The 57323-nt window shown below is 66.3% G+C and carries 49 protein-coding genes (1 of these 49 running past the window's edge); 25 read left to right on the plus strand and 24 right to left on the minus strand.

What is annotated here, in order from left to right; translation table 11 throughout:
- Positions 1-119 precede the first annotated feature (119 nt).
- The 3 genes from V8683_RS17660 to V8683_RS17670 all read right to left on the minus strand — a co-directional run bounded on the left by V8683_RS17660 (position 120) and on the right by V8683_RS17670 (position 2863).
- The gene (locus V8683_RS17660) at positions 120-584 is read right to left on the minus strand and encodes a RidA family protein (protein ID WP_411190249.1); all 465 of its coding nucleotides are present in this window, start codon (positions 582-584) and stop codon (positions 120-122) included.
- Between the two features lie 55 nt (positions 585-639).
- Positions 640-1839 (minus strand): aminotransferase-like domain-containing protein, encoded by a 1200-nt coding sequence (locus V8683_RS17665; protein WP_411190247.1) that lies wholly within the window; start codon positions 1837-1839, stop codon positions 640-642.
- 115 nt (positions 1840-1954) lie between these two features.
- A complete protein-coding gene (locus tag V8683_RS17670) occupies positions 1955-2863 on the minus strand; it encodes a DMT family transporter (RefSeq protein ID WP_411190245.1) in 909 nt (302 codons plus the stop codon).
- 180 nt (positions 2864-3043) lie between these two features.
- Between V8683_RS17670 and V8683_RS17675 the strand changes: the two genes are divergently transcribed.
- The 4 genes from V8683_RS17675 (at position 3044) to V8683_RS17690 (ending at position 7881) form a co-directional block, all read left to right on the plus strand.
- Positions 3044-4546, plus strand: coding sequence for an aminotransferase-like domain-containing protein (locus V8683_RS17675; RefSeq protein ID WP_411190243.1), 1503 nt, complete (start codon positions 3044-3046; stop codon positions 4544-4546).
- Positions 4547-4643: 97 nt separating this feature from the next.
- Positions 4644-6551 carry a molecular chaperone HtpG gene (gene htpG / locus V8683_RS17680; RefSeq protein ID WP_411190241.1) on the plus strand — a complete coding sequence of 636 codons (1908 nt, stop codon included), beginning with the start codon at positions 4644-4646 and terminating at the stop codon, positions 6549-6551.
- 134 nt (positions 6552-6685) lie between these two features.
- Positions 6686-7351: a chorismate--pyruvate lyase family protein gene (locus V8683_RS17685; RefSeq protein WP_411190240.1), complete on the plus strand. Its 666-nt coding sequence runs from the start codon at positions 6686-6688 to the stop codon at positions 7349-7351.
- Positions 7352-7371: 20 nt separating this feature from the next.
- A complete protein-coding gene (locus V8683_RS17690) occupies positions 7372-7881 on the plus strand; it encodes a DNA-deoxyinosine glycosylase (RefSeq protein WP_411190238.1) in 510 nt (169 codons plus the stop codon).
- 56 nt (positions 7882-7937) lie between these two features.
- On the opposite strand, the gene V8683_RS17695 is transcribed toward V8683_RS17690, so the two are convergent.
- Complete coding sequence (locus V8683_RS17695; RefSeq protein ID WP_411190236.1) at positions 7938-8261, minus strand: helix-turn-helix domain-containing protein; 324 nt, start codon at positions 8259-8261, stop codon at positions 7938-7940.
- Entirely contained in the window at positions 8258-8620 is a 363-nt protein-coding gene (locus V8683_RS17700; RefSeq protein WP_411190234.1) for a type II toxin-antitoxin system RelE/ParE family toxin, read from the minus strand. The genes V8683_RS17695 and V8683_RS17700 overlap by 4 nt, the downstream gene beginning before the upstream one ends.
- 307 nt (positions 8621-8927) lie before the next feature.
- Between V8683_RS17700 and V8683_RS17705 the strand changes: the two genes are divergently transcribed.
- From V8683_RS17705 to V8683_RS17725, 5 genes are all read left to right on the plus strand, one after another.
- Positions 8928-9515, plus strand: a complete 588-nt coding sequence (locus V8683_RS17705) for an energy transducer TonB (protein WP_411190232.1) — start codon at positions 8928-8930, stop codon at positions 9513-9515.
- A 109-nt stretch (positions 9516-9624) separates the two neighbouring features.
- A complete protein-coding gene (locus tag V8683_RS17710; protein ID WP_411190231.1) occupies positions 9625-10557 on the plus strand; it encodes a class I SAM-dependent methyltransferase in 933 nt (310 codons plus the stop codon).
- Positions 10558-10726: 169 nt separating this feature from the next.
- Entirely contained in the window at positions 10727-10975 is a 249-nt protein-coding gene (locus V8683_RS17715; RefSeq protein ID WP_411190229.1) for a DUF3311 domain-containing protein, read from the plus strand.
- Complete coding sequence (gene mctP / locus V8683_RS17720; RefSeq protein WP_411190227.1) at positions 10972-12522, plus strand: monocarboxylate uptake permease MctP; 1551 nt, start codon at positions 10972-10974, stop codon at positions 12520-12522. Before V8683_RS17715 ends, mctP begins: the two co-directional genes overlap by 4 nt.
- A gap of 35 nt (positions 12523-12557) precedes the next feature.
- Positions 12558-13739: an FUSC family protein gene (locus V8683_RS17725; protein WP_411190225.1), complete on the plus strand. Its 1182-nt coding sequence runs from the start codon at positions 12558-12560 to the stop codon at positions 13737-13739.
- A 79-nt stretch (positions 13740-13818) separates the two neighbouring features.
- On the opposite strand, the gene V8683_RS17730 is transcribed toward V8683_RS17725, so the two are convergent.
- The 5 genes from V8683_RS17730 to V8683_RS17750 all read right to left on the minus strand — a co-directional run bounded on the left by V8683_RS17730 (position 13819) and on the right by V8683_RS17750 (position 19037).
- Positions 13819-14250 carry a VOC family protein gene (locus V8683_RS17730; RefSeq protein ID WP_411190223.1) on the minus strand — a complete coding sequence of 144 codons (432 nt, stop codon included), beginning with the start codon at positions 14248-14250 and terminating at the stop codon, positions 13819-13821.
- A 210-nt stretch (positions 14251-14460) separates the two neighbouring features.
- A complete protein-coding gene (gene tal / locus V8683_RS17735) occupies positions 14461-15420 on the minus strand; it encodes a transaldolase (protein ID WP_411190221.1) in 960 nt (319 codons plus the stop codon).
- A gap of 256 nt (positions 15421-15676) precedes the next feature.
- Positions 15677-16900 carry a benzoate/H(+) symporter BenE family transporter gene (locus tag V8683_RS17740; RefSeq protein WP_411190219.1) on the minus strand — a complete coding sequence of 408 codons (1224 nt, stop codon included), beginning with the start codon at positions 16898-16900 and terminating at the stop codon, positions 15677-15679.
- Between the two features lie 85 nt (positions 16901-16985).
- On the minus strand, positions 16986-18158 hold the full coding sequence (locus V8683_RS17745) for a vWA domain-containing protein (protein ID WP_411190217.1): 1173 nt from the start codon (positions 18156-18158) through the stop codon (positions 16986-16988).
- 27 nt (positions 18159-18185) lie between these two features.
- Positions 18186-19037 carry an AAA family ATPase gene (locus V8683_RS17750; RefSeq protein ID WP_411190215.1) on the minus strand — a complete coding sequence of 284 codons (852 nt, stop codon included), beginning with the start codon at positions 19035-19037 and terminating at the stop codon, positions 18186-18188.
- A 321-nt stretch (positions 19038-19358) separates the two neighbouring features.
- Here V8683_RS17750 and V8683_RS17755 point away from each other — a divergent pair, with 321 nt between their 5' ends.
- Positions 19359-19736 (plus strand): c-type cytochrome, encoded by a 378-nt coding sequence (locus tag V8683_RS17755; RefSeq protein WP_411190213.1) that lies wholly within the window; start codon positions 19359-19361, stop codon positions 19734-19736.
- Between the two features lie 38 nt (positions 19737-19774).
- On the plus strand, positions 19775-20173 hold the full coding sequence (locus V8683_RS17760; RefSeq protein ID WP_411190211.1) for a c-type cytochrome: 399 nt from the start codon (positions 19775-19777) through the stop codon (positions 20171-20173).
- 139 nt (positions 20174-20312) lie between these two features.
- Here the strand turns inward: V8683_RS17760 and V8683_RS17765 are convergent, their stop codons facing one another.
- The 3 genes from V8683_RS17765 to rsxB form a co-directional block, all read right to left on the minus strand.
- On the minus strand, positions 20313-20747 hold the full coding sequence (locus V8683_RS17765) for a DUF1841 family protein (protein ID WP_411190209.1): 435 nt from the start codon (positions 20745-20747) through the stop codon (positions 20313-20315).
- A gap of 78 nt (positions 20748-20825) precedes the next feature.
- Complete coding sequence (gene nth, locus V8683_RS17770) at positions 20826-21470, minus strand: endonuclease III (RefSeq protein ID WP_411190207.1); 645 nt, start codon at positions 21468-21470, stop codon at positions 20826-20828.
- A gap of 18 nt (positions 21471-21488) precedes the next feature.
- Positions 21489-22343: an electron transport complex subunit RsxB gene (gene rsxB, locus V8683_RS17775; protein WP_411190586.1), complete on the minus strand. Its 855-nt coding sequence runs from the start codon at positions 22341-22343 to the stop codon at positions 21489-21491.
- Between the two features lie 468 nt (positions 22344-22811).
- On the opposite strand from rsxB, the gene V8683_RS17780 reads away from it, so the two are divergent.
- Positions 22812-23444: a TetR family transcriptional regulator gene (locus V8683_RS17780; RefSeq protein WP_411190205.1), complete on the plus strand. Its 633-nt coding sequence runs from the start codon at positions 22812-22814 to the stop codon at positions 23442-23444.
- A gap of 105 nt (positions 23445-23549) precedes the next feature.
- On the opposite strand, the gene V8683_RS17785 is transcribed toward V8683_RS17780, so the two are convergent.
- The 3 genes from V8683_RS17785 to V8683_RS17795 form a co-directional block, all read right to left on the minus strand.
- Positions 23550-24827 (minus strand): polyhydroxyalkanoate depolymerase, encoded by a 1278-nt coding sequence (locus V8683_RS17785; RefSeq protein ID WP_411190203.1) that lies wholly within the window; start codon positions 24825-24827, stop codon positions 23550-23552.
- A 214-nt stretch (positions 24828-25041) separates the two neighbouring features.
- The gene (locus V8683_RS17790; protein ID WP_411190201.1) at positions 25042-26895 is read right to left on the minus strand and encodes a glycoside hydrolase family 15 protein; all 1854 of its coding nucleotides are present in this window, start codon (positions 26893-26895) and stop codon (positions 25042-25044) included.
- Positions 26896-27066: 171 nt separating this feature from the next.
- The gene (locus V8683_RS17795; RefSeq protein ID WP_411190200.1) at positions 27067-27216 is read right to left on the minus strand and encodes a DUF3096 domain-containing protein; all 150 of its coding nucleotides are present in this window, start codon (positions 27214-27216) and stop codon (positions 27067-27069) included.
- Between the two features lie 178 nt (positions 27217-27394).
- Between V8683_RS17795 and V8683_RS17800 the strand changes: the two genes are divergently transcribed.
- Positions 27395-28627: a lactonase family protein gene (locus V8683_RS17800; RefSeq protein WP_411190585.1), complete on the plus strand. Its 1233-nt coding sequence runs from the start codon at positions 27395-27397 to the stop codon at positions 28625-28627.
- Between the two features lie 45 nt (positions 28628-28672).
- Here V8683_RS17800 and V8683_RS17805 read toward each other — a convergent pair whose 3' ends face one another.
- Together V8683_RS17805 and V8683_RS17810 are read right to left on the minus strand one after the other, a co-directional pair.
- Positions 28673-32863 carry an FtsK/SpoIIIE family DNA translocase gene (locus V8683_RS17805; RefSeq protein WP_411190198.1) on the minus strand — a complete coding sequence of 1397 codons (4191 nt, stop codon included), beginning with the start codon at positions 32861-32863 and terminating at the stop codon, positions 28673-28675.
- Between the two features lie 191 nt (positions 32864-33054).
- A complete protein-coding gene (locus V8683_RS17810; protein WP_411190584.1) occupies positions 33055-33612 on the minus strand; it encodes an META domain-containing protein in 558 nt (185 codons plus the stop codon).
- A 323-nt stretch (positions 33613-33935) separates the two neighbouring features.
- Between V8683_RS17810 and purT the strand changes: the two genes are divergently transcribed.
- The 5 genes from purT to V8683_RS17835 all read left to right on the plus strand — a co-directional run bounded on the left by purT (position 33936) and on the right by V8683_RS17835 (position 40708).
- Entirely contained in the window at positions 33936-35174 is a 1239-nt protein-coding gene (gene purT / locus V8683_RS17815) for a formate-dependent phosphoribosylglycinamide formyltransferase (RefSeq protein WP_411190583.1), read from the plus strand.
- A gap of 27 nt (positions 35175-35201) precedes the next feature.
- Positions 35202-35588 carry an MliC family protein gene (locus tag V8683_RS17820; RefSeq protein ID WP_411190197.1) on the plus strand — a complete coding sequence of 129 codons (387 nt, stop codon included), beginning with the start codon at positions 35202-35204 and terminating at the stop codon, positions 35586-35588.
- A 125-nt stretch (positions 35589-35713) separates the two neighbouring features.
- The gene (locus V8683_RS17825) at positions 35714-37360 is read left to right on the plus strand and encodes an acetolactate synthase large subunit (RefSeq protein WP_411190195.1); all 1647 of its coding nucleotides are present in this window, start codon (positions 35714-35716) and stop codon (positions 37358-37360) included.
- Between the two features lie 17 nt (positions 37361-37377).
- On the plus strand, positions 37378-38814 hold the full coding sequence (locus V8683_RS17830; protein ID WP_411190193.1) for an aldehyde dehydrogenase family protein: 1437 nt from the start codon (positions 37378-37380) through the stop codon (positions 38812-38814).
- 418 nt (positions 38815-39232) lie between these two features.
- Positions 39233-40708, plus strand: a complete 1476-nt coding sequence (locus V8683_RS17835) for a DEAD/DEAH box helicase (protein ID WP_411190191.1) — start codon at positions 39233-39235, stop codon at positions 40706-40708.
- A gap of 85 nt (positions 40709-40793) precedes the next feature.
- Here V8683_RS17835 and gluQRS read toward each other — a convergent pair whose 3' ends face one another.
- Both gluQRS and V8683_RS17845 read right to left on the minus strand, forming a co-directional pair.
- Positions 40794-41726, minus strand: a complete 933-nt coding sequence (gene gluQRS, locus V8683_RS17840; protein ID WP_411190189.1) for a tRNA glutamyl-Q(34) synthetase GluQRS — start codon at positions 41724-41726, stop codon at positions 40794-40796.
- A gap of 13 nt (positions 41727-41739) precedes the next feature.
- Positions 41740-42624 carry a sulfurtransferase gene (locus V8683_RS17845; RefSeq protein ID WP_411190187.1) on the minus strand — a complete coding sequence of 295 codons (885 nt, stop codon included), beginning with the start codon at positions 42622-42624 and terminating at the stop codon, positions 41740-41742.
- A 228-nt stretch (positions 42625-42852) separates the two neighbouring features.
- Between V8683_RS17845 and dnaE the strand changes: the two genes are divergently transcribed.
- Positions 42853-46401, plus strand: coding sequence for a DNA polymerase III subunit alpha (gene dnaE / locus V8683_RS17850; RefSeq protein WP_411190185.1), 3549 nt, complete (start codon positions 42853-42855; stop codon positions 46399-46401).
- A 24-nt stretch (positions 46402-46425) separates the two neighbouring features.
- On the opposite strand, the gene V8683_RS17855 is transcribed toward dnaE, so the two are convergent.
- Positions 46426-47259, minus strand: a complete 834-nt coding sequence (locus V8683_RS17855) for a glycosyltransferase family 2 protein (protein WP_411190183.1) — start codon at positions 47257-47259, stop codon at positions 46426-46428.
- Positions 47256-48413, minus strand: coding sequence for a glycosyltransferase family 2 protein (locus V8683_RS17860; protein WP_411190181.1), 1158 nt, complete (start codon positions 48411-48413; stop codon positions 47256-47258). Before V8683_RS17860 ends, V8683_RS17855 begins: the two co-directional genes overlap by 4 nt.
- Between V8683_RS17860 and msbA the strand changes: the two genes are divergently transcribed.
- Entirely contained in the window at positions 48370-50154 is a 1785-nt protein-coding gene (gene msbA, locus V8683_RS17865; protein WP_411190179.1) for a lipid A export permease/ATP-binding protein MsbA, read from the plus strand. The genes V8683_RS17860 and msbA overlap by 44 nt on opposite strands.
- Here msbA and V8683_RS17870 read toward each other — a convergent pair.
- On the minus strand, positions 50136-51227 hold the full coding sequence (locus V8683_RS17870) for a glycosyltransferase family 9 protein (protein ID WP_411190177.1): 1092 nt from the start codon (positions 51225-51227) through the stop codon (positions 50136-50138). The genes msbA and V8683_RS17870 overlap by 19 nt on opposite strands.
- 282 nt (positions 51228-51509) lie before the next feature.
- Here V8683_RS17870 and V8683_RS17875 point away from each other — a divergent pair, with 282 nt between their 5' ends.
- From V8683_RS17875 to V8683_RS17885, 3 genes are all read left to right on the plus strand, one after another.
- On the plus strand, positions 51510-52793 hold the full coding sequence (locus tag V8683_RS17875; protein ID WP_411190175.1) for an O-antigen ligase family protein: 1284 nt from the start codon (positions 51510-51512) through the stop codon (positions 52791-52793).
- 11 nt (positions 52794-52804) lie between these two features.
- Complete coding sequence (locus V8683_RS17880; protein WP_411190173.1) at positions 52805-53731, plus strand: glycosyltransferase family 2 protein; 927 nt, start codon at positions 52805-52807, stop codon at positions 53729-53731.
- Between the two features lie 217 nt (positions 53732-53948).
- Complete coding sequence (locus tag V8683_RS17885; protein WP_411190171.1) at positions 53949-54254, plus strand: DUF4148 domain-containing protein; 306 nt, start codon at positions 53949-53951, stop codon at positions 54252-54254.
- A 66-nt stretch (positions 54255-54320) separates the two neighbouring features.
- Here V8683_RS17885 and mnmH read toward each other — a convergent pair whose 3' ends face one another.
- Complete coding sequence (gene mnmH, locus V8683_RS17890; RefSeq protein WP_411190169.1) at positions 54321-55370, minus strand: tRNA 2-selenouridine(34) synthase MnmH; 1050 nt, start codon at positions 55368-55370, stop codon at positions 54321-54323.
- Between the two features lie 460 nt (positions 55371-55830).
- Here mnmH and V8683_RS17895 point away from each other — a divergent pair, with 460 nt between their 5' ends.
- Both V8683_RS17895 and V8683_RS17900 read left to right on the plus strand, forming a co-directional pair.
- The gene (locus V8683_RS17895) at positions 55831-56766 is read left to right on the plus strand and encodes a fumarylacetoacetate hydrolase family protein (protein ID WP_411190167.1); all 936 of its coding nucleotides are present in this window, start codon (positions 55831-55833) and stop codon (positions 56764-56766) included.
- Positions 56753-57323, plus strand: partial view of an NAD(P)/FAD-dependent oxidoreductase gene (locus tag V8683_RS17900; protein WP_411190165.1) — the 5' portion only. It continues 821 nt past the right edge of the window; the window shows 571 of its 1392 coding nt (coding positions 1-571); it begins with the start codon at positions 56753-56755; its stop codon lies off the right edge, out of view. The genes V8683_RS17895 and V8683_RS17900 overlap by 14 nt, the downstream gene beginning before the upstream one ends.

Here is a 57323-nt window from a genome sequence, read left to right on the forward strand (position 1 = left end):
CACCTGGGGGGGTGGGCGGGGGGCCGGGGCACGCCGCCCGCCCGCGCGGGGCAACGGCGCGGGGGGGGGGGGGGGGGGGCGGGTTGCCGGCGCCGCCGGCGGCCGATGCGGCCGTGCGCTTATTCGACTTCGGCGATCAGCTCGATTTCGACGCACGCGCCGAGCGGGATCTGCGCGACGCCGAACGCCGAACGGGCATGCTTGCCCTTCTCGCCGAAGACGTCGGCGATCAGCTCCGAGGCGCCGTTCGTGACGAGGTGCTGCTCGGTGAAGGTGAGCGTCGAGTTGACGAGGCTCATCAGCTTGACGATGCGCTTGACCTTGTTGAGGTCGCCCGTGTGGGTGTGCAGCGTGGCGAGCAGGTCGATGGCGATGGCGCGCGCGGCGGCCTTGCCTTCCTCGGTGTCGAGCGTGTCGCCGAGCTTGCCGGCCCACACCTTGCCGTCCTTCTTGGCGATGTGACCGGACAGGTACACGGTGTTGCCGCTCTGTGCGCTCATCACGTACGCCGCGGCGGGTGCGCCCGCTTGCGGCAGTTCGATGCCGAGCTGTTCGAGACGGTCGTAAATGTTGATGTCAGCCATGGTCAGGAGTCCTCGTGGGAGAGAAAAAACAAGGGAAATCGGATGCGCCTCGCCGTTAGCCGCGCGCGCGAATCAGCGCGCCGAGCTTCGCGACGCCTTCGTCGATCTTCGCGGGCGGCACGGTGACGAACGAGAGACGCAGCATATTGTGCCGCGCTTCGTTTGCAAAGAACGGCGCGCCGGGCACGAAGGCCACGTTCTGCGCGATCGCGTCTTCGAGCAGCTTCATGCTGTCGATGTGCGCGGGCAGGTTGACCCAGATGAACATGCCGCCCTCGGGGCGGTTCCAGCTCACGCCCTCGGGCATGTAGCGCGTCAATGCCCCGTGCATCGCCTCGCACTGGCTGCGATAGAGCGCGCGGATGGTCGGCACGTGCGTGTCGAGAAAGCCGTCTTTCACGACCTCGTGGACGATGCGCTGCGTGAAGCTCGGCGTGTGCAGGTCGCTTGCCTGCTTGGCCTGCACGAGCTTGAAGTGCAGCGCCTCGGGTGCGATCACGTAGCCCACGCGCAGGCCCGGCGCGAGCACCTTCGAGAACGAGCCCAGATACACGATGTGCTCGGGGGCCATCGAGAGCAGCGTCGGCAGCGGCTCGCCCGCGTAGTCGAGCGCGCCGTAGGGATCGTCCTCGACGACGGGGAACGGTGCGCGCAAAGCGTAGTCCGCGAGCGCCTCGCGGCGCGCGAGCGGCAGGCGGCGGCCGGTCGGGTTCTGGAAGCTGGGGATCGTGTAGAGCAGGCGCGCGCCGGCCGTCAGTTCGGGCGTGAGCGCTTCGGGCACGAGACCGAGATCGTCGGTGGGCACCTGCACGTAGCGCGGCTCGTAAAGCGAGAAGGACTGCAGCGCGCCCAGGTAGGTGGGCGTTTCGACCAGCACCGGGCTCTCCGGCGAGACGAGCACCTTGCCGAGCAGATCCAGCGCCTGCTGCGAGCCCGTGGTGATGAGCACCTGCGACGGACGGATCTTCGCGCCGCCCACCGAATGGCGCTCGGCCACCCATTCGCGCAGCGGCAGGTAGCCCTCGGTCGCGCTGTACTGAAGCGCGCCGGCCGGGTTGTCGCGCAGGATACGGTCGGAGGCGGCGCGCATGGCCTCGGCCGGGAAGGTGGCCGGCGAGGGCAGGCCGCCCGCGAAGGAGATGACCTCGGGGCGTTCGGTGACCTTCAGGATTTCGCGAATGGCCGAACTGGTCAGCTTGATGGCGCGCTCGGACAGTTGCCAGCCGCGGGCGGCTTGAAGTTCGCTGTGGTCCATGAAGTCTCCTTTTTTCAGGTGAACGGATGAAACGCCAGGTTGGGCACGGCGCCACACCGCGCCGCCGGAAAATTTTCGAATATGACGCGTCTCGCAGGACGGCCCTTATCCGCCGTCAAGCGGCCCGTACGGGCTGCGGCGCGGTCTGGATCGCGGCGCGGCGGCCCAGCATCACGGTGAGAATCACGGCCGCCGCGTAGAGCCACGCCGAAGGGGCCACCTGCTCGCCGAACAGCAGTACCGAGAACGCCATCGTGAAGAAGATCTGCAGCAACTGCACCTGGCCCACGCGCGCGGTGCCGCCCATGGCGAGGCCCGCGTACCAGGCGAAGAAGCCGATGAACTGCGAGAACAGCGTGACATAGCCGAATGCGAGCCAGGTCTTGAGCGCGACGGGGCCGGGATGCGCGAGATGGTGTTCCCAGGCGAGCCAGCCGACCGGCAGCGCGAGAAACGGCGCCGAGAGCACGAGCGCCCAGCAGATCACCTGCCAGCCGCCGAGTTGCCGCGCGAGGCGCGCGCCTTCGGCATAGCCGAGCGCGCCGAGGCCGACCGCGACGAGCATCCACGCGTCACCGGCATGGAGCGAGCCGCCGCCCGCCTGCAGCGCGAACGCGATGACGAGTGCGCTGCCTGCGAGCGCGCTGGCCCAGAACGCCTTCGAGGGCCGCTCGTGCGAGAGCCAGGCGGCATAGATGGCGACGGCGAGCGGCTGCAGGCCGTTGACGATTGCGCCATGCGAGGCGGGCACGCTCTTCATGGCCCACGCGGAGAACACGGGGTAGGCCACGATCACGCCGAGGGAGACCACGGCGAGGCTCTTCACCTGCGGCCAGGTGGGCCGCTTTTCGCGGCGCCAGGCGAGCAGGGCGGCAGCCGGTACGGACGCAACGAGGGCGCGCCCGAGGCCGTTGAGCAGCGGGTGGAATTCGAGGACGACGATGCGCGTCATCGGCAGCGTGAGGCTGAAGATCACGACGCCGACGAGGCCGAGCAGCATGCCCTGGGTTTCGCGTGCTTTCATTATGGGTGTTCGGTATGGAGGGCCGCCGGGCACGGATACAGGCGACGGGCCGAAGACCACGAGCCCGACGGGGTTTCGACCGGATCCTTACCGGTACGCACGCCGATAAATGTACCGGTATGGACGCTGACAGTAACGGTACAATCGGTCCGATAGTGTTCGGTACAGTTTGGAGCCGCCATGTCCTCCGTTCCGCTCGACCAGATTCCGGCGCCGCACGACGCGGCCACGCTCACCCTCGTCGACCAGCTCGTGCAGTGGGGCCGCCGCCGCATCGAGGAGCGCGTGTTCCGTCCCGGTATGCGCATGCCGTCGATCCGCAAGCTCGCGCTCGACAAGGGCGTGTCGCGCTTCACGGTCGTCGAGGCCTACGAGCGCCTCGTCGCGCAGGGCTATCTCGATTCGCGGCGCGGCTCCGGATTTTACGTGCGCGAGCGGCTTGCCACGGTGGCTTCGGTCGAGCGGCGCGCCGCCGCCGGCAGCGGTGCGGTCAACGGCGCACCCGAACCGGCTGCGCCGCCGCCTCCACCCACGCTCGACGTGGTCTGGCTGCTGCGCAACATGCTGCACTCGTCGGTGAATCCCGAGAAGAAGCCCGGACTGGGCTACCTGCCCGCGCGCTGGCTGGAAGGCGATCTGATTACGGGGGCGCTGCGTTCGCTCGGGCGCCAGAGCGGCACGCAGATGCTCGGCTTCGGCTCGCCGCAGGGTTTCCTGCCGCTGCGCCAGCAGTTGCAGACGCGCCTCGCCGAGCTCGAGATCGGCGCCTCGCCCGACCAGATCGTGCTGGTCTCCGGCGTCACCCAGGCCATCGACCTGCTCGCCCGCCTCTACGTGGAGGCGGGCGACACCGTGGTGGTGGGCGATCCGGCCTGGTTCCAGATGTTCGGGCGCTTCGCCTCGCAGGGCGCACGGCTCGTGGGCATGCCCTACACCCCGGAAGGGCCGGATCTGGACGCGCTGGAGGCGCTGGTCGAGACGTGGCGGCCGAAGATGCTCGTCATCAACTCCGTGCTGCAGAACCCCACCGGCACGTCGCTCACGGCCGCGCAGGCGTTTCGCATCCTGCGTCTGGCCGAGCAGTACGATTTCATCGTCGTCGAAGACGACATCTATGGCGATCTTTGCCCGCCGGGCTATCCCGCCACGCGTCTCGCGAGCCTCGACCAGTTGCGCCGCGTGATCTACCTCGGCAGCTTTTCGAAGACGCTCGCGCCCAATCTGCGGGTGGGATTCATCGCGTCGCGGCTCGACGTCACCCAGGCGGTGACCGACCAGAAGATGCTCGTCGGCATGACGAGCCCCGAGCTGAACGAGCGCGTGGTCTACCGGGTGCTGACCGAAGGCCACTACCGGCGCCATGTGGAGCGCCTGCGCGCGCGCCTCGACGGCGTGCGCGACAAGGCCGCGCGGATGCTGGAGCGCACGGGCATGCGCCTGTTCGTGGCGCCGGGAGCCGGCATGTTCCTCTGGGCCGATACCGGCGTCGACGCCGATGCGCTCTCCGCCGCCGGTCATGAAGCGGGTTTTTTGCTCACGCCGGGCAGCCTCTTCTCCCCGCACCAGTCGCCCACCACGTGGATGCGCTTTAACGTGGCCAACTGCGGCGATCCGGCGCTGTCCGCGTTTCTCGCGAGCTACCTGGACGGCGTGGCGCGCCGCGGCACGGGCACCGGCCCTTGAAAGTCGCCGGGCCGTCCCCATCTGCGCGGTCGGCGCGCCATAGACGGCGCGAAAGCCATCCCATCCGCATTGCAACGAAACCACGAACGAGGACCTTATGGCCCAGGAAACGATGAGCTTCCAGGCGGAAGTGAAGCAGCTTCTGCATCTGATGATCCATTCGCTTTACAGCAACAAGGAAATCTTCCTGCGCGAACTGATCTCCAACGCGTCGGACGCAGCGGACAAGCTGCGTTTCGAGGCGATCGAGAACAGCGCGCTCTATGAGAACGATCCGAACCTGCGTATCCGCGTGGGTTTTGACAAGGCCGCGCGCACGATCACGATCGACGACAACGGCATCGGCATGAGCCACGACGAAGCCGTTTCGAATCTCGGCACGATCGCGCGCTCGGGCACGAAGGAGTTCTTCGGCAAGCTCTCCGGCGACCAGCAGAAGGACGCGGCGCTGATCGGCCAGTTCGGCGTGGGCTTCTATTCGGGCTTCATCGTCGCGGACAAGATCACCGTCGAGACCCGCCGCGCCGGCCTCTCGGCCGCGCAGGGCGTGCGCTGGGAAAGCGCGGGCGAGGGCGACTTCTCGGTCGAGACGATCGAGCGCGCCCAGCGCGGCACGACGATCACGCTGCATCTGCGCGAGGGCGAGGACGAATTGCTCTCCGCATGGAAGATCAAATCGATCATCCAGAAGTATTCGGATCACGTCGGCCTGCCCATCGAGATGAAGCAGGAAGAATGGGACGCCGAAAAGAGCGAGATGGTCACGAAGGACGAGTACGAGACCATCAACCAGGCGAGCGCGCTGTGGACGCGCGCGAAGAACGACATCAGCGACGAGCAGTACCAGCAGTTCTACCAGCATCTCGCGCACGACCACGAGAATCCGCTCGCGTGGACGCATAACCGCGTGGAGGGCCGCAGCGAGTACACGCAGCTGCTCTACGTGCCCGCGCATGCGCCGTTCGACCTGTGGAACCGCGATCACAAGAGCGGCCTGAAGCTCTACGTGAAGCGCGTCTTCATCATGGACGATGCCGAGCAGTTGCTGCCGAACTACCTGCGCTTCGTGAAGGGCGTGGTGGATTCGAGCGACCTGCCGCTCAACGTCTCGCGTGAAATCCTGCAGGAAAGCCGCGACGTCAAGGCGATTCGCGACGGCGTGACCAAGCGCGTGCTCTCGATGCTCGAAGAGCTGGCTTCGGCGCAAACCGACGCCGAAGCGAAGGAAGAGGACAAGGCGAAGTACAAGACGTTCTGGACGGAGTTCGGCCAGGTGCTCAAGGAAGGCATTGGCGAGGATCATGCCAATCGCGAACGCGTGGCGAAGCTTGCGCGCTTCGCGTCCACGCACAACGACACGGCCGAGCAGAGCGTTTCGCTCGCCGACTACGTTGCGCGCATGAAGCCCGAGCAGACGAAGATCTACTACGTCACGGCGGACACGTGGCAGGCGGCGACACACAGTCCGCATCTCGAAGTGTTCCGCAAGAAGGGCGTGGAAGTGCTGCTCCTCACCGACCGCGTGGACGAATGGATGCTCTCGTTCCTCACCGAGTTCGAAGGCAAGCCGCTTGCGAGCGTGGCGCGCGGCGACCTCGACCTGGGTGCGCTCAACGACGAAGAAAAGCAGCAGCAGGAGAAGGTGAGCGAAGACCTCAAGCCGCTCGTCGAAAAGATGAAGGAAGCGCTCAAGGACAAGGCGAAGGACGTGCGCCTCACGTTCCGCCTCACCGATTCGCCCTCGTGCCTCGTAGCCGACGAGGGCGAAATGAGCGGTTACCTGCAGCGCATGCTGAAGGCGGCGGGCCAGAATGCGCCCGAGTTCCATCCGATTCTCGAAGTGAACCCGGAACATCCGCTCGTGAAGGCGCTTTCGGCGGACCGCGCCGATTTTGCCGACTGGTGCCATCTGCTCTTCGATCAGGCGCTGCTGGCCGAAGGCGGTGCGCTGGAAGATCCGGCGAGCTTCGTCAAGCGCACGAACGCGCTGCTGCTCGCGCGTTGATGGACAAGGCCGCCATGCAGTCGGCCCGCTCGGCGTAGGACTCTCTCAACCCCTTGCGGCATGCTGTGCCCCGAGGGGTTTTCTTTTGCGCGCGAGCGGGCGCCGCGTTTGGGGCGGGGCCTATAATGCGCGCCATGTCCATTCGATTCGATGCCGCCGACGCGCACTGGCGCGTCGCGCCCTTGCCGGCCTTCAGTTCCAATCAGAAAGACTGGCTCACCCGCGGGGGGTCGCTGACCGCGCATCTGCGTACGTTAGGCCAGGTGGAGGTGCGCGTGACGCGCGAAGCGGTCGACCTGCCCTGGCCCGACGAGCGCGCGGCGCTCGGACTCGCGCCGCGCGAGCGGGCATGGGTGCGCGAAATCGCGCTCGTGGTGGATGGAGTGCCGTTCGTGGCCGCGCACAGCGCAACGCCACTCGCCGCGAGCCACGGCGTCTGGCAGGCCATGCGCAGCCTGCGCACGCGGCCGCTCGCGGAACTGCTCTACAGCGATAGCGGCGTGGCGCGCTCGGCGCTCGTGAGCCGGCGCGTCAGTGCGCGGCATCCGCTGCATGACCTCGCGGCGCGGCAGACGGCGGGGCATGCACCGCACGCATTCTTTGCCCGGCGTTCGGTGTTCGAGCGGCACGGCGCGCCTTTGCTCGTGACGGAATGCATGCTGCCCGCGCTGTGGCTGCACCTGGACGGCGTCGCCGCGAGCGGTACGCGCGCCGTCCATCTGGGGCGCGAACGCGGCCCGCTCGACCATACCGCTTCGCGTGCGCATGCAGCGCAACGCGAGCATCCTGTGCCGCGCTGAATTTGCGCGGCTTTTTGCCCATGACGTTCAAACGCTCCTTTCCGCCCGTCGTCGACGACGAGACGCGCGTACTGATCCTCGGCAGCCTGCCGGGCGAAGCGTCGCTCGCGCAGCAGCAGTATTACGCGCACAAGCAGAACCGCTTCTGGCATTTGATCGGCGACGTGATCGGCGAGGACCTGCCGGCAATGGAATACGCGCAGCGACTCCAGGCGTTGCTCGCGCATCGCGTCGGCTTGTGGGACGTCATTGCAGAGGCGCGTCGCGAAGGCAGTCTCGACAGCCGGATTCGCGATCACGCCGCGAACGATCTTGCGGCGCTCGTGACCTCGCTGCCGAATCTCGCGGCGGTGGCGTTCAACGGTGGCACGGCGGCCAGGCTCGGCATGCTGGCGCTGGCGGAATGCGGCAGGCCGCTCGATTTCGTCAGACTGCCTTCGAGCAGTCCGGCCTATGCGGCCGTGCCTTATGCCGGAAAGCTGCGTGTGTGGGAGGAATTGCGCAGGTGGCTCGCGCCGGCGCGCGCTTAGGGTTACGTTTAGGGGCGTTTAGGGGCGTGCCTCGGCCCGCACTTCGGACTACGCAGTCAGGCGGCGAATACGACCTCGATATGTCCTTCGGCTTCCGAATGACGGTCCGGGCCAACGACGATGCGCACATCGCGCCCGAGCTTCGCAAGACATTCCAGCATCTTCGTTTCGCTCACGCCGCGAAACTGCCCGCGCAGCATGTTCGAGAGCTTGGGTTGCGTCATGCCCAGCACCCTTGCGGCCTGCTGCTGAGTCCATTTCCGCGCGTGGATGATCTCCCGGATCTTGGTGGCGAGCTGCGCCTTGACGAGCATTTCGTCGGCGTTGGGGATATCCAGATCGGCATAGACATTGTCGCTGCCGCGTTCGATTTCGATCATTTCACTTCTCCTTTCGCATGCGCTTCGGCTGCCTTGATACGCTCGCGAACCAGGTCCATGTCGGGCTTGGGTGTCACGATGCCGTAACGAGATTTCTTCTGGAAACAGTGCAGCACGTATACGGCATTACCCAGCTTCACCGTGTAGACGGCGCGGTACGTGCCGCTCTCCGCCCACTCGACCACTTCGAGTACGCCAGCCGATCCGGAGCCCTTCAACGGCTTCGCCCGATCATGCTTTCGTCCCGTTTGGGCCAGATGCAATGCATAGCCGAACGTGTCTTGTACCGATTCGGGCATCGCTTTCAAGTCCTTGCGCGCAGTGCCGAGCCAGTAGAGGGGTTGGATGTCCTGTTTCATCGACTAATTTATACCTATTTGTGTATAATCGCAAGAGATGTGCGCAAAAGACATGACCGCGCGCAGGGTTGACGTGCAGGCTGCAGGGAGACGGCCATGAAGTCGTCAGGAATGCTTGTTTTCATGAATGCCGAACCCTGCGGCGCCGTGCTCCGTATTTTTCTTTTGGTCGAAGCAGGCGGGAAGTCGGCCACCGGATATATGACGTTTCGCCGAGCCTGCTATTTGCGAGGCCTGCGCCGCCGCGTTAGCATGCTGTGGCATGCGTTGCTGCACGCACAACGATCCCCGGGGAGAGGAGACGACAGTGAACGGGAAACGCCGGCTTCTAACCGCTGTCCCAGCCGCACTCGCACTGACGCTGGGTGCCTGCGCATCCGAAGAGGCATCGTCGACGGGTCCTCACCATTGGCTCACGCCCGAGCAAGTGACACAGCGCTGCCTCGCCTACGTTGCGACGCCCGGCTTCGCGGCACCGACCGAAACCACGCTGAGCGCGCCGCAATGGCGACGCTACGTGGCCTGCAAGATCGAAAGCAATCTGCACGCACGGAGCCGCAAGCTGACCGGCGACCCCGTGGCAGTCGTCACAATCCGCGTCGCGCCGGACGGCGCGATTACCTCGGTGGCGCTGGCCGGCACGAGCGGCAGCGACGAATGGGACGAAGCCGCCCGGCGCGCGATCGACGCCGCTTCGCCTCTGCCGGCCGTACCGCCCTCCCTGCATGTCTCGCGGGTGGACATGCATTTCCGGCCCGCGAAGATCGACCCCATTGCGCTGAAAGAAGGCGTGCCGGCAATCGACGGAACGAATGCAGGCGCGGGGCTCACAGGCGAGAGCCACTGGAGCGTGCATCATTGCAACACCGTTGGCTCCGCGACGGCGTGCAACTGAGCGAGCCGGTCGCCAGTTCCGTCGATGCCGCTTTGCGCCGGTATGAGCCGCTGCGAATGCTATGCTCTCGTCCGCCCGCTAATTTGCCTATCCAGCAAGAAGAATTTTCATGACGACTTTGATCAAACGCGCCTCGGCTGAAGCGCGCGCATTTCGCACCGCCCGCAACGCCGATTCCGCAGCCGCGCCGCGCGTGAAGGTCGACAAGGCCGCGAAGAACGCCGCTCGTGCGCGCCGCGCCGCCGAAGACCTCGAACACGCGCCGCTCATCGAAGCGCCGCGCAAGCCGCGTTTCGCGCCCGTGACGTTCTCGGAAGAGAGCGGCGTGCGCTATCTGCACTTCGGCACCGAGTGGGTGCAGGGTGCGATGCGCCTGAAGAAGCCGCATCATATCGAACTCGAATACGCGCAGCAGATGATGGCGTGGCTGCTGTTCCTCGCGACGCCGAAGCGCATCGTGCAACTCGGCCTCGGCGCCGCGGCGCTCACGAAGTTCGCGCATCAGTATCTGCGTCCCGCGAAGGTCGAGGCGATCGAGCTGAATCCGGCCGTGGTGGTGGCCGCCCGCACGATGTTCGAGTTGCCGCCCGACGACGCGCGCCTTGCCGTACGCGAGCTCGACGCATGGGACTTCGTGAACGACCGCGCGAACCACGGCACGATCGGCGCGCTGCAGATCGACGTTTACGACGCGACGGCGCGCGGCCCGGTGCTCGACAGCGTCGCGTTCTATCGCGCCGCGCGCGCGTGCCTGACGGATGCGGGCATCGCGACGATCAACCTGTTCGGCGATCACCCGAGCTTCGTGCGCAACATGAAGCGTCTGAATGAAGCGTTCGAGGGCCGCGTGATCGCGCTGCCCGAGGTGCACGACGGCAACCGCATCGCCGTTGCGTTCTCGGGCCCGACGCTCGAGGTCACGTGGGCCACGCTCGACAAGCGCGCGCGTGTGCTGGAAACCCGCCTCGGCCTGCCCGCGCATCAGTGGGTGAAGGCCCTGCGCGAAGCGAGCGGCCAGAAGGGCGAGACGTTCTCGATCTGAGATCGTCCCTCGGGAGGCTCCCGGATTGGGATCCCCCCGGCTTGACCCGGCGCCGTGCGCTCTATACTCTCTTTGTCGTTTTCGGGGACCTGGCCGGCCACCCGCCTGCCGGGCCAGGATCCGCCCCACTGGGCGGCTCGCGCGACACGATAAGGAAAGAGGAGACGTCATGGCTAACGACGCCGACGCCGGCAAGAGCAGCAAACACTGGCTCTGGTTGCTGCTCTTGCCCTGGATCGCCATGATCTGGGTGCCGTCGTACAACAAGGTCGAGCCCACGCTGTGGGATTTCCCGTTCTTCTACTGGTACCAGCTGGCCTGGGTTCTGATCAGCGCCTGCATTACGGCGCTCGTCTATCACAAGACAAAGAACCGGACGAAGAACCGCAGCAAAGGCCACGCAGGGGGCGCGCGATGAACCTGACCGCGACCTTCGTCTTCGTTCTGTTCTTCATCGGCGTCACCATACTCGGCTTCGTTGCCGCGCACTGGCGTAAGGGCGACCTCGCCCATCTCGACGAGTGGGGTCTCGGCGGCCGCCGCTTCGGCACCGTCGTCACGTGGTTCCTGCTCGGCGGCGATCTCTACACCGCCTATACCTTCGTCGCCGTTCCCGCGCTCGTGTTCGGCGCGGGCGCAACGGGCTTCTTCGCGCTGCCTTACACGATCCTCATCTATCCGTTCGCGTTCGTCGTGTTCCCGAAGCTCTGGGCCATCGCGAAGCGTCATCGTTATGTCACATCGGCGGACTTCGTCAGCGCGCGCTACGGCAGCCGCACGCTCGCGCTCGCCATTGCCGTGACGGGCATCGTCGCGACCATGCCGTACATCGCGCTGCAGCTCGTGGGCATCGAGGTGGTGATCGGCGCGCTCGGCTTCGATACGACCGGTTTCGTCGGCGACCTGCCGCTCATCATCGCGTTCGCGATCCTCGCCGCGTACACCTACACTTCGGGCCTGCGCGCGCCGGCGATGATCGCCGTCGTGAAGGATCTGCTCATCTATATCACGATCGCTGCCGCGATCATCGTGATTCCCGCGCAGATGGGCGGCTTCAGCTACATCTTCGGCGCGGTGCCGCCCGCGAAGCTCCTGCTCAAGGCCCCCGATGCATCGAGCCTCAACGGCTACAGCGCCTACGCCACGCTCGCGGTCGGTTCGGCGCTCGCGCTGTTCCTCTATCCGCATTCGATCACGGCCGTTCTCTCGTCGTCGTCGGGCAATACGATCCGCCGCAACATGGCGATGCTGCCCGCGTACTCGCTCGTGCTCGGCCTGCTCGCGCTGCTCGGCTTCATGGCCCTCGCCTCGGGCGTGAAGGACATGCCGGAGTACGCGCCGTACTTCAAGGCCTTCGGCCCGAACTTCGCGGTGCCGGCGCTGTTCCTGCATTTCTTCCCGCCGTGGTTCGTGGGTGTGGCGTTCGCCGCCATCGGCATCGGCGCGCTCGTGCCCGCAGCGATCATGTCGATTGCCGCCGCGAACCTGTATACGCGCAACATCCACAAGGAGTTCATCAACCGCAACATGACGAACGAGCAGGAGACCAACATCGCCAAGATGGTCTCGCTGATCGTGAAGGTGGGTGCGGTGGCGTTCATCCTCGGGTTGCCGCTCACGTACGCGATCCAGTTGCAGCTCCTGGGCGGCATCTGGATCATCCAGACGCTGCCGGCCATCGTGCTCGGTCTGTATACGCGCATGCTCGACTGGCGCGGCCTTCTGCTCGGCTGGCTTGCCGGTATCGCTACCGGCACCTGGATGGCGATTTCGCTGGACCTCAAGGGCTCGATCTTCGTCGTGCATCTGTTCGGCATGGCCGTGCCGGGCTACGCGGCGGTCTGGTCGCTGATCGTGAACCTCGTCGTGGCCATCGTCGTTTCCGCGCTCGTGCATGCGCTTGGCGTGCGCAAGGGAGAGGACCGCACGCGTCCGGAGGATTATCTCGACGTCGTCGAGAACTGAGCCGGCTCGAACGTAAGCGGCTGTCCGCGCGCACCATGGCCCGATCCGAACCCGAAACCGCCGTCATCGGCGCCACGCCGCCGCGCCGCGGCCGCTCGCGGCTCGCGCGGCTGTGGCGCTCGCTCGCCTCGCCGTACTACCGCTATCGCAACGCGCGCATGATCCATAGCGTGCGCGTGGGCCTCGCGATGCTGGCCTCGATTCTCGCGAGCACCGGTATCGACATTCCGCACGGCATCTGGTCGTCGGTCACCGTGCTCGTGGTGATCGGCGGGCTGCAGCATCACGGCAACATCCGCAAGAAGGCGGCCGAGCGCTCGCTCGGCACGCTGCTCGGCGCGGGTATCGGTCTCGCGCTGATCGTCGTGCAGGGCTTCACGCATTCGCTCTGGCTCACCTACGCGCTGATGTCGATCGTCGCGGGCGTCTGCGCGTGGTACGCCATCGGCAAGCCCGGCTATGTTGCGCTCCTTACCGCGATCACGATGTGTATCGTCGCGGGCCACGGCGACAACCTGATCGACACGGGCCTCTGGCGCACGCTGAACGTGATGGTGGGCATCGTGATCGCGCTGGCGTTCTCGTTCGCCTTGCCGCTGCACGCTACGTACTCGTGGCGCTACCGGCTCGCCGACAACCTGCGCGACTGCGCGCGCCTTTACGTCCAGGTGGTGCACGGCGAGCACGCGGACCCCGACGAGCCGGTGCGCACGTTCATGCGCCTGAACGGGCGGCTCGTGCAGTTGCGTGCGCTGATGCCTTCGGTGGCGAGGGAGATCGACGTGCCCGTCGCGCGGCTGGAGCAGGTTCAGCGTCTGCACCGCGCACTCTTGAGCGCGCTCGAAATGATGTCGACAGGGATGGAGCACTGCGAGCAGCAGAGCGTGCGCGCGGCGTTTGCGGAGGGCGGCGCCGGCGTGCGGGGCGCGTTGCTGGCGACGGCGCGGGCCTTGCGCTTTGGCGGCGGGCGCCATCCGGAGGCGGCCGCGCGGGCGCTGCGCGCGGAGCCGGCCGTCGCGCCAGCGGGCCTTGCGGACGAGGCAGGTGGCGAGCTTACCCCGCTACCGCTCACGGCGGGCCCGCTCGCACCGGAATTACAGGGGCCATACTGGCTCGGCCAGCGAGTGGAGGAGCAGGTTGCGGCGCTGCGCGCGCTGCTGCTCGAAATGGAGCCGCGCTGGAATATCGAGCGCGCCTCGATGCACCACGTGGCATGAGGCGCGCTTCGTTTGCCAACCGCAAGGAAACTGCGCGGAGAAACTGCGAGGAAAACACGCCAGGCGTCGCCGGCGTTCGTCAGGCGGCGGGAGCCTCCTGCGGCGGCGCGCTGACCATCCACGGCACGCCGAAGCGGTCGGTCAGCATGCCGAAGCCGAGCGACCAGAAGGTCTTCTGGAACGGCATCGTCACCTGGCCGCCCTTGGCGAGCGCGTTGAAGTAGCGTTCGGCGGTGCCGGCGTCGGGTGCGGTCAGCGAAACGCTGAAGCCCTGAAACTTGTCGTGCCCGGTCATGCAGCCGCCGTCGGACATCATGAGCTGCGCATCGCCGATCTGGAGCGTCGCGTGCATGACCTTGTCGGCCAGCTCGGGCGGCATCGGCCGCGCCGGGTCGGGAGGCGCATCCTTGAAGCGCATCTTGAACAGTTCCTTCGCGCCAAGCGCTTCGCCGTAGAACGCGATCGCCTCGTCGCAGGCGCCGTTGTAGGAGAGGTAGGGCTGGATTTGCATCGTCGGTTTCCTTGCGGAGCAGATGACCGGCCGGCTGGACCCGCGGCCGGAGGCGGAGCCGGATAGCGCGGCCCGGATGAGCCGCTGCCCTGATTCTAGGAGCCGCCGGGGCGAGTCGGCGTTCCCTGGTGTCGCCAGGGTTTGCGAGAGCGCAGGTGGGACTGGAATTTGCGCAGGGCCGCACGAAGGCGAGGCCCTGCGCGAGGCGCGTCAGTGCGCGCGCAGCTCTTCGATCAGCTTTTCGAGCTTCACGGCGTCGGCGGCGAAGGCGCGGATGCCTTCGGCGAGCTTCTCGGTCGCCATGGCTTCGTCGTTCACGAGGAAGCGGAACGAGGACTCGTCCACCGGCACGCGCGCGATCTGCTGGTCCTTGAACGCTTCGGGCGAAAGCTTGCGCTCGATCTTCTCCGTGCTGTCCTGCAGCTTCTGCAGCAGGTCGGGGCTGATTGTGAGCAGGTCGCAGCCCGCGAGCTCGACGATCTGGCTCGTGGTGCGGAAGCTCGCGCCCATCACCTCGGTCTTGTAGCCGAACTTCTTGTAGTAAGCGTAGATGCGGCGCACCGACTGCACGCCCGGATCGTTCGCGCCGCCGTCCTTCGCTTCGTCCCAGTTCGGGCCCGCGGCCTTCTTGTACCAGTCGTAGATGCGGCCGACGAACGGCGAGATCAGTTGCGCGCCGGCCTCTGCGCACGCGGCTGCCTGCGCGAGCGAGAAGAGCAGCGTCATGTTGCAGCGGATGCCTTCCTTCTGCAGCACTTCGGCTGCGCGAATGCCTTCCCACGTCGAAGCGAGCTTGATCAGCACGCGCTCGCGCGCAATGCCGGCCGCCTTGTAGAGGTCGATGATGTGGTGCGCTTTTTCGATCGACTTCTTCGTGTCGAACGAGAGACGTGCGTCCACTTCGGTCGAGACGCGGCCCGGGATGATCTTCAGAATCTCGGTGCCGAAGGCGATCAGCAGGTGGTCGATGATCGATTCGACCGACTCGCCCGAGTGATCGCGCACGGTTTTTTCGAGCAGCGGACGGTATTCGGCCTTCTGCACGGCCTTGAGAATCAGCGACGGGTTCGTCGTTGCGTCCTGCGGCTTGTACTGCGCGAGCTGCTGGAAGTCGCCCGTGTCGGCGACGACGGTGGTGTACTGCTTGAGCTGATCGAGTGCGGTAGTCATGTCAGGCCTTGAGGGCGCTCTCGCGCCGTGTCGGTTGGTGTTGAACGGCCGGACGCCCGAAGGCGCCCGGGCGAAACGCGAAGGGGCGCTGCTGCGCCGCCGCCCCCGGTGCTTAGTCGCATACGGCGCACCTGGGTAGTGGACGGCGCCCTGGCCGCGCACGGGGCGCGGCGCACATCTGCCATTTTATGGCGGATCGGCAGACGTTGGGATGTTGCGCGACCGGGCCTGTGTCCTGCCGTCTGCAGAGGCGCGATCAGGCTCGGCGCGCGTTCAGCACGACCTGCGTGAGGACGCCTGCGACGAGCCCCCAGAACGCCGCGCCGATCGAAAGCAGCGTGAGCCCCGAGGCGGTCACCATGAAGGTGACGAGCGCGGCCTCGCGCTGCTTCGGGTCCTGCATCGCGTTGGTGAGGCCGCTCATGATCGAGCCGAACAGCGCGAGCGCCGCGATCGAGACGACGAGCGCTTTCGGGAACGCGGCGAAGAGCGCGGCGATGGTCGCGCCGAACGTGCCGGCGATCAGATAGAACACGCCGCACCAGACGGCCGCCATATAGCGCTTCGCGCGATCCTCGTGCGCGTGCGGGCCGGTGCAGATCGCCGCGGTGATGGCGGCGAGGTTCACGCCGTGCGAGCCGAACGGCGCGAGCACGAGCGAAGCGATGCCGGTCGTGGCGATGAGGGGCGAGGAGGGTGCGACCTTGTGGTCGTAGCCGTCGGCGCGCAGCACGGCGATGCCGGGCACGTTCTGCGAGGCCATGGCCACGACGAAGAGCGGAATGCCGATGCTGACGACCGCGGCCACGGAGAAAACGGGCATCGTGAAGACGGGCTTCGCGACGGCCACGCGGAAATGGCTGAAGTCGAGCAGCCCGAGCGCGGCGGCGGCGGCGATGCCCACCCCAAGCGTCGCGACGATCGCATAGCGGGGCACGGTGCGCTTGAAGACGAGGTAGGCGAAGAACATCGTGAGCACGAGCGGCGTCTGGACCTGCGCGGCGTGGAAGATCTCGATGCCGATCTCGAACAGGATGCCCGCGAGCAGCGCGGCGGCGATGCCGCCGGGAATGCGCTTCATGAGCGAGTCGAACCAGCCCGTAAGGCCGACCGCCGTGAGCAGCAGCGCGCAGACGAGGTAGGCGCCGATGGCTTCGGCGTACGGCACGTGCGGCAGCGAAGCGATCAGGAGCGCGGCGCCCGGCGTGGACCACGCGACCACGATGGGGGCGCGGAACCACAGGGAGAGGCCGATGGTGCACACGGCCATGCCGATGGAAAGCGCCCAGATCCACGAGGAAATCTGCGCTTCGGTGAGATGGGCGGCCTGGCCGGCCTGGAACATCAGCACGAGCGAACTCGTGTAGCCCGTCATCATCGCGACGAAGCCGGCGACCACTGCGGACACCGAAGTGTCGGCGAAGGGCCGCAGCGGTCCCGGCCGGAGAGCCTGAAGGTCGGGCGACGAAGGCGCGGTCATGCGGTGAATCTCCTCTTGATGCGTTGTTGTCGTGATGGTGCCTGGCGGCGCCTGGGTGGTGCCCGGTGGTGCGTTTGGTGCGCCCTTACTTGCTGAGCGTGCGCATGGCCGTTTCGAGCCCGGCGAGGGTGAGCGGGTACATGCGGTGGCCGAGAATCTCGCGAATGACCGACACCGACTGGCGGTATTCCCACAGCCGCTCCGGTTCGGGATTGAGCCACGCGAAGTGCGGGAAGTGGTCGGCGAGGCGGCGCAGCCACACGGCGCCGGCCTCGGGGTTGTTGTATTCGACCGAGCCGCCCGGCTGCAGCACTTCGTAGGGGCTCATCGTGGCGTCGCCGACGAAGATCAGCTTGTAGTCGGGCGTGAACTTGTGCAGCAGGTCCCAGGTGGGCGTGCGCTCGGCGTGGCGGCGGCGGTTGTTCTTCCACAGGTAGTCGTAGACGCAGTTGTGGAAGTAGTAGAACTCGAGGTGCTTGAACTCGGCCTTCGCGGCCGAAAAGAGCTCTTCGGTGCGCCGGATATGGTCGTCCATCGAGCCGCCTACGTCGAGCAGCATCAGCACCTTCACGTTGTTGTGGCGCTCCGGGACCATCTTGAGGTCGAGCCAGCCCGCGTTGGCGGCGGTGCTGCGGATCGTGCCGGGGAGATCGAGCTCTTCCACGGCGCCCTCGCGCGCGAAGCGGCGCAGCCGCCGCAGCGCGACCTTGATGTTGCGCGTGCCGATCTCGACCTGATCGTCGTAGTCGCGATAGGCGCGCGCGTCCCATACCTTCACGGCGCTGCGCTGGCCGCCTTCGCCGCCGATGCGGATGCCCTCGGGGTTATAGCCGCCGTTGCCGAACGGCGAGGTGCCGCCCGTGCCGATCCACTTGCTGCCGCCTTCGTGGCGCTCCTTCTGCTCTTCGAACAGTTCCTTCAGGCGCTCCATCAGCTTGTCGAGACCGCCCATCGCCTCGATCTGCGCGCGCTGCTCGGGCGTGAAATCGCGTTCGAGACGCTTCTTGAGCCAGTCCTCGGGGATCTCGAACGCCAGCTCCGACTTCTTCTCGATGCCGCGAAAATACGCGCCGAAGGCCTGGTCGAAGCGGTCGAAGTATTGCTCGTCTTTCACGAGCGTCATGCGCGCGAGGTAGTAGAAGTCGTCGAGCGACGGCGCGATCACGCGCTCCTTGAGCGCTTCGACGAGCGTGAGGTACTCCTTCACGGAAACCGGCAGCTTCGCGTCGCGCAGCGTGTAGAAGAAGTCGATCAGCATGCGGGGCCTCCGGGCGCGCGCGGCGCTTCAGCGGTTGTGGCGGTTCATGTAGATGAGGCGCTCGAACAGCGTCATGTCCTGCTCGTTCTTGAGCAGCGCACCCGCGAGCGGCGGCATGGACTTCTGGCCGTCGGCCGCGCGCAGCGCGTCGGGCGGAATGTCCTCGGCGAGCAGCAGCTTCAGCCAGTCGAGCAGTTCCGACGTGGACGGCTTCTTCTTCAGCCCCGCGACGCTGCGCAGTTCGAAGAAGCTCGAGAGCGCCGCGTTCAGCAACTCCTTGCGGATGCCCGGATAGTGCACCTCCACGATCTGCTGCATCGTGGAAGGGTCGGGGAACGTGATGTAGTGGAAGAAGCAGCGGCGCAGGAAGGCGTCGGGCAGCTCCTTCTCGTTGTTCGACGTGATGATCACGAGCGGGCGCTGCTTCGCCTTGATGAGCTCGCGCGTCTCGTACACGTAGAACTCCATGCGGTCGAGCTCGCGCAGCAGGTCGTTCGGGAACTCGATGTCGGCCTTGTCGATCTCGTCGATCAGCAGCACGCTTTGCTCGTCCGACTCGAACGCCTGCCACAGCACGCCCTTAACGATGTAGTTGCGGATGTCCTTCACGCGCTCGTCGCCAAGCTGCGAGTCGCGCAGGCGCGAGACCGCGTCGTATTCGTAGAGGCCCTGTTGCGCCTTCGTCGTCGATTTGATGTGCCACTGCATGAGCGGCATGTTCAGCGCGGCGGCGACTTCTTCGGCCAGCATGGTCTTGCCGGTGCCGGGCTCACCCTTGATCAGCAACGGGCGCTTGAGCGTGATCGCGGCATTGACCGCGAGCTTGAGGTCGTCGGTGGCGACGTACTGCGATGAGCCTTCGAAACGCGTGGCGCACATGGTGGAGACCGCCCACTGAAAAAAATCCCAGTATAAGTCAGATGGGGTGTCGCGTCGGAGACGCCTCGCGTATGGTAAGGCCACCCGGGGAGACCGGCGGGGGCGGGCCGGCCGGCCGCGCGTGGCGCGCCGTGTGGACGGCCGGCGCGGGGGCGCGGTACAATCGGTTCGATTTTTTTCGCCCGGCACGGCGACGCAAAAGTACAAACGGCAGTGAGAACGGCGGTACAGGCGGTACAAACGGCGCAGGCACGGCGCAGGTCGCGGCTTGCGGTTCGGGCGTTCGAGTCCCCTTAAGCCACTTGAGCCAGGTTGAGTGCTATGAAAAAAATTGTCGGCAGGCACGTCGTGAGCACGGCGTTGACGGTGCTGGCGGCGTTCGCGGCCACGGCGGCGTCCACGGCGTATGCGGATGTCGTGGGCAATGCGACGGCAGGTCAGGGCAAAGTCGCGATGTGTATCGGGTGTCATGGTATTCCCGACTATCGCACTGCCTATCCCGAGGTTTACCACGTGCCGATCCTCGGCGGCCAGAACGCTCAATACCTCGCAAACGCGCTGCACGCCTACAAGAAGGGCGATCGCCACTTCGAGACCATGCACGCCATTGCCGCTTCGCTGTCCGATCAGGACATCGCCGATATCGCTGCTTATTACTCGTCGCAGACGGCCAGCTCGAAGAACAATCCCGACAAGTAACCGGCACCTGACCGGGTATGCACGGAAGAGGAAAATTCATGAACAAGCCCACCCAGGCCGCGCAGTCTGTCTTTGCCCACGCGTTTGCGAAAGGCGCCGCATGCGCCGCCGCGCTGGCCGCGGCCGTTGCATTGCATCCCGCATACGCGGCCGACGCGGCCAACGGCAAGGTGCTCGCCGACAGCCACAATTGCGCCGCCTGCCACGGCGTCGGCCTGAACAACCCGGTGAGCCCGGAATATCCGAAACTCGCGGGCCAGCATGCGGACTACATCTACTGGGCGCTGCGCCAGTACCAGATGGGCACCGGCAACCCGCATCTGGGCCGCAACAATCCGATCATGCAGGCGCAGGTGCAGAGCCTCTCGCAGAACGACATGAAGGACCTGGCCGCGTACATCGAATCGCTCCAGGGCAATCTGGTCGACAAGAAGTGATGCGCTGCGCGGCCCATGCCGCGCAGCGTGCGAGGACAAGACCCCGCGAGGGTCCCGCCGGCAGGGCGGGGCGTTCGCGGGGTTTTTCATGCATGCCGGGTATCCGGAGAGTTCGGCGGGACCGTCCGGGAGGGTGCGCCTAGTCGCGCGAGGCGCGGCGTTCGATGCGTGCGAGATAGGCGTCCGTGTCGGGCGGGGTGTTGGTGCGCTGCGCTTCCCAGATCGTTTCGCCGAGACATTCCATGATCGCGTGCTGCGCGTCATGCGTGGAGCCGAGCCGCGCGGCAAGCCGGTCGTGCGCCGCGCGGATGCCGGGCGGCTGGTCGATCGACAGCTGTTCGCTGATTGCAAGGTGCATCGACAGATGCAGGAAGGGGTTGCTCTGGCCGCGTTCGGGCGAATAGTCCTGCGCGGAGGCCGCCTCGGCATCGGCGAGTTCGGCATGGTACTCGGGATGCTCGACGATCCAGTCGGCGGCGATCGCTTCGAGCGGGGTCAGGATTTCGCCCGCGCGCTGCTTGCGCCAGGTCTCGGTGAAAAAGCGGCGGACTTCGTCGCGGCTGGGATTGAACATCTCGTGTGGGGCTACGTGTGGCTATCTGTGGCGCGAGCGCTCATTTTACGCCGCGCGGCGCGCACGCGCCGGCCCCGCTCACAGCTCGGGCGGCGGCGTTTTCGGCCTGAATTCGCATAGCGGCTCGATCACGCAGTGCCAGCACTCGGGCCGGCGCGCCTTGCAGACGTAGCGGCCGTGCAGGATCAGCCAGTGGTGCGCGTCCTGGCGAAACTCGGGCGGCGTGAACTTTTCGAGGGCGGTTTCGACGGCGCGCACGTCCTTGCCAGGCGCGAGCCCGGTACGATTGGCAACCCGAAAGATGTGCGTATCGACGGCGATGGTCGGCTGGCCGAATGCCGTATTGAGCACCACGTTCGCGGTCTTGCGTCCGACGCCGGGCAAGCCTTCGAGCGCCTCGCGCGTCGGCGGGACTTCGCCGTCATACTGCGCGAGCAGGATTTCGCAGGTGGCGATGACGTTCTTCGCTTTCGTGCGGTACAGGCCGATGGTCTTGATGTAGTCGGCCACGCGTTCCTCGCCGAGCGCGAGCAGTGCCTGCGGTGTGTTCGCCACGGGAAACAGCTTGCGCATGGCCTTGTTCACGGAAACGTCGGTCGCCTGCGCCGAGAGCATCACGGCGATCAGGAGTTCGAACGGCGTCGTGTATTCGAGCTCGGTGGTCGGGTGCGGGTTGAGGCTTTGCAGCGTTTCGTAGATTGCCCGGCGCCTGGTTGCATTCATGTTCGTGGTTTCGTCTGCTTAAGCCAACGTGTCGTCGTTCTTGTCCGGATGCGTGGCGCCGGTGTCGCGGCCCGCAGGTGCGTCGATGCCGAGGCGCCGGCGGCGTACTTCGGCGGCGTCGATCTGCGCCTGCACGTCGGAGCTCACGTTTTCCGTGTTGCGCGGGCCGAGACCCTGTTCGGCCAGTTCGGCCTTCTTGCGGCGCGCCCGCTCCAGCGCCGCCTGGATAATCGCTTTCTTCTTCGCTTCGGCGTCGTCGGCGGGCGGGTGTGCGCTTGCAGCAGAAGCGTCCGCCGACGACGCCGTCGTCGTAGCCGTGGCGGCTGCGGCCCGCCGTGCCGCTGCGCGCGCAACCGCTGCGTCGCGCTCGCCGGCGAGGCGAGCGAGGCGCCGGTCGTGGCGCACGCGTGCCGCGGCGGCTTGCTGTTCGGTCCAGGCATCCCAGCCGGTTGCGTCGCCCGTGACGGGGATCATCGCGATGCAGTCGACCGGGCATGGCGCGACGCACAGGTCGCAGCCCGTGCACTGGTCCTCGACGATGGTGTGCATCTGTTTGGGTGCGCCGACGATCGCATCGACGGGGCAGGCCTGCATGCACAGCGTGCAGCCGATGCACAGGCTCTCGTCGATGAAGGCGACCGGGCGGGGCCGCTCGACGCCGTTGGCCGGATTGAGGGCAATGACGGGTTTGCCGAGCAGGCGGGCAAGGCGCGCCACGCCTTCCGCGCCGCCGGGCGGGCACTGGTTGTAGTCCGCGGCGCCGGCGGCGACGGCTTCGGCATAGGGCCGGCAGCCGTCGTAGCCGCACTTCGTGCATTGCGTCTGGGGCAGCAGATCTTCGATGCGATCTGCGAGTGTCTTGGAATCGTTCACGGTGGCAACATCGGGGCGGGCCGGGCGAGGCCGGGATCTGTGCCCGCCGCCTGCGGGAGCGTCGCGGCGGGAGGGCGCGCGCACGGCGCCAAAGCTCGCATTATCGCCGATTTCCCGCATTGCCATTGGCGGACCATGTGCCATAATCAAAGCGCTTAATTCGAACAATAAAGAGACGAACAGCGGGAAGAACAAAGGGAGAACAGCGGCGCGAACGAAGCTGATGACTTCGGCGCCGGGAAAGGGACAGGCTTTGGAAGAGGGCGCCGACGCAGCGCGCCGCATCGCGGCGCAATATACGGCAAAAACGACTGCATACAACAACAGCGAACGCAAGACCGTAGGATGAAGGGTGTCCATTAACCTGGCGCGCCCCGTACAACGCTGCCGCCGAAAGGCGAACACCGGGCAAGGAGCGGTCCGGCGGCGTGATCCGGAACACGCGGCTTACCGAGCGATCCTGCCACCATGAATCAACCCAAAATCAAAAGAGATCCTGAAGGCACGCGCCGCCGCATTCTGCTGGCCGCGGCGGAGGAGTTCGCCAATGGCGGCCTGTTTGGCGCACGCGTCGACCAGATCGCGCGCCGCGCGGAAACCAACGAGCGCATGCTCTATTACTACTTCGGCAGCAAGGAGCAGTTGTTTACGGCCGTGCTCGAGCACGCGTTCTGCGCGCTCAACGAAGCGGAAGGCACGCTCGACCTCGCCGGCCTCGCACCGGTGGAAGCGATGACACGGCTCGCGCATTTTGTGTGGGACTACTACCGGGATCATCCCGATTTCCTGCGCCTCATCAACAACGAGAATCTGCATGAAGCACGCTACATGCAGAAGTCGACGCGCATTCGCGAGATGATTTCGCCGATCGTGGCGACGCTCGGCGCGATCCTCACGCGCGGCGAATCGGCAGGGCTGTTCCGTTCGAACGTGGACCCGCTGCGCCTTTACGTGACGCTTTCGGGCATGGGCTATTACATCGTGTCGAACCGCTTTACGCTCGCCGCAACGCTCGGGCGCGACTTCAGCACAAGCGCCGAACGCGCCGAGATCATCCAGCTCAATACGGAGATGCTGCTCGCCTTCCTGATGCGCAAATAGCGCAGGAAGTGTAGGGGAAGCGGCCGGAATCCGATCCGAAGACAAGGCCCGAAACGACATGCGCGCCGTCCATGACGGCGCGCGTGTTGTCGTGCTCGCGTGCGTTCAGGCGACGGCGTTTTCGCTCGCGGAATGCTTGGCCTTCTGGTGCTGGCGAATGAAGTCGCGCAACTGCGGGTAGATGATGGTGCGCCAGCGGCGGCCCGAGAAGATGCCGTAGTGGCCGCACTTTTCGGCGGTGAGGTGATGCTTGTCCGCTTCGGGAATGCCCGTGCAGAGGTCGTGCGCGGCACGCGTCTGGCCCGAGCCCGAAATGTCGTCGAGCTCGCCTTCGATCGTGAGCAGGGCCGTGGTGCTGATGTCCTGCGGGCGCACGCGCTCGCCGGACACGTCCCATGTGCCCTCCGCGAGGCGGAACTCCTGGAACACGGTCTGGATCGTCTCCAGGTAGTACTCGGCGGCCATGTCGAGTACGGCGTTGTATTCGTCGTAGAACTGGCGATGCGCTTCGGCATCCTCTTCGTCGCCGCGCAGGAGGCTCTTGTAGAAGTCCCAGTGCGAGGCGGCGTGGCGGCTCGGATTCATCGCGACGAAGCCCGCGTGCTGCAGGAAGCCCGGGTACACCTCGCGCCCCTCGCCCGGATAATTCGCCGGCACCGGATGGATCACGTTGTTCGCAAACCATTCGTGGGAGTGCTCGGTGGCGAGCGAGTTGACCGAAGTGGGGCTGCGGCGCGCGTCGATCGGGCCGCCCATCATCGTCATCGTGAGCGGCGTGTCCTCGCCGCGGCTCGCCATCAGCGAAATCGCCGCGAGCACGGGCACGGTGGGCTGGCACACCGAGATCACGTGCAGGTTCCTCGCGCCGATATGGCGGATGAATTCCTGGATGTACGCGACGTAGTCGTCGAGGTGGAACGGGCCGGCTTCGAGCGGCACCATGCGCGCGTCGATCCAGTCGGTGATGTACACCTTGTGGTCCTGCAGCAGCGTGCGCACGGTGTCGCGCAGCAGCGTGGAGTGGTGGCCCGAAAGCGGGGCGCACAGGAGCACCGCGGGCTCGTCCTTGAGCGTGGTGACGGCGTGGCTGTCGTCGGCGTAGCGCTTGAAGCGCAACAGGCGGCAGAACGGCTTTTCGACGATTGTTTGTTCGACGATGGGAATGTTGAAGCCGTCTTTCGTGATCTGGCGGATGTTGAACTCGGGCTTTTCGTAATCCTTGCCGAGCCGGTAGATCAGCTCGTAGCCGGCGGCGAGGCGGGTGGCGCCCGGCACGAGGGAGAACGGGCTGGCCGGGTTCGAGAAGGACTTCGAGGCGGCCTGGGCCCAGGCCGTCAGCGGGCTCAGCAAAGCGCGCTGAAATTCACGGATTTGGTAGAGCATGGACGCTCCAGCATCATGGGGTGATTCGCACCGGGGCACGCAACGCTTACGCAGCGCAATATCGGGACGACGGGTTTGGGGGAAAATCGCTTCGGAAAAATCAGACAAATGGCTCGCGCCGCCCGGCAACCGAGGTCTAACACATCGGACCCCATATTGTTGTGCGGCGCAACAAGCATAGTGTAACGCACCTCCATGAAAGCCGATCGCTGCGTCAGGGCGCCGCAACAGTTTCGAATTCCGCCGACACGCCCGTGTACGGCGGATGGCCCGTTTCCTTCGCCATTTCCTGCTCGTGGCGCATGAGATTGAGTCCCGTGTGCACCAGCGCCACGTGCGAGAACGCCTGCGGGAAATTACCCACCAGCCGGCCCGCTATCGGGTCGTACTCCTCGGCGAGCAGCCCGACGTCGTTCGCGAGCGAGAGGAGCCGCTCGTACATGCGGCGCGCGTCGTCCATGCGGCCCAGCAGCGCGAGGTTGTCGACCATCCAGAAGCTGCACGCGAGGAAGGTGCCTTCGCCGGGCGGCAGGCCGTCGTTGAATTCGGTGGTGCGGTAGCGCATGACGAAGCCTTCGCACATCAGGTCGCGCTCGATGGCCGCGACGGTGCCCGCGATACGCGGGTCCGAGGCGGGCAGGAAGCCCACGAGCGGCATGAGCAGGAGGCTCGCGTCGAGCTCGGTGCCGTCGTAGACCTGCGTGAAAGTATTGAGCGTCGTGTTGAAGCTGCGCGCGCAGATGGTCTCGTGGATCGTGTCGCGCAGCCCGCGCCAGTGATCGAGCGGGCCCGGAAGCTCGAACTTTTCCGCCGACTTGACCGCGCGGTCGAACGCCACCCAGGCCATCACCTTCGAGAACGTGAAGTGCTGGCGGCCGCCGCGCGTTTCCCAGATGCCCTCGTCGGGTTTGGTCCAGATGGTTTCGAGGTGTTCGAGCATCGCGCATTGGATCGACCACGCCGTGTCGTCGGCCTGCAGCCCGCCCACGCGCGCGAGGTGCAGCGCGTTCATCACTTCGCCATAAACGTCGAGCTGCAACTGCCCCACCGCGTTGTTGCCGATGCGCACGGGCGCGGAGTTTTCGTAGCCGGGCAGCCAGTCCACTTCGAACTCGGGCAGGCGCCGCTCGCCCGCGATGCCGTACATGATCTGCAACTGCGATGGCGAGCCCGCCATCACGCGGCCAAGCCATGCGCGCCAGGCGCGCGCCTCGTCGTAGTAGCCCCCGCGCATCATGGCGAGCAGCGTGATCGTGGCGTCGCGCAGCCAGCAATAGCGGTAGTCCCAGTTGCGCGTGCCCCCGAGCTGCTCGGGCAGCGACGTGGTGGGCGCGGCGACGATGCCGCCCGTGGGCTCGTAGGCGAGCGCCTTGAGCGTGATGAGCGAGCGGCGGATCGGTTCGGCCCAGCGGCCCTCGACGGTGCTGCGCGCGGACCACTCGGACCAGAAGTTCTCGGTGCGCGCGAGCGCCGTGAACGGATCGCGCGGCGGCGGCAGCCGCAGATGCGAGGCGGCATAGGCCAGCGAGAACGGCACGCGTTCGCCTTCCTTCACCTCGAACTGCGCGACCGTGCGCATGTTTTCGCCCTGCAGGTCGACGGGCGTGCGCAGCACGACGGTGTCCGGGCCGACCGTCGCCTTGATGCCGCTCTCGTAGGTGAGACGGCTCACCCACGGCACCGAAAAGCCGTAGTCGAAGCGCAGCACCAGCTCGGTCTGCATGCGCACGGTTCCGCGCCGGCCCACCACGATGCGAACGAGTTCCGACCAGCCGTTGCCGGGCGGCATGAAGTCGATCAGCGTGACGGCGCCATCCGGTGTCTCGAAATCGGTTTCGAGGATCAGCGTCTCGCCACGGTAGCGGCGCGTGGTTTTGATCTCGACGCCATCGTCGACGACGGGGGCGACGACCCAGCGGCCGTTGTCCCCGGTGCCGAGCAGCGCGGCAAAGCACGCGCCGGAGTCGAAGCGCGGCCAGCAGAGCCAGTCGATCGAGCCGGCGCGGGAAACGAGCGCGGCCGTATGGCCGTCGCCGATCAGAGCATAGTCTTCAATGGGTGCAGGCATGGTAAGCAATTTGACAGCTTCCGGACGATTCGGCAGCGAGTCCGATAGCGGGTTTAACGGCAGATTTCACGCACAAGATTAGTGGGTGCGAGCCTGCTCGCGCAACGCGTTTTATTGCAAGGGGGCCGGTCCCCGAGCCGCGGGGCGCCGAGGGCGATGCATCCGGGGCGATCAGAGGTGGCCGTTCGTGCCGAAGAGGCCCACGAGGCCGATGATGATCAGGTAGAGCGCGACAATGTAGTTGAGCAGGCGCGGGGCGGCGAGGATCAGGATGCCTGCGATCAGCGAGGCGAGGGGACCGATGGCGAGATGGACGTTCATGTTTCCTCCCTGGTTTCTTCCTTGCAGCGGGTCACGCGCGGCGCGCGGGCGCCGAACCTTTCTTATACTGGGCCGAAATCCTTCAGAACATGGCGCGCACGCACGATGATTGCGCCGCTTTCAGACTCACAAGAAAAAGGAGATCGACATGTCCCAGCGCCCAGCATCCGCATACCGCATGCCTGGCCTTTCCCGTCCACTCGGCCCGCGTCCGCGCGGGCTGCTTCGATCGCTCGCCAAGGGCCTCGTCATCATGGTTTCCATCGCCGCCACGCACGCCTTCGCGCAGTCGTCGCCTGCCGCCGCGCCGGCGGACGGGGTCTACGACCTGATCGTCGGGACCTATACGGGCGGCAAGAGCGAGGGGCTGTACGTCTACCGCTTCGACACGAAAACCGGCGATGCGACCCAGGTGAGCGCCGCGAAGACCGTGAATCCGTCCTACCTCGTCGTGAGCCGCGACCGGCGCTTCGTTTATGCCGTGAACGAACTGCCCGGCGACAACGGGCCGGCCTCGCTGCGCGGCGACGTGAGCGCGTTCGGCTTCGATCCCGCGAGCGGCCAGCTCACGTTCCTCGACAAGGTGTCGTCCGAGGGCAACGACCCGTGCTACCTGAGCCTCTCGCCGGACGGCAAGTATCTGTTCGTCGCGAACTATTCGGTCGCTGCCGATCCGGGCGGCAGCTTCGCCGTGCTGCCCATCGAAGCGGACGGCAAGCTGGGCACGGCCGTACTCACCGTCCACCACGAAGGCGGCGGTCCCGTGAAGGGGCGCCAGGACAATGCGCACGTGCATTCCACGGTGTTTTCGCCGGACGGCCGCTTCCTCTTCGTCCAGGATCTCGGCGCCGACAAGGTCTACGCCTATCGCTACACGCCGGACGGTAGCCGCGGCCTCGTCGGGCCGACCGAATGGCGCTATACCGACATGAAGGCCGGCAGCGGGCCGCGCCATCTGGTGTTCGGCAACGACGGCCGACACGCGTATCTCACGAGCGAGCTGGCGGGCACGGTCAGCGTTTTGAGCTATCGCGACGGCCATCTCGCCGTGGAACAGATCGAGACGCTCGCCGCGCCGGGCTTCAAGGGCAAGGTAGGCGCCGCCGCGCTGCATCTGTCGCCGGACGGCCGCTTCCTTTACGTCTCGAATCGCGGCGACGCCAACGACATCTCGATCTTCGCCGTCGACGCAAGCACCGGCAAGCTCAGACGCGTGGGGCGCCAGGCGAGCCTTGGCGGGTCGCCGCGCGAGTTCGCGATCGATCCCACCGGGCATTGGCTGATTGTCGGCAACCAGAACAGCGATACGGCCTATGTGTTCCGCCGCGATCCGCAGACGGGGCTGCTCGGGCCGGATCCGAAGCGGCTCGATATCGGCTCGCCGGTCGACTTCAAGTTCGTGGCGCCGTGAGTTCGGGCGGCGTGCGCCCGCCGGGGCGCACGCCGCTATGAACGCTTATTCCGGCTGGCCGGGCACGAGCACCTCGCGGCTGCCGTTGATGCCCATCGGCGAGACGAGCCCCGCCGCTTCCATCTGCTCGACGAGGCGCGCCGCGCGGTTATAGCCGATGCGCAGTTGCCGTTGCACCGACGAAATCGACGCGCGCCGCGTGCGCACGACGAAGGCGACGGCCTCGTCGTAGAGCGGATCGGCTTCGGCCTCGGGGGCGTCGCCAAAGAGGTCCTGCGGCGAGCCTTCGCTGGCGGGGCCGTCGAGGATGCCTTCCACGTACTCCGGCTCGCCGAACTGCTTCAGGTACTCGACCACGGCGTGCACTTCCTCGTCGGCCACGAACGCGCCATGCACGCGCTGCGGATAGCCCGTGCCGGGCGGCAGGAACAGCATGTCGCCCTGGCCTAGCAGCGATTCGGCACCCATCTGGTCGAGGATCGTGCGCGAGTCGATCTTCGAGGACACCTGGAACGCCACGCGCGTCGGAATGTTGGCCTTGATGAGGCCCGTGATGACGTCCACGGAAGGGCGCTGGGTCGCGAGGATCAGGTGGATGCCCGCGGCGCGCGCCTTCTGCGCGAGACGCGCGATCAGTTCTTCGATCTTCTTGCCGGCCACCATCATGAGGTCGGCGAGCTCGTCGATCACGACCACGATCATCGGCAGCGGCGAGAGCGGCTCGGGAGCGTCGGGCGTGAGCGAGAACGGATTGCCGATCTTCTTCTCCTGGGCCTCGGCGTCGCGGATCTTCTGGTTGAAGCCCGCGAGGTTGCGCACGCCCACGGCCGACATCAGCCGGTAGCGCTTTTCCATTTCGCCCACGCACCAGTTGAGCGCGTTGGCGGCGAGCTTCATGTCGGTGACCACGGGTGCGAGCAGATGCGGAATGCCTTCGTAGACCGAAAGCTCCAGCATCTTCGGATCGATCATGATGAGCCGCACGTCCTCGGGCGTCGCCTTGTAGAGGAGCGAGAGGATCATCGCGTTGATCGCGACGGACTTGCCCGAGCCCGTCGTGCCCGCAACGAGCATGTGCGGCGCCTTGGCGAGGTCGGTGACGATCGGATGGCCGACGATGTCCTTGCCCATCGCGAGCGTGAGTCTCGACTGCGAGCGCTCGTAGGGCACCGATTCGAGTATCTCCGAGAGGCGGATCGTCTGGCGGCGCGCGTTGGGCAATTCGAGGCCCATGCAGGTCTTGCCGGGAATCGTTTCGACGACGCGGATCGACGTGAGGCCGAGGCCGCGCGAGAGATCCTTCATGAGGCCGACGATCTGGCTGCCGCGCACGCCGAGCGCGGGCTCGACTTCGAAGCGGGTAATGACCGGGCCCGCCGAGGCGCCGACCACCGTGACCGGCACCTTGAACTCCTGGAGACGCTGCTCGATGAGCTGGCTCGTTTCGGCGAGCTTCTGCTCGGAAACGGGCTCGATTTCCGACGACGCGCGTTCCAGCAGGTCGAGGCCCGGCAGATCGACGGCGGAGGCCGCGAGCGGCTGGAATTCGAAGCTCGCCGGCGCGTGGCCGCGTACTGGCTGCCGCGAGGCGAGGTCGGGCGCGGGGGCGGCGGCAGGTGCGATGGACACGATGGGGGCGACCGGCGGCGGCTCGATGAATGCCGATGGCGTGTCCGGTGCGGTCAGCGGCTGTACCTGCACGGTGACGGGAGCCGGGTCCCAGGGCGCGACGGGCGGGAGCCCGGTTGCCGCAAAGGCGGGCGCCGAGAGTGCCGGAGCAGTCTGCGCGTGAGCGATAGCCGGCGCGATAAACGCGATGTCCGGCGCTTTGGCTACGGGCGACGTGGGTTCGGCGTTCTCGGGACCGGGGTCGTGCGTTTCGGCGAGCGAGGGTGCAGGGACTTCGGCGGGAGGCGGCGCCGTCACTTGCCAGTCAAACGTGTTCGCACCGATCACGTCTGATGCAACGTGCGGCGCGGTTGGCGTGACGGTAGCGGTCGGTTGAGCGTCATCGGCCATGCGCGGGAAGCGCACGATATTCGAACCGTCCGACGTCGCTCTTTCAGGCGCGGGGGCGATCCGGACCGCCGGTTCGGCCTCTGTGTCTTCATCGATCGCAAACTCGTGGGCGATCGGCGTGGCGTCATGGATGCGTGCTGACTCTGACTGGGCGACCGGCTCCGGCGGGTCTTGCGGAACGGGGTCGAGCGTCTGAACGGCCTCCTCGGCGGGCTCGGATGCGGACGGCGCGTCGTCGTCCAGCAGGATCCACGGCGCGAGGCCATGCTCGTTTCCGGACCACGCTGGTTCGACGAATTCGGGGGGCGGCGTCTCAGCCGCTTGTGCGGCGGCCGCCAATGGCGCGAGTGGCGGAGTCGGCGCGTCGGCCTGTGCCGTTTCGGGCACAAGAAGCGCATCGTGGATCGACACCGGCACGTTCTCGTGCGCTGCGAGCGAGGGGATTGTGTTGGCGGTGGCCGTGTCGGCGCTCGCGGCGACACTTTCTCGCGGCTCGTCAGGCGTGGGTGCGCCGGACGCGGGTGCGGCGTCGGCCGGGACAGCGGGCAAGTCAGGGACGAACGATGGCGCTGCCTCGAAAGACGGCATAACGGGTACCGCCGCCATGCTTTGTGCGCCGATGCCCGGGAGTGCGTCGGGCGCAAGCGCAGGGTGATCTCGCCATACGGGCACCGGGCGTTCGGTTGGCACGTGGGCTTCGACGGCGGCAGACGCTGACGATGGCGCGGCCACGGGCGCTTCGGCCATGGGCTCCGGCGCGGCCACCGCGGGCCGTGCGTCGTGCCTGCTGATGTCGTCCGCAACCGCAGCGGCGTTTCTCGCCCCTGCCGTGCTTTCGTCCATGCCGTTGCGCCGCGCGAGGCTCGCGCCGGCGAGCTGTGTCCAGCGCGCGGCGTTTTCCTCGATCGAGCGCAGCGTTTCGAGCACGCTTGTCGGGAGCGGCTCGCGCGCATCGGACGGCGCCGGGGCCGCGGGGCGCGGCGAGAGCGGAGTGGCCGTGTGCATGCGTGCCGCCAGCGAGCCGGTGGGCGCCCGCGTTACGTTGCGCGTGGACGGTGTCGGCCAGACGAACGGACGCGGGGGCTTCGGCCGCGGCGCGAGCGGCGCGCTGGCCGCCGCGCGTGCGGCCGTGCTGCCCGCGACCGGCGGCGGAGCGCTGCGGCGCGTCGGCGCCGGGCTGGCGAACGGCGAAATCAGCGGATCGAGCGCCGTGGCGGTCGTGGCGGCAAAGCCGCGCGCGGCTGCGCTGGCGGCTGCGGCAGCCTGCGCCTGCTGTACTGCCGCCGATGCCGATGACGCAATCGGGCGCGCGCCCGGCAGGGGGGTACGGGCCGTGTCGGCGCGCCAATCGGCCAGACCCGCGGTCTGGTTCGTGGTTGGCCGGACCGGTGCTGGCGCGGCGGGCGGTATCCCGGGCGGCGCGGGGGGCGTCGCCGGTCGGCGCGCGTCGAAAGGCGACGCGGTCGACGCAGCGGTCCGTGCCGCAGTGGTCACCGGTTCGCCTAGCCATCCGTCGGGCACGATCGGTTCGGTACGCGACAATGCAGGCGTCGCGCGGGCGTTGCCCGGGAGGCTCGGTTCGGCGCGCCAGGTGGCTGGCGCCGGGCGCTCCGGCGCGTTATTCGTGTTACTCGCGCTAGCCGCTCCCGTCACGGAGGCCGGCGTGGCGCGCGCGCCGGCCGCGGGCGGCCGCCACGCAGTCGGTCGCCGGCGGCGCGAACCGTCCAGCGTGGGCTGCGTATCGAGGGTGTTCACGCCTGCCATGCCTTGTGGCACACCAGGCTCGTCGGGAACTGCACGGCGGCTGCGCGGCGCGGCGGCGCTGTCGCCGTCCCGGCGGCGTGCGCGCAGGTTCAGGCCGAGCCCGAGCGACAGGTCCGCCCAGACCAGTACATCGCGCCAATGAAAATCGATGAACCAGGGCAGGCTAACGAGGAAGAGGCCCGTCATGGCGAGCGCCATGCCCGCGCGGCCGGCGAGCCTGCCGGGCCACGACGCGAGCGCATGCCCGAGCGCGTCGAACCCGGCGACGTCGACGAGCATCGCTTCGAGCGTGCAACTCGCGGCGAGCACGCCGAAAAAGCCGAGCCAGAGCCGGATCGTGCCCGGTCCGCGCAAGCCAGCGCCGCCCGGCAGCGCGGCCCTGACGAGACGCCAGATCAGGGGGACGAACCAGATGGACGAGGCGCCGAACCAGCCAGGAACTACCGTGTGCATGCCAAAGATCTACGTAGGGGAAAAGTGCAACGCGTCGAGTGTAACGTTTCGGCCCGCTCGGGCCGAATCGCGGGCTGCCAAAGCGCCACGTCTACCTCGACGCAAGGGGGGCCGCGCGCCGTCAACCCCGGCGCAAGCGATGAAGCGGTGGCGCTGCCGTGGCATGGCGCCGCTGGCGTCGGGCTGGCCGCTCACTGTCCCGGCTGCCCGGCGCCCGCGTCGCCGGCCGGATGCGTGAAGGTGAGGCGGTCGCCGTTATCGAGGATGACGAAGAGCGCCTGCGGCGCGCGCATCTCCACGCCTGTACGGGAAATATGCGTGAGGGCGTCGAGGTACGCGCCTTCGATGTCGCCGCCCGCGCCAACACATGCCATGCGTGTGGCCGCGAGCGGCCCGAACGAAAGCAGGCCGTTCTTGAGGGTGTAGCTGCCGGAGTAGCGGTTGCAGCCCGAGAAACCGCTTGCGCGGCGCTGGCCGGTGGCCGCCGAGAGATCGAGCGTGATTGCCCGCGCGTTCGGCGCGGCGCTGCTGGCGGCTGCCGAGGCGGCCGACGCGACAGAGGTATCGGCGGCGCCCGGCAGCGCGCGCAGCGTGCCGTCGGCCTTTTTCCACTCGGCGAGTTGCCACTGCGTGTTGTCGAGCAGTTGCGTCGTGGCGGGCGTAAACGGATCGGGCGGCGGCGCGGATGAGTCCTGGTGGACCGGCATCTTGCAGGCGGCCAGCATCAGGGCGGCCCCGAGGGGCACCATGAGGGGCGCCACGCGCGACGCGATCCATCCCGCGTGCAGGCGCACGTTGCGCTCGGAAGGGCGCCCGCCGGGGCGCGCGCTCAAACGGATGGGCATCGCATGGGTCCTCTCGTTCTCGTAAACGGCAAAAAAAGCGGCAAAAAACGGCGAAGGCGTAAGCGTAACGCAGTAGTGGCGCTGCATGCGAGCGCAAACGTTGAATCGCGTGCGTCTGCGCGGCTTTTCGGGTTCGCGCGCATGCACCGTGACGGCCGGGTCGCATGTTAACATCGGCGCTCTTTCGCATCGTGCAACACCGTCATTCCGGAGACATCATGGAGACCCTGCAAACGGCGCAACGCATCGGCACGCCGCTTTCCGCCTCGGCCACGCGCGTCATGCTGCTCGGCGCCGGCGAACTGGGCAAGGAAGTGATCATCGCGCTGCAGCGCCTCGGCGTCGAAGTGATTGCCGTGGACCGCTACGAGAACGCGCCGGGACATCAGGTCGCGCATCGCGCGCACGTGATTGACATGGCCGATCCGCAGGCGCTGCGCGCACTCATCGACGCCGAGCGTCCGCACCTCGTCGTGCCCGAGATCGAGGCGATCGCCACCGACGCGCTCGCGGCGGTCGAATCCGAAGGCGTGGCCGAAGTGATTCCCACCGCGCGCGCCACGCAGCTCACGATGAACCGCGAGGGCATCCGGCGCCTCGCCGCCGAGGAACTCGGCCTGCCCACGTCGCCGTACGCGTTCGCCGACTCGCTCGACGAACTGAAGGCGGGCATCGCGAAGGTGGGCTATCCGTGCGTGGTGAAGCCGGTGATGTCGTCGTCGGGCAAGGGGCAGTCGGTGGTGAAGAGCGAAGCCGACGTGGAGCGGGCATGGCAGTACGCGCTCGCGGGCGCCCGCGTGAATCGCGGCCGCGTGATCGTCGAGGGCTTCATCAACTTCGACTACGAGATCACCTTGCTCACCGTGCGCGCGATCGACCCCGCGAGCGGCCTGGTTCAGACGTATTTCTGCGATCCGATCGGCCATCTGCAGGTGGACGGCGACTACGTGGAATCGTGGCAGCCGCAGCCGATGAGCGCGAAGGCCCTGGAGCGTTCGCGCGAGGTTGCGCACAAGGTCACTGCGGCGCTGGGCGGGCGCGGTCTCTTCGGCGTAGAGCTGTTCGTGCGCGGCGACGATGTGTGGTTCTCGGAAGTGAGCCCGCGTCCGCACGATACGGGGCTCGTCACGCTCGCGTCGCAGCGCTTTTCGGAGTTCGAGCTGCATGCGCGCGCGATCCTCGGCCTGCCCGTCGACACGACGGCGCGTGCGCCGGGCGCCTCGGCGGTGATCTACGGCGGGCTCGAAGCGCGCGGCATCGCTTTCGAAGGGGTGGCGCAGGCGCTGGCGGTGCCGGGCGCGGACCTGCGCCTCTTCGGCAAGCCGGAGAGCTTCGTCAAGCGCCGCATGGGCGTGGCGCTCGCGAGCGGCGCTGATATCGACGAGGCGCGCACGCGTGCCCGCGCCGCGGCGGCGGCCGTGCGGCCCGTACCGGCCAAGGCAGTCGAGGCGGCGGATCTCCCCTGAGGAAAGCGGTCACACCTGGAGGACACGATGAGAATCGCCCCGTTTGCCGCCCGTACGGTCCACGCCGCGCTGCTGGCCGTCGCTGGCCTCGCCGCTGCCGCGGCAGTTTCCGCCGCGCCGTTGAGCGTAGGCGAGATCCAGACGCAGATGCGCCACACGTACAGCTACACCTGCGCGAACGGCAAGACCTTCAAGGTTTCCTACCTCAACGCGAAGAACGGCCAGAGCTTCGCGGTCGTGCCGGTGGCGGGGCGCAGCCTGCTGTTCGTCGCCACCCTCGCGGCTTCGGGCGTGAAGTACCAGGCCGATCGCTATACGTGGTGGACCAAGGGCCCGCGCGCCGATCTCTACGACGCGATGGCGGGCGAAAACGCCGCGCCCGTGCTCGCGGGCTGCGCGACGATCATGCGCTAGGCGCGCCCCTGCCGCCGCAGCCCGCGCTCCGCGGGCACCGGCGCCTCGCTGCCCGCGTCACGGCGGAAAATCCTCGACGGTAGTACGCTGTCGGGCATTGTCTGTCCCCGTTCGCGAGGTAGTCGATGAAGGCATCGGATCTGTTCGTCAAAGCGCTCGAGGCCGAAGGCGTCGAGTACGTGTTCGGGATTCCCGGCGAGGAAAACCTCGATCTGCTCGAATCGCTGCGGCGCTCGAACATCCGCCTGATCGTCACGCGCCACGAGCAGGCCGCCGGTTTCATGGCCGCCACCTACGGGCGGCTCACCGGCCGCACCGGCGTATGTCTCGCCACGCTCGGCCCCGGCGCGACCAATTTCGTCACGGCCGCGGCCTACGCGCAGCTCGGCGGCATGCCGATGCTGATGGTCACGGGGCAAAAGCCCATCAAGTCGAGCAAGCAGGGCCACTTCCAGATCGTCGACGTCGTGCGCATGATGGAGCCGCTCACGAAGTACGCGCGCCAGATCGTCTCCATCGGCAATATCCCGGCGCTTGTGCGCGAGGCGTTTCGCCAGGCGGAGCAGGAGCGTCCGGGCGCCGTGCATCTGGAGCTGCCCGAGGACGTGGCCGACGAAGAGGGCGACGGCAAGCCCATCCCGAAGAGCTATAGCCGCCGGCCGGTTGCCGAGGAAAAGGCCGTCGCGCATGCGGTGGCGGCGATCTGCTCGGCGCGCTATCCCGTTCTCATGATCGGCGCGGGCGGCAACCGCAAGACCACGCGCAACGTGCTGCGCGAGCTGGTGGACGCCACCGGCATCCCGTTCTTCACCACGCAGATGGGCAAGGGCGTGATCGACGAATCGCACCCGCTGTGGCTCGGCAACGCCACGCTTTCCGACGGCGACTTCGTCCACCGCGCGATCGAGCATGCCGACTGCATCATCAACGTCGGCCACGACGTCATCGAAAAACCGCCGTTCTTCATGCGCAGCTCCGATGCGAGGACCGTGATCCACGTGAACTTTCTCGGCGCGGAAGTCGATCCGGTGTACTTCCCGCAGATCGAGGTGGTGGGCGACATCGCCAACGCCGTGTGGCAGATGAAGGAGAGCCTGAAGACGCGCGAACACGCGTGGGACTTCACGCGCTTCGAGGAAATCAAGCGCCATTTCGACGCCCATCTCGCCAAGGGGCAGCACGATCCGCGCTTTCCGATCTATCCCGTGCGGCTCGTGCACGACGTCTACGAGACCATGCCCGAGGACGGCATCCTGTGCCTCGACAACGGCATGTACAAGATCTGGTTCGCGCGCTACTACCGCGCCCACGAGCCGAATTCGCTGCTGCTCGACAACGCGCTCGCCTCGATGGGCGCGGGGTTGCCTTCGGCGATCGCCACGAAGATCGTGCATCCCGAGCGGCGCGTGATGGCCGTGTGCGGCGACGGCGGTTTCATGATGAACTCCCAGGAGCTGGAGACGGCCGTGCGCCTGAAGCTCGACCTCGTCGTGCTGCTGTTGCGCGACGACGCGTTCGGCATGATCCGCTGGAAGCAGGAAAACATGAACTTCCCCGATTACGGCATGACGCTGCAGAACCCGGACTTCGTCGCCTACGCGCAGAGCTACGGTGCGTTCGGCCACCGCGTGCAGGCCGCGGACGAGCTCGCGCCGCTTCTCGAACAGTGCTTCGCGACGCCGGGCGTGCATGTGATCGACGTGCCGATCGACTACACCGACAACGAGCGCGTGCTGAACCGCGAGATCAAGCGGCTTTCCGCGCAGCTCTGACTTCACGGAGCCCCGTCATGCTGAAACCGACCTACCCGTACTATCTCGCGAACGTCGCGGTAGCGGCGAACACCGACCTCGAAGTCACCGACAAGTACAGCGGCGAGGTCGCCACCCGCGTCGCGCTCGCCGATGCGAAGGCGATCGATCAGGCGATCGCCGCTGCCGAGGCGGCCATGCCCGCGATGCGCGCGTTCCCGCCCTTCAAGCGTCAGGCGGTGCTCGACCACTGCGTCGCGCGCTTTCGCGAACGCTTCGACGAGCTCGCGATGGCGCTGTGCATCGAGGCGGGCAAGCCGATCAACGACTCGCGCGGCGAGGCCACGCGCCTCATCGACACGTTCCGCGTCGCCGCCGAGGAGTCGGTGCGCATCGATGGCGAGATCGTCAACCTCGAAATCTCGGCGCGCGCGAAGGGTTATCACGGCTACGTGAAGCGCGTGCCGATCGGGCCGTGCTCGTTCATCTCGCCGTTCAACTTCCCGCTCAATCTCGCGGCGCACAAGGTCGCGCCCGCGCTCGCGGCCGGCGTGCCGTTCGTGCTCAAGCCCGCTAGCCGCACGCCGGTGGGCGCGCTCATCATCGGCGAGGTGCTGGCGGAAACCGACCTGCCGAAGGGCGCGTTCTCGATCCTGCCGGCCCACCGCGACGGCGCGGATCTTTTCACCACCGACGAGCGCTTCAAGCTGCTCTCATTCACGGGCTCGCCCGCAGTCGGTTGGGACCTGAAGGCGAAGGCGGGCAAGAAGAAGGTGGTGCTGGAGCTGGGCGGCAACGCGGCGGCTGTCGTCGACGCGGACCAGGGCGGCAAGCTCGACTATGTGGTGGATCGACTCGCGTTCGGTGCGTACTACCAATCGGGGCAAAGCTGCATCGGTGTGCAGCGCATTCTCGTGCACGCCTCGATCTACGACGCGCTGCGCGAGAAGCTGATCGCGAAGACGAAGTCGCTGAAAATGGGCGACCCGAAGGACGAAAAGACTTTCGTGGGGCCGATGATCTCGGAGTCGGAGTCGAAACGCCTCGCGGGCTGGATGGAGGCGGCGGTGCTGGCGGGCGCGAAGATCATCGCGGGCGGCAAGGTGGACGGCGCGATGTTCGAGGCGACGCTGCTGGAGAACGTGGGCCGCGACACCGATCTCTACCGCCGCGAGGCGTTCGGACCGGTGGCGATCCTCGAGAGTTTCGACGATTTCGGCGAGGCTTTGAAGGTCGTCAACGACAGCGATTTCGGCCTGCAGGCGGGCGTGTTCACCGATTCGCTCGCGAACGCCCATCGCGCCTGGGACACGCTCGAAGTGGGAGGCGTGGTGATCAACGATATTCCGTCATTTCGCGTCGATAACATGCCATATGGCGGCGTGAAGGATTCGGGGCTGGGGCGCGAGGGTGTGCGCTACGCCATCGAAGACATGACCGAACTGCGGCTGATGGTGATGCGCGAGACGTGGTGAGGGCGCGGGCAGGTCTCGCCGCCGTCCCCTGCGGATATGTGGGGCCTGAACGTGCGCCCGGGCTGGGATGCCGAGGTTGATGCCGGCAGCCCGGAGCACCGCGAAAGCGGTCTGTCGCGCGCTGCCCGTGGGATTCATGTCGCAGTGCTACAATACCGCCCTTTCGGCGGGGGTACGCGTTGCTGCGCCTGTCTGCCTGACGGCCGAGCTGTGAGCGTGAGAAGCACCTTCAAGGTACCCCCGACCTTCGAGGCAATCCCGCGACCACCCCGAGGCCACCCCGGCCGTACGCCGGGTGACCTGCGCCGGGCGTACCACTTGCGACCCCCGGTGACCCGCGGCGACCCGCGATCTGTTGATACGGGTGGCGCAAATGCCACCGCGCCATGCGCCAAAGCGCCTTTATAGCGAAGCCACCATGTCCGACACCGACGTCAAGCCCAGCACTGCGACCTTCGACCAGTTCGGCCTTGCACCTGAAATTCTCAAGGCCATCAAGGACCAGGGCTACACGACGCCTACGCCGATCCAGGCGCAGGCGATTCCTGTCGTGCTCACGGGCCGCGACGTGATGGGCGCCGCGCAGACCGGCACCGGCAAGACCGCGAGCTTCTCGCTGCCGATCATCCAGCGCCTGTTGCCCGGCGCCAGCACGAGCGCCTCGCCCGCACGCCACCCGGTGCGCGCGCTGATCCTCACGCCCACGCGGGAGCTGGCCGACCAGGTCGCCGCCAACGTGCGCTCGTACGCCGTGCACACGCCGCTGCGCAGCGCCGTGGTGTTCGGCGGCGTGGACATGAATCCGCAGTCCGACGAATTGCGCCGCGGCGTCGAGATCCTGATCGCGACGCCGGGCCGTCTGCTCGACCACGTCCAGCAGAAGACCACGAATCTCGGCCAGGTGCAGATGCTCGTGCTCGACGAAGCCGACCGCATGCTCGACATGGGCTTCCTGCCGGACCTGCAGCGCATCATCAACCTGCTGCCGAAGGAGCGTCAGACGCTTCTGTTTTCGGCCACGTTCTCGCCCGAAATCAAGAAGCTCGCCTCGACCTATCTGCGTTCGCCGCAGACCATCGAGGTCGCGCGCAGCAATTCGACGGCCACCAACGTCACGCAGATCGTGTATGAGGTGCCCGAGGGCGACAAGACTGGCGCCGTCGTCCAGCTGATCCGCGATCGCGGCCTGAAGCAGGTGATCGTGTTCTGCAACAGCAAGATCGGCGCGAGCCGTCTCGCGCGCCTGATCGAGAAGCAGGGCATCGTCGCGACGGCGATTCACGGCGACCGTTCGCAGAGCGAGCGCATGCAGGCGCTCGACGCCTTCAAGCGCGGCGAGATCGAGGCGCTCGTCGCGACCGACGTGGCCGCGCGCGGCCTCGACATCGCCGAACTGCCGGCCGTCATCAACTTCGACCTGCCGTTCAACGCGGAAGACTACGTGCACCGTATTGGCCGTACGGGCCGCGCGGGCGCCTCGGGCGACGCGCTCTCGCTGTGCAGCCCGAGCGAGAAGAAGCAGCTTGCCGACATCGAAAAACTCATCAAGCGTCCGCTCACCGTGGAGCGGCTCACCGTCGACACGCCCGTGCCGCATCACGAGAGCGGCAGCCGCGGCCGGCGCGAGCGGGACGGCTACGAAGGACGCGGCGAGCGTGCCGGCCATCGCCGCACGGCGTCGTTCGACCGGCCGCATCACCGCGCGCAGCCGGTCGACGAGTTCTTCCTGAAGCCCTATGAACCGTCGCCGAGCGCGCGCAAGGCCGCCGAAGACCAGCCGGCTGCGAACACCGGCGCGTCGCAGAAACCGCAGTCGAAACAGCCGCTCGCGGCGCTGCTGGGTGGCCTTGGGTCGGCGTGGCGCAACAAGCCTTCGTCGTCTTCGTCGAGCTGACGCGAGGCGTTGAGGGGTAAGGAAACGGCGTGCTTTGGGGCACGCCGTTTTGCATTTCTGGGCGGCGCTTTCAGCATCGCCGCGTTCAGGCCGCAGCGGACCGTTGCGCAAGCCTGCGCCGCCACGCGGCGATCGCATCGGCCTGGAACGCTTCGAGCGACGCTGGCGCCGGATCGTGCAAATCGAGTTCCAGATGCCGTGCGGCCGCAACGAGCGCATCGAGCGGCCGCGACGGGTCGAGCGGTTGCGCGCCAGTCTGCTTTGACAGTTTTTCGCCCTCGGCGTTGGTCACGACCGGCACGTGCAGCCAGGCGGGCGTTGGCACGCCGAGGCACTGCTGCAGCCAGATCTGCCGCGCCGTGGAGTCGAGCAGGTCCGCGCCGCGCACCACGTGCGTGATGCCTTGCTCGGCGTCGTCCACGACCACCGCCAACTGATAGGCCCACTGGCCGTCGGCGCGCAGCAACACGAAGTCGCCGACCTCGGTCGCCAGGTCCTGCGATTGCGGGCCTTGCCAGCGGTCGTCGAAGCGGATCGTGGCATCCGTATCGGCATCGTCCGGCACGCGCAGGCGCCAGGCCCGCGCGCGCTTGCCGTGCAGGCCGTCGCGGCAGGTGCCGGGGTAGATCAGCGTGGTGTTGCGCCGGTGGACGTGAAGTTGCGAATCGGCGATTTCCTTGCGCGTGCAGCCGCAAGGATAAACGTGGCCTGTCGCGAGCAGACGGTCCAGCGCCGCGCGGTAAAGATCGAGGCGCGCGCTCTGCCAGGCGGGCGCCTCGTCGGGGTGAAAGCCGAAGCGTTCGAGCGTCGCGAGAATGTCCTCGGCGGCGCCGGGTACCGTGCGTGGCTCGTCGATGTTCTCGATTCGCACGAGCCACGCGCCGCTATGTGCGCGCGCGTCGAGCCAGCTCGCGAGCGCCGAGACGAGCGAGCCGAAGTGCAGCGGGCCGGTGGGCGAGGGCGCGAAGCGGCCGCGGTACGTGCGATGGGAGCCGCTGCCTGCCGCCGTCACGCTCATGCCAACCCGGGCTTCACGCCGCCGCGTCGGCTTGTGCCGTTGCGCCGCCCTCATTGCGCGCCGGATGGCACGCCGGGCAGCTCTTGCCCGCGACGTAGAGCGACGAAGCCTGCTCGGCCGGCGTGACGATGGCGCGGCACGCAAAGCACTGCACCGTGTCGGTCGGTTCGAGCTCGGGGTTGAGCGCGGTGCGCTGGTCGAATACGAAGCAGTCGCCCGTGTAGTGCGCGCCGCCCACTTCCTCGAAATACTTGAGAATGCCGCCTTCGAGTTGATAGACGCTCTCGATCCCCACTTCCTTCATATGGATCGCGGCCTTTTCGCAGCGAATGCCGCCCGTGCAGAACGACACCACCGTCTTGCCTTCCAGATCCGCGCGGTTCGCCTCGATCACGCCGGGGAATTCGCTGAACTTGCTGATGCGGTAGTCGAGCGCACGCTCGAACGTGCCGACATCCACCTCGAAGGCATTGCGCGTATCGAGCATCACGACGGGGCGGCCTTCGTCGTCATGGCCGCGGTCGAGCCAGGTCTTGAGCGTGGCGGGCGCGACCGACGGCGCGCGACCCTCTTCGGGACGGATCGCGGGCTTCTTCATCGTGATGATCTCGCGCTTCAGGCGCACGAGCATGCGATTGAAGGGGCGGGTATCCGAGAAGCTTTCCTTGAACCGGAGCGTCGCGAACTTGCCTTCGAACAGCGGGTCGTGGTTGATGTAATCCATGAACGTGCGAACGGCAGCTTCCTCGCCGGCGACGAACAGGTTGATGCCTTCCGGCGCGAGCAGGATCGTGCCCCGCAAATCGAGCGACTTGCAGCGATCGAGGACTTGCGGGCGCCACTCGGCGGTCTTGTCGAGCGTCGCGAACTGGTAGGCGGAGAGATTGAGAATGGGCATGGCTTGAACCGGTAAAACCCGCCCGCCTGAAATCCGCGTTGGGGCGGCTTTGGACTTGCGTAAGGCGGCGGGCGCAATCCGCTATTATCCCTCAAGCGGGAACCCGGGGCGCCCGGCGGCGGTGCGAGCGTTTGACGCGGCAGCGAGTGCGGCGTTGAAACACCAGGTCCGTTGGCCCGTTTCACTGGACCGTCTTGCCACCGGAATTCGCGCGAGGCAGGCGTTACAATGACGTCCATGTCAGATCCCCGCTTCGTTCATCTTCGCGTCCACTCCGAATTCTCGATTGCCGACGGCATCGTGCGCCTTGACGACCTCGTCAAGGCTGCGGCCAAAGACGGCCAGGGGGCGCTCGCACTCACCGACCTCGGCAACGCGTTCGGCCTCGTCCGTTTCTATCAGGAAGCGCGCGGCAAAGGGGTCAAACCCATCGCCGGCTGCGACGTCTGGGTCATGAATCCGGACGACCGCGACAAGCCATCGCGTCTGCTGCTGCTCGTGAAGGACAAGCGCGGTTATCTGAATCTGTGCGAGCTGCTTTCGAAGGCGTGGCTCACGAACCAGTACCGGGGCCGCGCCGAGGTGGACGTCGCGTGGCTGGAAGCGGGACTGGGAGAAGGGCTGCTCGCGCTTTCGGGCGCGCAGCAGGGCGACATCGGCCTCGCGCTCGCGGCGGGCAACGTCGAAAGCGCGAAGCGCCATGCGCAGCGCTGGGCGAACCTTTTCCCGAACGGCTTCTATGTCGAACTGCAACGCTGCGGGCAGCCCGGCGGCGAGCAGTATGTCCAGCAGGCCGTGGCAATTGCGGCGGAACTGAAGCTGCCCGTGGTCGCCACGCATCCCATGCAGTTCATGGAAGGTGACGAGTACACGGCGCACGAAGCGCGCGTGTGTATTTCCGAAGGCGACATTCTCGCGAATCCGCGCCGCCAGAAGCGCTTCACCACCGACCAGCGCTTCCAGACCCAGGAAGAAATGGCCGTGCTCTTTGCGGACATTCCGTCGGCGGTCGCGAACACGGTCGAGATCGCGAAGCGCTGCAATCTCAAGCTCGAACTCGGCAAGCCGAAGCTGCCGCTGTTCCCGACGCCCGACGGCATGTCGCTCGACGACTACCTCGTGCAGCTTTCGAAAGAGGGCCTCGAAAAGCGCCTCGTACAGCTTTATCCGAACGAAGCCGGGCGCGAGAGCGAACGCGCGCGCTATTACGAGCGCCTCGATTTCGAGTGCAAGACCATCATCAAGATGGGCTTCCCGGGCTACTTCCTGATCGTCGCGGACTTCATCAACTGGGCGAAGAACAACGGCGTGCCGGTGGGGCCGGGCCGGGGCTCGGGCGCGGGCTCGCTCGTCGCCTACGCGCTTGGCATTACCGACCTCGATCCGCTGCGCTACAACCTGCTGTTCGAGCGCTTCCTGAATCCGGAGCGCGTGTCGATGCCCGACTTCGACATCGACTTCTGCCAGCACGGGCGCGACCGCGTCATTCAGTACGTGAAGGAGAAGTACGGCGCCGACGCGGTCTCGCAGATCGCCACCTTCGGCACGATGGCCGCGAAGGCGGCCGTGCGCGACATCGGCCGCGTGCTCGACCTCGGCTACAACTTCACCGACGGCGTGGCGAAGCTGATCCCGTTCAAGCCGGGCAAGCACGTCACCATCGCGGACGCGATGAAGGAAGAGCCGCTTCTGCAGGAGCGCTACGACAACGAAGACGAAGTGCACCAACTGCTCGACCTCGCGCAGCGCGTGGAAGGGCTCACGCGTAACGTGGGCATGCACGCGGGCGGCGTGCTGATCGCGCCGGGCAAGCTCACCGACTTCTGCCCGCTCTACACACAGGGCGACGAAAGCGGCGTGGTGAGCCAGTACGACAAGGACGACGTGGAAGCCGTCGGCCTCGTGAAGTTCGACTTTCTGGGCCTGACCACGCTCACGATTCTCGACTGGGCCGAGCGCTATATCCGCATGCTCGACCCGTCGAAGCAGGACTGGTCGCTCGCCCAGGTGCCACTCGACGACGCGGCCTCGTTCCAGATCCTCAAGAAAGCGAATACGGTCGCCGTGTTCCAGTTGGAAAGCCGCGGCATGCAGGGCATGCTGAAGGACGCCCAGCCCGACCGCTTCGAGGACATCATCGCGCTCGTGGCCTTGTACCGTCCGGGCCCGATGGACCTGATCCCGAGCTTCTGCGCGCGTAAGCACGGCCGCGAAGTGGTGGAATATCCCGATCCGCGCGTCGAGCCCGTCCTGAAAGAGACCTACGGCATCATGGTCTATCAGGAGCAGGTGATGCAGATGGCGCAGATCATCGGCGGCTACTCGCTCGGCGGCGCGGACTTGCTGCGCCGCGCGATGGGCAAGAAGAAGCCCGAGGAGATGGCCCAGCACCGCGAGATTTTCGCCGAGGGCGCCGCGAAGAACGGCCTCACGCGCGAGAAGGCCGACGAAACCTTCGACTTGATGGAGAAGTTCGCGGGCTACGGCTTCAACAAGTCGCACGCGGCCGCGTATGCGCTGCTCGCCTATCACACGGCATGGCTCAAGGCGCACCATCCGGCCGAATTCATGGCGGCCAATATGTCGCTCGCCATGGACGACACCGACAAGGTGAAGATCCTCTTCGAGGACTGCCTGACGAACAAGATGGTCGTGCTGCCGCCGGACATCAACGCGTCGGCGTACCGCTTCGAGCCGGTAGCCGAGGCGGACGGCTCGCGCTCGCGCACGATCCGCTACGGCCTCGGCGCGATCAAGGGCAGCGGCCAGAGCGCCATCGAAGAAATTCTGCGCGCTCGCGAAGAAGGCGGCCTCTTCAAGGACCTGTTCGACTTCTGCGAGCGCATCGATCGCCGCGTGGTGAACCGCCGCACGATCGAAGCGATGATCCGCGCGGGCGCGTTCGACACGGTGCACGCGAACCGCGCGCAGTTGCTTGCTTCCGTGTCGATGGCGATGGAAGCCGCCGATCAGGCGAGCGCCAATGCCATGCAGGCCGGCCTCTTCGACATGGGCGACGCGCCGCTCGCCGCGCACGAACTCGTCGACGAACCGGCATGGGCCGAAAAGCGCAAGCTCCAGGAGGAGAAGGGCGCGCTTGGTTTCTATCTCTCGGGCCACCTCTTCGATGCGTACAAGGACGAAGTCCGCCGCTTCGTACGCCAGAAGATCGGCGACCTGAAGGAAGGGCGCGACAAGCTCATCGCGGGCGTGATCGCCTCGCTGCGCACGCAGATGACCCAGCGCGGCAAGATGCTGATCGCGCTGCTCGACGACGGCTCCGGCCAGTGCGAAGTGACGGTGTTCAACGAGCAGTACGAGGCGCACAAGGCGCTCTTCAAGGAAGACGAACTGCTCGTCGTGCAGGGCGGGGCGCGCAACGACGCGTTCACGGGCGGCATCCGCTTTACGGTGGATACGGTCATGGATCTGGAGCGCGCGCGCAGCCGCTATGCGCAGGCCGTGAAGCTGCAGATGAACGGCAACGCCGACGCGCACACGTTGCGCGCCGTGCTGGAAGCGCATCGCGCGAAGCCCGACGACACGCTGCCGGCACCGGTGGTCGAGGCGCGCGGACGCGGCGGCTTCGGGCGTGATCGCGGCGAACGCACGCAAGCCGCGATTCCCAACGGGCTCGCCGTCCAGATCGTCTACCGCAACGAGCGCGCCGAGGGCGAGGTGCGCCTCGGCGACGCCTGGCGCGTCAAGCCTAGCGATGACCTGCTCGCAGCGCTGCGAGGCGAGTTCGCCGACAGCTCGATCGAGATCGTTTACTGAGGCAACGGGGTGCCCACGGGGCGTTTATTGCGCCAGTTCGGCAAGGCCCCGCTCAGCGCGCACTGAGCCGTCGGCAATACGTGCCTTGACCCGTTCGTAGTTGGGGCTGGCCTGCGTGCGCGGTTGCTCGCGGTGCCACAGGTGGAAGATTTCGGTGGCATAGGCGCCGAGCTTGCGGTGCACGCCGCAGTTGGCGAGCCGGATCACGAGATCGGCGTCTTCGTGCCCCCAGCCGACGAAGCTGGTGTCGAAGCCGTTCACGCGTTCCAGATCGCTGCGCCATGCGCTCAGGTTGCAGCCCTTGATGCCGCGCCACTTGAACTGCTCGACGACACGCCATTTGCGGTCCGGCAGTTTGACGAGGAGCGGCGCAATCTTGTTGACGTGACCGCCCATGCGCTGCCGCGCCCAGAAGCCGAGTCCCTGGTCGGGCAAAGCCATCTTGCGGTCGATCACCTCGCGCGTAAGCGTTTCGTCGAGCAGAATCCGGCTGCCGGTGACGATGGCGCCCTCGCTCGCGAGCTGCCGGTGCCGCGCGACGAAGTCGTGTTGCGGAACGCAGTCGCCGTCCAGAAAGATCAGGTAGTCGCCGCGCGCTTGCGCAATCCCCTTGTTGCGGATCTCGGCGAGCCGGAAGCCGTCGTCCGGGTGCCATACGTGCTCGATGCGCACGGCAGACGCCTCGGCACAGCGCGCGACCGTTTCGCGCGTCGGATCGCCCGAGCCGTCGTCGGCAACGATGATTTCGTAGTTCGTATCGTTCTGCGCGGCGCAACCGGCCAGCACTCGTTCGAGCGCATCCGGACGGTTATAGGTGCTGACGATCACGGAAACCAGCATGTCGTGCCGCTCGTTCATGGTTTATCCGCGCCTTCGCGGGGCGGCTCGGTTTCGAGCAGCATCAGCTTGAGGTAACGGTAGTACGTGCCTTCGGCGTTTGAAATCGCCAGCACGAGCCCCATCTTGCCGTCGAGGAAGCCGCGCTGGATGATCCACGTGCGCACGAAGGTCCAGAATCCGTGCAGCAGTGCGCGGCCGACGCCGCCACTGCGTTTGCCAGGTTGACCGCGCGCGGCCCGCTGCGTGGCGCCGTAGCTCGAATAGCTGTCGATCTTGCCGAGCACTTCGGAAAAGTCGCGGAAGCTGTAGTGCATCAGCGGCTCGGAGAGCGTGCCGAGGCGTGTGTCGGGCGCGGCGATCACGCGTTCGTGGACGAGATCGTTCGAGAAACGGGCCGCGTCGCGGCGAAAGAGCCGCGTGACGTAATCGGGCGACCAGCCCGAGTGGCGTATCCACTGGCCGCAGTAGTTGGACCGGCGCGGCAGCCGGAACAGGTCGGCGGCGCTTGCTTTCACGCTCGCGAGAATTTCGTCGCGCAGTGCGGGGGGAATGCGTTCGTCGGCGTCGAGCGACAGGATCCAGGGGCCGCGGGCCGCTTCGAGGGCGCGCTGCTTTTGCAGTCCGAAGCCGGGCCAGTCGGTTTCGACGACGGTGGCGCCGAACTCGCGGCAGATTGCCTGGGTGCCGTCGGTGCTGCCCGAGTCGAGCACGACGATTTCGTCGACCCAGCCGTGAACCGACGCAAGGCAGTCCCGAATATCATGGGCTTCGTTTTTAACGATGACGATGACGCTGATCGCATCGATTTTGGCGCTGAATTTGACGCTGTCACTCATCGGTGCTGGGTCGCGGCGGCTCGAAGAAGGGGGCGGATATCGCCGGAAACCGGCTACGGATCGGCCCGGGCGGGGTGAAGGGGGGAGGATCTGGCGGCGCGCCTTTCGTTCCGCTTGCTTCGCGCCGAAGCCGAGCAAGGGAGTATATCCAAAAACGTCGCCGGCACGCGCAGCGCGCCGGGCAGAACCGATGCATCGCCGGTCCGGCCGAGCGTTTACAATGGCGTACCTGTTTGTCCGCCCAGCGTGCGCGTGCCGGCGGACAGCTTCATCCGCATTTTTCGAGGGCATTTTGAGCGAGAAGTCAACCTTGAGCAAGCCGATCGGTTCCGGCACGAAGTCGTCGCCGCTACTGATCGGCCGCCGGCTATGGCCGTACGTGAAGCCCCTCGCCTGGGTGCTTCTCGCGGGTATCCTGGCGATGGCCGTCGTGGCGGCCACGGAGGCCGGCATTCCGGCCCTGCTGAAGCCGCTGCTCGACGACGGCTTCGGCACGCACGGCGCTTCCAGGGCGAAATGGATCGTGCCCGCGGCGATCGTCGGCCTCTCGCTCGTGCGCGGCCTCGCGCAATATGCGTCCGGCTATCTGCTGCAGTACGTCTCGAACCGCGTGCTGCTCTCGCTGCGGCTCAGGATGTTCGAGCGGATGATCCATGCCAGCGTCGGCTTCTTTCAGCGCGAAACGGCGAGCACGGTGATCAACGCGATCGTGTTCGAGGTCAACCAGATTCTTGGTGTGCTGCTCGGCGTGCTGGTCACGATCGTGCGCGATTCGCTCACGGTGGTGTTCCTGCTCGGCTACCTGTTCTATCTGAACTGGCGGCTCACGCTGATCGTCGCGGTGCTGCTGCCCGGCATCGGCTGGCTCGTGAGCAAGATCAACCGGCGTCTGCGACGCCTGAACCGCGAGCATCAGACGTTCACGAACGAGCTGTCGTACATCGTCGAGGAGACGGTGGGCGGGTACAAGGTCGTCAAGGTTCACAACGGCGAGCAGTACGAAAAAGACCGCTTCGGCGCGTTGAGCAAGCGCCTGCGCGGGTACCAGATGCGCATGACGGTCTCGGGCGGGCTCGCGCAGCCGCTCACCCAGTTCCTCGCGTCGATCGCGCTCGCGCTCGTCGTCAGCATTGCGGTCGTGCAGGCGGCGAACGACCAGACGACGGTGGGCGGCTTTGTCGCGTTCGTCACGTCGATGCTGCTCGTGATCTCGCCGCTCAAGCACCTGATCGACGTGAACCAGCCGCTGCAGCGCGGGATGACCGCGGCGGAACTGATCTTCGGGCTGATCGACGAGCCGCCGGAGCCGCCCGGCGGCGGCCTGCCGCTCGAACGGGCGCGCGGCGAGGTGGAGTTCCGCGACGTTTCGTTCGCCTACGGTTCAAGCCATCGCGCGACGCTCGACCACGTATCGTTTCGCGTCAGGCCCGGCGAGATGGTGGCGCTGGCCGGCCCCTCGGGCAGCGGCAAGACGACGCTCGTGAATCTGCTGCCGCGCTTTTTCGATCCGACCGGCGGCAGCGTGTTGGTCGACGGCGTGCCGCTCCCCGAGTACGACATCCATGCGCTGCGCCGGCAGATCGCGATGGTGAGCCAGGACGTGGTGCTGTTCAACGATACGGTCGCCAGCAACGTAGCCTATGGCGAAACGGCGGACCGCGAGCGCGTGAAGCGCGCGCTGCAGGCCGCGAACCTCTGGGAGACGGTTTCGGCGCTACCCGACGGCATGGATACGCTGATCGGCGACAACGGCATGAAATTCTCGGGCGGCCAGCGCCAGCGCCTCGCAATCGCCCGCGCGATCTACAAGGACGCGCCGATCCTGATCCTCGACGAGGCGACGTCGGCTCTCGATTCGGAGTCGGAGCGCCACGTGCAGGCGGCGCTGGAGACGCTCATGCGCGGGCGCACGACGCTCGTGATCGCGCACCGCCTCTCGACGATCGAACGCGCGGACCGCATCCTCGTGATGGATAGCGGGCATATCGTCGAATCCGGCACGCACCAGGAGTTGCTCGAGCACGACGGGCTATACGCGCACCTGCACAAGATCCAGTATCAGCAGAGCGCGGCCTGAGGGCCGTGAGCGGCCAGTTGCCGGAGCGTCGCGTCCATGATCTGGGAGGGCGCGATCGTGTCGACGTTGCCGCCGCCCTGCAGACCGACGGAGTGACACGCGTCGGTCAGACGGAGATAAGGCGGCTCGCGATGCGAGAACAGCGAAACGCTGGGCGTGGCCGTGCTGTGGGCGACATGCATCAGGCCGCCGTCGGCGCCGATAAAAAGGGCTGCGTGCGCAACGACCTCGCGCGCCTGCAGGAACGCCAACTTGCCGGTGAGCGTCTGGATCCGCAGGTTGCCGGGGGCGGCGGCGCAGAGTTGCTGCGCGATTTCCGTGCCGTTGTCCGAGCCGAGCACGACGATGGTTTTCGGTGCGCGCGCGTCGTCGCAGCGGCTCAGCAAAGCGACGAATTCCGGCCAGCGGTGATAAGTACGGTCAGGGTCCACACCGCCTGCGGCGAGCGCGATGAAGGGCTGCGCGGGCAGCAGGCTGCGGACCGATTCGCGCGTCGCGTCGCTGCATGCGAGGTAGGGTTTGCTGATCGCGGCCAGCGTCTCCACGCTGTGGCCGAGCGAGAACACGTCGTTGACGCTCGCATAGCTGAAGCGGGTCTGATTGCGATCGGGACCGTTGAAGTGCTGGTACAGGCAGGCGTAGGGCAGCTTGCCGAAGTACTGCGTCTTCAGGCGGATCGACGGCAGATTGTACTCGGATAGCAGGACGGCGTCGTAGCGGCTCGCATCGACTTCGAGCGGGTCGCCATAGACGTGCCCGAACAGGTCGTCTTCCCTGAAGAGCGGCACGTGCGACGGCAGCGCGAGAAGATCCAGACGAATCCCGCTGTCCTTGAGCAGCGCGCGGCCGGCCAGGTCCATGGTTGCGTCGCCGAAGTTGCGCTTGGCGTAAATCCATAGCACGCGCTGCGAGCGGTCGAGATGCGGGCGCTCGAGCTGCAATTGGCGATGCGCCTTCAGCAGCAGTTGCTTGTGCAGGTATTTTTTCGCAATCTTGAACCGGCTGTTGCGGCTGAGAAACACGTCCGGTTCGTGTGGCACGCCCGCATAGGGAATGACGGTGGAACGGGCCACGGCGTCGTCCAGCCAGCGGGCCGGCGAAAACCATGAAGTGTTCGGACGGGACGGCTGCAACACGGGGCCTTGTTGTTATCCACAGGAAGCCGTGTAGTCTAACATGGTGGCGGCTGCGGCACGGGCACGGGGCGCTTTGGGTGCGCGCCGGCAGGCGTTGCGAACTGGGCGAAGATGAAGGTGCGGGTGCACTATGGGTACAATAACGGGTTCCTCATCCGGCTTCCCACGCATACAGTTTGCGGCGTGAGGCATCACTATTACCGATAATCGCAGTGCGCAATGCCGACACCTGTTACGAATGACTCCCAACGCAGCACGGTGCCCGGCGACTGGCTGACTGCGTTTCTCCTGCTGACTTATCCGGCTTTGGCCATGCTGGTGCATGGCGGTGCGAGCGCCATGACGATCGGCGTGGCGGTCCTTTCTATGGCGGCGCTGTTCCTGCGGCCCGCCGGCACGCCTTATGGTTACGCACGTCCCGAAGGCCTCGGGCTGGCGACCTGCATCGCGCTGATCGTGCCGCTTGCGGCCGTGGCGCTTAGCACGCTGTCGCACGGGCATCCGCTAATCCGGACCTGGGATTCGCCATCCCGCTTTTTGCTGACCATTCTGGTTTTTCTAGTGCTGCGCCGCGCGCCGCAACCGGTGCTCTCGTGGGCGGATCTCTCTTTCACGCTCGGCGCCCTGGCGGCGCTGGCCATTACGCTCGTCATGCCGCGCGACTGGGGCGACGGGCGGGTCGGCAGCGCGTTCCTCAATCCGATTCATTTCGGGGATCTCTCGCTCGCGCTCGGCGTGCTGTCGGCGGTGGCGCTGAACTGGTGGCGCAAGGACAAGGCGTTCGTGCGCGTGCTCAAGATCGCCGGGCTTTTTGCGGGCCTTGCGGCCTCGCTGGTTTCCGGCGCACGCGGCGGTTGGCTCGCGATTCCCATCGTGGCCGTGCTGATCCTGTGGGAGCGCGGCCGCGGCAAGTCGGTTCACTGGAAAGTGCTGATGCCGGTTGCCATTGCCGCGCTGCTGGCACTCGTCTACGGTAGCTCGGGAACGGTGCGCGACCGCATCGACATGATATCGTCCGACCTGACGCAGTACACGCACGGCAACCGTGACACGTCGGTCGGCGTGCGCCTTCAGCTGTACGATGCGGCGTGCGAGCTGATCCGCCAGCATCCGGTGCTGGGCCTCGGCGGCGACGGCTTTCGCGACGCCATGAACTCGCTCGCCCGGCAGGGCGCGCTGACGCCTCTCGCGGCCCAGTTCGGCGAGGGCGAAACGCACAACCAACTGCTGGCCTATCTGGTCAATTACGGCGCGGTGGGCGGTATCGCGCTGCTCGCCATCTACATCGTGCCCGCCGTCTTTTTCGCGAGCCGGCTCAAGTCGGCGTCGGCCACGGCGCGCCGCACGGCGCTGATGGGACTCTCGTTCGTCGTCATGTTCTTTGTTTTCGGCCTGACGGTGGAGACCTTCGACCTGAAAAGCACGGTGTCCTTCTATGCGGGCATGCTGGCCGTTCTGGCGGCGATAGTCGATCGCATGGATATCCTGTCGGACCCTACATAATTCAAAACGCCATGTTCAGCATCCTGATCCCGACCTGGAACAACCTGCCGTATCTGAAGCTGTGCGTCGACAGCATCCGGCGGCATTCCGCGTTCGAGCACGAAATCCTGGTGCACGTCAACGACGGCAGTGACGGCACCCTCGATTGGGTCCGCGAGCAGGGCATTCGCCACACCAGGAGCCTCGGGAACGTCGGCGTGTGCCTTGCGGTCAACGAGGTCGCGCGCCTCGCCACGAGCGAGTGGATCCTGTTCATGAACGACGACATGTTCTGCACGCCGGGCTGGGACACGGCCTTCGTCGAAACGCTGCGCGGGCTGGGTCAGGTGCCGGCTTATCTGGCATCGCAGATCATCGAGCCCACCGATACCGGTAACAGCCTCGTGACTGTCGCCAACTTCGGCGCCGGTCCGGACGATTTCAACGAAGCGGGGCTGCTGGACTTCGCGGCGAAGATGAACACGGCCGACCGCGACGGCATCGCGCTCCAGCCCACCTTGGTGAGCCGCGAGTTGTGGCTGCGCGTGGGCGGGTACAGCATCGAGTTCGGGCCCGGCATGAGCAGCGACGACGACTTCCTGATGAAGCTTTGGCTGGTCGGTTGCCGGGTATTCCGCTCGGTCGGCGCGAGCCGCATCTACCATTTCGGAACCCGCACGACGGGTCGCATTCGCCGCAACCGCGGCGGGCGCGAATTCCTGATGAAGTGGGGTGTCTCGCAGCGCGATTTCAAGCGCAACTATCTGAGCCGCACGGCGAGTTCCGCCGCGGCGGCACTCCCGAACGTGCCGCGCCCCGGCTTCGTCAGCCGTCTCAAGCGGGTTCTCTATGCGTTCGGCCTTTATCCCACCGAGGACCTCGAAGCTTGGGAGCCGAACCTGCCTGCGCAATTGCAGCACACCGCCTCGTTGACGGAGCGCGGCGAGCCTCGCCGCTGATGGTGACGGTTGTGCTGGCAACGATGGGTCCGCACACCGGCTGCCAGGCTGGCGGCAGCCTGTCGCCAGTGAAGCGCGGCGATTCTTCGGGGAATTGGAACGGTATTTTAGGCGGATAGGGGTTAACCCTTGGAGTCGATCCTCCTAGACTGCGTACATCGATCGCATGCACATACCCGTCGCATCGCGGCCGCACCAGTCGAATGGAGGTAATACCGTGAAGTCCCTGATTCAAGCCGTTGCCGTTGCCGTTGCCGCCGCCCTCGTGGTTCCCGCCGTTTCGTTCGCGCAGTCGAATTCGCCCGCTGATTCGTCCGTCACGCGCGAGCAGCTCCATGCCGAAATCGTGCAACTCGCACAGGTGGGTTACCGTGTTGGCCACGGCGACAACGTCCACTATCCCGAGAACATCCAGGCGGCCGAAGCGCGCGTGGCGGCGCTGAACGGCAACAGCGGTTACGGTGGCGTTGCCGGCGGCACTTCTCAGGCTGGCGGCAGTGCAGCCGCGGCTACGGGACGGTAACGCGCTGTTGAGCCACAAGCCGATCCGTCGTTTCCCCGCCATGCGCTTCGCGCCGGCCCGATGTGCCTACGCGTTGCCCAGTTCTTCGAGCAGCGCTTTCGCCTGCGCGACGATGTCGTCGCGCAGCGGGTGGAATGCAAAGCGCGGCGCCTTTTCCAGCTTCTCGAAGTTACGCCGGCTGCTGCGCGTATAGGCGGGGTCGTAGTGCTCGACGACGAGCGTTTCGGTGAGCGTCTCGCGCTGTCCCGCGTCGAGCAACCCGCACCATGACTCGATCCTTTCGCGTCCGTGGAGCGGCACGAGCTTGAGCAACTGCTCGCGGAAATAGCCGGGTTCGTCCAGCAAATGGCCGTACTCGTTCAGAAGGAGTACGCATCGTTCCTCGCGCGTCACGTCCACCACGACACACGGTGCCGCATGGATGCCGGCGATGAACGCGTCCGGCAGCGTGATCGTGCCGATGCGCCGGCTTTCCGCCTCCACGAACACGGGCCGCGTGGAGTCGAACGTGCGCAGCGTTTGCACGAGCGCCGTATCGAACGCCTTTTGCGAGGGTTGCGCCCGCTCGGGCAGGGCGCCGAGCAGCGAGCCGCGATGTGCCGCGAGCCCTTCCAGATCGAGCGTTTGCGCGCCGGCCGCGCCGAGCGCCTGTAGCAGGCGCGTCTTGCCGCTGCCCGTGGGCCCCGCGAGCACGATGTAGCGGAACCTGCCCGGCAGCGTGCCGAGCGCTTCGATGACGGTATGGCGGTAGGCCTTGTAGCCGCCTTCGAGCTGACGGGCGCGCCAGCCGATCATGTTGAACATGGCCGTCATCGAGCCCGAACGCTTGCCGCCGCGCCAGCAGTAGATGAGCGGCCGCCAGTTGCGCAGTCGGTCGGCGAAGATCGTGTCGAGGTGACGCGCGATGTTGCGCGCGGCGATGGCCGCGCCCACGCGCGTGGCGTCGAATGGCGACGCTTTGTAGAGCGTGCCGACGATTACGCGCTCTTCGTTGCTCATCACGGGTGCGTTGATGGCGCCGGGGACGTGATCCTCGGCGTATTCGAGCGGCGTTCTCACGTCGATGATTTCGTCGAACTCGTCGATTTGCTCGATGGTGACGCGCTGGTGATTCAAACTGCGGGACTCCGTGGGGTGTTAGGGCAGCGCGGCGGGGGCGTACGCGCGACGGGCGCGGGTCTAAACGACCGACGACATGAGTTCTACATCAGAACGATGTCGTACTGCTCTCTGTTATGAGTGCCGGTCCTTGTCTGGTAAGGATTACACGGCAGTTTCTCTCCCGGAAACGGGTGGCAGCTACACATCTGGCTACATATTTCGGATCCGGTTGCCGACAGCATATCCTGGATGCTCTACCCAAACCTCCGGTGGCTGCCTGTTGCCAGGGAAAAATGGTTTCGACCGTTCTCCATAGATTGGAGGCCCCAAGAATTGCGGGTTATTCCTCTCCGCAAGATCGGCCTCGGGTGGCCTGTGCCATGTCCCCAACGAGAGGGACATACTCCAGTCGACACGCTCCCTATGATGACCTCAGCATTCACGCTCAGGAAATCGTAACAAGGGAGATGAATCCGTGAAACTCGGAACCGTTCTATATCAAGGGAAGAAGTGCGTCGCCATTGCCGTGGATGACACGCATGCAGCCGTGCTAGGGGCGCTTCAAGATACTCGTCAGTTCGATATGCTCGATATCATCGCCAGGTGGCCGGACGAGCGAGCGGTGCTAACCCATGAGGCCAATGGCGCCGTCGTGATGGCAGTGGACGAACTGCATTGGTTGCCCCCGGTTCCTCGTCCCGGTAAGGTAGTCTGCGTTGCGCTGAACAACAGTGCGAACAAGGATCGGATTTTAAGCGGACCGTCCCATCCGGCGACGTTCATCAAACCCGCATCCTCGCTGATTGGGCATGGTCAGCCGATACGGCTTCGCGAGGATTTCGGCCGCGTGCACCCGGAGCCCGAACTGGTGGTAGTGATTGGGCGGGACGGCAGCGATATTCCCCGGGATGACGCTCTTTCACACGTGTTCGGTTACACGATCATCAATGATCTGACTGCACCGAAGCTGCGCGGCGAGGACACCTTTCATTATCGGGCCATTCATCCGCGACAAGGCGATCCGACGCAGATCGAATACGTCGATAGCTGGGTCAGTTACCCGGGGCGCTACAAAGGCGCCGATACGTTTGGTCCCATCGGGCCGTGGATTGTGACGCGGGACGAAATTCCTGACCCGCATGCCCTGACCGTACGCTGCATTCACCAGGGACGTGTGGTGACCGAGGACAGTACGGCGAATCTTACGTATAAGGCCGCCGACGTGATCGCTTTTCTGTCGCAATACATGCGTCTGGAGGCCGGCGATTTGATTGCGCTCGGCACCGCTCTCAAAAAATCGGACGTGGGTGGTCGGGCGGTGCAAAACGTTGACCTCACTCGGCTTGGCGGACCCATTGAAGTGACGATCGACAGCATCGGTACGTTGAGCAATCCAGTTGAACGACGTTGAGTACGATCGATCCGGATACGAAAACAACGAACTGATGAAATGCATCATGCAACAAAGCGATTCTTCTGGCCGTCAGAGGCTCGTGATCGTCGGTGGTGGACAAGCTGCCGCCCAGCTTGTTACGTCGCTTCGGCCGGTGTTGACGCATTTTCACGTTACGCTGGTTGCCGGTGAAAAGCATCTGCCCTATCAGCGACCGCCGCTGTCGAAGACATTTTTCGAACCGGGTTTCGAGTGCGAGCGGTTGTTATTCAAAGACGCAGCGTTCTATCGCGACGCCGGTGTGACAGTGTTGCGCGGCGTGAAGGCGACGGATGTTGATCGACATCGAGCATTGGTGACGCTGGATGATAGCAGCGCGCTCCCATACGACTACCTTGTGCTCGCGACCGGTGCGGTTGCTCGTCGTCTCGATCTTCCTGGTAGCACGCTCGACGGCATCCTGACGCTCCGCTCACTTGACGATGCCCGGCTACTTGCGTCCCATCTGCACGCCGGCAGGACCATGGTCGTGATAGGCGGTGGTTACATCGGACTGGAGGTCGCCGCATCGTCGC

Source organism: Paraburkholderia sp. AV2 (assembly GCF_054968425.1).

Bases quoted from the DNA above. Each gene is read 5' to 3' on its own strand.
- V8683_RS17790 (WP_411190201.1), bottom strand. From the start codon at position 26,895: ATGCCTGCACCCATTGAAGACTATGCTCTGATCGGCGACGGCCATACG.
- dnaE (WP_411190185.1), top strand. From the start codon at position 42,853: ATGACGTCCATGTCAGATCCCCGCTTCGTTCATCTTCGCGTCCACTCC.
- V8683_RS17835 (WP_411190191.1), top strand. From the start codon at position 39,233: ATGTCCGACACCGACGTCAAGCCCAGCACTGCGACCTTCGACCAGTTC.
- gluQRS (WP_411190189.1), bottom strand. From the start codon at position 41,726: ATGAGCGTGACGGCGGCAGGCAGCGGCTCCCATCGCACGTACCGCGGC.
- V8683_RS17710 (WP_411190231.1), top strand. From the start codon at position 9,625: ATGACGACTTTGATCAAACGCGCCTCGGCTGAAGCGCGCGCATTTCGC.
- V8683_RS17725 (WP_411190225.1), top strand. From the start codon at position 12,558: ATGGCCCGATCCGAACCCGAAACCGCCGTCATCGGCGCCACGCCGCCG.
- V8683_RS17690 (WP_411190238.1), top strand. From the start codon at position 7,372: ATGACGTTCAAACGCTCCTTTCCGCCCGTCGTCGACGACGAGACGCGC.
- V8683_RS17880 (WP_411190173.1), top strand. From the start codon at position 52,805: ATGTTCAGCATCCTGATCCCGACCTGGAACAACCTGCCGTATCTGAAG.
- V8683_RS17765 (WP_411190209.1), bottom strand. From the start codon at position 20,747: ATGTTCAATCCCAGCCGCGACGAAGTCCGCCGCTTTTTCACCGAGACC.
- mctP (WP_411190227.1), top strand. From the start codon at position 10,972: ATGAACCTGACCGCGACCTTCGTCTTCGTTCTGTTCTTCATCGGCGTC.
- V8683_RS17670 (WP_411190245.1), bottom strand. From the start codon at position 2,863: ATGAAAGCACGCGAAACCCAGGGCATGCTGCTCGGCCTCGTCGGCGTC.
- V8683_RS17845 (WP_411190187.1), bottom strand. From the start codon at position 42,624: ATGCCCATTCTCAATCTCTCCGCCTACCAGTTCGCGACGCTCGACAAG.
- V8683_RS17730 (WP_411190223.1), bottom strand. From the start codon at position 14,250: ATGCAAATCCAGCCCTACCTCTCCTACAACGGCGCCTGCGACGAGGCG.
- V8683_RS17685 (WP_411190240.1), top strand. From the start codon at position 6,686: ATGTCCATTCGATTCGATGCCGCCGACGCGCACTGGCGCGTCGCGCCC.
- V8683_RS17820 (WP_411190197.1), top strand. From the start codon at position 35,202: ATGAGAATCGCCCCGTTTGCCGCCCGTACGGTCCACGCCGCGCTGCTG.
- V8683_RS17660 (WP_411190249.1), bottom strand. From the start codon at position 584: ATGGCTGACATCAACATTTACGACCGTCTCGAACAGCTCGGCATCGAA.
- V8683_RS17715 (WP_411190229.1), top strand. From the start codon at position 10,727: ATGGCTAACGACGCCGACGCCGGCAAGAGCAGCAAACACTGGCTCTGG.
- V8683_RS17780 (WP_411190205.1), top strand. From the start codon at position 22,812: ATGAATCAACCCAAAATCAAAAGAGATCCTGAAGGCACGCGCCGCCGC.
- V8683_RS17795 (WP_411190200.1), bottom strand. From the start codon at position 27,216: ATGAACGTCCATCTCGCCATCGGTCCCCTCGCCTCGCTGATCGCAGGC.
- V8683_RS17805 (WP_411190198.1), bottom strand. From the start codon at position 32,863: ATGCACACGGTAGTTCCTGGCTGGTTCGGCGCCTCGTCCATCTGGTTC.
- nth (WP_411190207.1), bottom strand. From the start codon at position 21,470: ATGAATGCAACCAGGCGCCGGGCAATCTACGAAACGCTGCAAAGCCTC.
- V8683_RS17675 (WP_411190243.1), top strand. From the start codon at position 3,044: ATGTCCTCCGTTCCGCTCGACCAGATTCCGGCGCCGCACGACGCGGCC.
- htpG (WP_411190241.1), top strand. From the start codon at position 4,644: ATGGCCCAGGAAACGATGAGCTTCCAGGCGGAAGTGAAGCAGCTTCTG.
- V8683_RS17740 (WP_411190219.1), bottom strand. From the start codon at position 16,900: ATGACCGCGCCTTCGTCGCCCGACCTTCAGGCTCTCCGGCCGGGACCG.
- V8683_RS17755 (WP_411190213.1), top strand. From the start codon at position 19,359: ATGAAAAAAATTGTCGGCAGGCACGTCGTGAGCACGGCGTTGACGGTG.
- tal (WP_411190221.1), bottom strand. From the start codon at position 15,420: ATGACTACCGCACTCGATCAGCTCAAGCAGTACACCACCGTCGTCGCC.
- V8683_RS17785 (WP_411190203.1), bottom strand. From the start codon at position 24,827: ATGCTCTACCAAATCCGTGAATTTCAGCGCGCTTTGCTGAGCCCGCTG.
- V8683_RS17700 (WP_411190234.1), bottom strand. From the start codon at position 8,620: ATGAAACAGGACATCCAACCCCTCTACTGGCTCGGCACTGCGCGCAAG.
- V8683_RS17665 (WP_411190247.1), bottom strand. From the start codon at position 1,839: ATGGACCACAGCGAACTTCAAGCCGCCCGCGGCTGGCAACTGTCCGAG.
- V8683_RS17875 (WP_411190175.1), top strand. From the start codon at position 51,510: ATGCCGACACCTGTTACGAATGACTCCCAACGCAGCACGGTGCCCGGC.
- V8683_RS17760 (WP_411190211.1), top strand. From the start codon at position 19,775: ATGAACAAGCCCACCCAGGCCGCGCAGTCTGTCTTTGCCCACGCGTTT.
- V8683_RS17695 (WP_411190236.1), bottom strand. From the start codon at position 8,261: ATGATCGAAATCGAACGCGGCAGCGACAATGTCTATGCCGATCTGGAT.
- V8683_RS17745 (WP_411190217.1), bottom strand. From the start codon at position 18,158: ATGCTGATCGACTTCTTCTACACGCTGCGCGACGCGAAGCTGCCGGTT.
- V8683_RS17830 (WP_411190193.1), top strand. From the start codon at position 37,378: ATGCTGAAACCGACCTACCCGTACTATCTCGCGAACGTCGCGGTAGCG.
- V8683_RS17800 (WP_411190585.1), top strand. From the start codon at position 27,395: ATGCCTGGCCTTTCCCGTCCACTCGGCCCGCGTCCGCGCGGGCTGCTT.
- V8683_RS17810 (WP_411190584.1), bottom strand. From the start codon at position 33,612: ATGGTGCCCCTCGGGGCCGCCCTGATGCTGGCCGCCTGCAAGATGCCG.
- V8683_RS17825 (WP_411190195.1), top strand. From the start codon at position 35,714: ATGAAGGCATCGGATCTGTTCGTCAAAGCGCTCGAGGCCGAAGGCGTC.
- V8683_RS17855 (WP_411190183.1), bottom strand. From the start codon at position 47,259: ATGAACGAGCGGCACGACATGCTGGTTTCCGTGATCGTCAGCACCTAT.
- V8683_RS17750 (WP_411190215.1), bottom strand. From the start codon at position 19,037: ATGTGCGCCACGCGTTTCGAAGGCTCATCGCAGTACGTCGCCACCGAC.